This is a genomic window from Actinocrinis sp., from assembly GCF_035946395.1.
Taxonomy (GTDB): domain Bacteria; phylum Actinomycetota; class Actinomycetes; order Streptomycetales; family Catenulisporaceae; genus Actinocrinis.
On the sequence record NZ_DASYZI010000100.1, the window covers coordinates 1 to 51,279 of the forward strand.

The window sequence follows — 51,279 nt, forward strand, 5'->3', positions numbered from 1 at the left end:
CGGGGACGGGTACGGGGGCGCCGCGCCGCCGAGTCTCTATGAATGGGCCGGTGGTACCGAGGCCTTCATCAAGCTCTGCGATGCCTTCTACCGGCTGGTGCTTGCGGACGAGTTGCTGGCGCCTATGTTCGCCTCGATGGATGCGCAGCACGTGCGTTACGTTGCGCTGTGGCTTGCCGAGGTGTTCGGCGGACCTGCGGCGTATTCGGCCGAGCGTGGCGGGTACGGGCCGATGGTGGAGCGGCACGTCGGGCGCGGGATCACCGAGCCGCAGCGGCGGCGGTGGGTCAATCTGATGATGGACGCCGCCGACGAGGTCGGGCTGCCTTCGGATCCGGAGTTCCGGGCCGCGTTCGTCGGTTACGTCGAGTGGGGGACCCGGTTGGCCCTGCACAACTCGCAGCCCGGCGCGGATGTCGTGCGTAGCGCGCCGATGCCCAGGTGGGGGTGGGGCGTCGCGCCGCCGTATGCGGGGTGAGGCTGCGGGGCGTCAGGGCTGGAAGCGGTAGCCCATGCCGGGTTCAGTGATCAACTGCCGGGGGTGCGAGGGCTCCGGTTCCAGTTTCTGGCGCAGCTTGGCCAGGTAGAAGCGCAGGTAGTTGGTCTGGCTGTCGTACGCCGGACCCCAGACCTGCTGGAGGATCTGCTTGCCGGAGACCAGGCGACCCGGGTTGCGCACCAGGATCTCCAGTACGGCCCACTCGGTCTTGGTCAGGTGTACCTGTTCCGGCGCCTCGTCGGGGGCGGCGGACGCGCGGCGGACCGTCTTGGCGGCCAGGTCGAGCGTGTAGTGGCCGATGTCCACGGTCTGCTGGGCCGCGTTGTCCGCCTCGTAACGGCGCAGCAGGGCCCGAATACGCGCCATGAGCTCGTCCATGGAGAAGGGCTTTGTGACGTAGTCGTCGGCGCCCGCGTCGAGCGCGTCCACCTTGTCGGCGGAGTCGGTGCGGCCGGAGAGCACCAGGATCGGGACCTTGGTCCAGCCGCGCAGGCCGGCGATCACGTCGGTGCCGTCCATGTCGGGCAGGCCGAGATCGAGCACGACGATGTCCGGCACGTGGCGCGCGGCCAGGTCGAGCGCGGTGGTGCCGTCGGCGGCCACCACGACCTCGTAGCGGCGGGCGGAGAGGTTGATGCGCAGCGCGCGCAGCAGCTGTGGCTCGTCGTCGACGACCAGTACGCGGATCACGACGGCAACTCCTCGGCCGGGCCGGCAGGCAGCGCGAGCACCATGGTCAGGCCGCCGCCGGGGGTGTCCTCCGGAGTGAGTGTGCCGTCCATGGCCTCCACCAGGCCGCGGGCCAGTGCCAGCCCGAGGCCGACGCCGGCGTTGTTGTCCCGGTCGCCCAGGCGCTGGAAGGGAAGGAAGACCTGATCGCGGTAGGCGACGGGGATGCCGGGGCCACGGTCGATCACCCGGATCTCGACATGGCCGCCGAGTGCGGAGAGGGTGACGGTGACCGGCGAGTCGGTGTGCTTGATCGCGTTGCCGACGATGTTCGCGATCGCGCGCTCCAGCAGCGGGCCGTCCGCGAGGACGGGTGGGAGGTCCGGTTCCGGCGGTTCGACGGTGACCCGGCCGGCGGTGACCTCCGGCACGTCGTCGATCGCCCGCGGGATGATCTCGTCGGCGGCCACGGGTTCGAGCCGCAGCTTTATCGCACCGGCCTGGAGCCGCGAGAGGTCGAGCAGGTTCTCCACGAGGCGGGTGAGGCGGTCGAGCGACTCGTCGGCGGCTTCGAGCAGTTCGGCGTGATCGGTCGGCCGTAGGTCGAGGTCGGGATCGCGAAGGGTGCCCACCGCGGCCTTCGCGGCGGCCAGTGGTGTGCGCAGGTCGTGTGAGACGGCGGCCAGCAGCGCGGTACGCATCTTGTCGGCCGCGGCGATGCTCGCCGCCTCGGCCGCGGCGCGCGCGAGCCGGCGTCGTTCGAGGGCCGCGGTGGCCTGCGCGGCGAAGGCGGCGAGGACACGCTGGTCGGCGGCGGGCAGCGTGCGGCCCCGCAATACGATCATCGCGTCGCGGCCGGCGTCGACGACGGTGTCCGCCTGGCCGGGGCACAGCGCCGGCTCGGCCCCGGTGGACGCGACCATGGTCCAGCGCGCCGGGTCGTCGTTGTCGTCGGGCAGGTGGATGCCGGCGTCGCCGCTGTCGGTGGCGACGCGCTGGAGCAGGGCGACCGAGGCCATGCCGAAAGTCTCGCGGAAGCGCTCCAGCAGGGCCGGGATCGCGGAGTCGCCGCGCAGCAGCGAGATGGCGAAGGCGTTGAGCGTCTCCGCCTCGGCGGAGGCGTTGGCGGCGCGGCGGGTCTGCTTGACGGCCAGGTCGACGACGGAGGCGACGGTGAGCGCGACGATGATGAACGCGACCAGGGCGATGACGTTGTTGGCCTCGGCGATGGTGATCGAGTAGAGCGGCGGGATGAAGAAGTAGTTGAGCAGCATCGAACCGGTGACGGCCGCGACCAGGGCGGAGGTGATCCCGCCGAGCCGGGCGATGGCCACGGTGGCGACCAGGAAGATCAGCACTTCGCTGGTGAGGTTCAGGCTGCCGCGCACGTTGGTCAGCATCAGCGTCACCAGCGGCGGCACCAGCAGCCCGGCGAGCAGACCCCGCCGGCGCCCCTGGCCCCAGGCGGCCTCACGCAGCGGATTGGGCGGCAGCCAGGCGATCCGGTGGCGTACGTCCTTGGGCACCTCGTGGGTGACCATGTGCACGTCGATGTCGCCGGAGAGCCGGATCGTGGTCTCGCCGATGCCCTGGCCGGTGAGGAACCGGTTGAATCTGCTGCGGCGAGAAGTGCCGAGCACGAGTTGGGTCGCGTTCTGTGCGCGGGCGAATTCCAGCAGGGCGCGCGGGATGTCGTCGCCGACGATGGTGTGGTAGGTGCCGCCGAGGGATTCGACCAGGTGGCGTTGGGCGGCCAGCGCGGTGGCGCTGGTGGGGCCGGACAGCCCGTCGGAACGGGCGATGTGCACGGCGAGCAGTTCGGCTCCGGTGCCGGTCGTGCCGGAGGCTCCGGTGTTCTTGATCGAGCGCTGCGAGATGCGTGCGGCGCGGCGGACGAGCAGTTCCCCGGTCTCGTCGCCGGGCAGGGCGACGACGACGCGTTCGCGCGCTTCCCAGACCGTGCCGATGTGATGGTCTTCCCGGTAGCGCTGTAAGACCTCGTCGACCCGGTCGGCGACCCAGAGCAGGGCGAGTTCGCGCAGTGCGGTGAGGTTGCCGACCCGGAAGTAGTTGCCGAGGGCCGCGTTCACCTTCTCGGCGGCGTAGACGTTGCCGTGTGCGAGGCGGCGGCGCAGCGCCTCGGGGGACATGTCGACCAGCTCGATCTGGTCGGCCGCGCGTACGACCTCGTCGGGGACCGTTTCGCGTTGCGGGACGCCGGTGATTCGCTGAACCACGTCGTTGAGCGATTCCAGGTGTTGGATGTTGAGGGTGGTGATGACTTCGATGCCCGCGTCGAGCAGTTCCTGGATGTCCTGCCAGCGTTTCTCGTGCGTGCCGCCGGGGACGTTGGTGTGGGCGAACTCGTCGACCAGGGCGACCTGGGGCTTGCGCGCGAGGACCGCGTCGAGGTCCATCTCCTTGAACTCGCGGTCGCGGTAGACGCGGCCGAGCGGAGGGACCGCGGGCAGTCCCTCCGCCATCTGCGCGGTGCGCTTGCGGCCGTGCGTCTCGACCAGCGCGATCACCACGTCGGCGCCGCGGTCGAGGCGGCGGTGGCCCTCTTCGAGCATCTTGTACGTCTTGCCGACGCCCGGGGCGGAGCCCAGATAGATCCGCAGCTTGCCGCGCACGTCGCAGCCTCCTGAGTCATGGCCTGGTGTACGGGTACTGCTCGTCCAGCGCGAGGTTCAGCTCCAGGACGTTGACGCCGGGCTCGCCGAGGAACCCGAGGTCGCGGCCGCCGGTGTTCCGCCTGACCAGCGCGTCGACCTGGTCCACCGAGATGCCGCGGGTGGCGGCGATCCGGTGCTCCTGCTGCTGGGCGTTCAGCACGGTGATCGCCGGGTCCAGGCCCGAGGCTGAGGCGGTGACCGCGTCGGTGGCCACCTGCTGCGGGGTCACCGTGTAGCCGCCGACCGAGTCGAACGCGGAGACGCTGTTGCGGTAGGTGTCGATGTTGCCGAGCAGCGTGGTGCTGTTCGGGCCCTGGTTCGAGCCGCCGGACTGGGTCGGGTCGCAGCCGTAGTCGTCCCGCTTTGAATCAGACACAGTTGCGCCGCTCGGGATCGCGTTCGAGGGGCGCGGCTGGAAGTACTGCGCCAGCGGGTCGCCCTTGGCGTCCACGAATTCCTGGCACAGCAGCTTGGAGCCGACGACCTGCCCCTTGCCGTTCGTGATCAGCGAGCCGTCGGCCTGGTTCCTGAACGCGGCCTGGGCGATGCCGGTCACCAGCAGGGGGTAGGCGATGCCGCAGATCACGGTGAGCACGAGCAGTGCGCGCAGCGCGGCGAGATGGCGCAGTACGGCGCCGGGGAGACGGTTCATGTCAGCGGCCCATTCCGGGGAGGTACTGGATGAACAGGTCCAGCAGCTTGATCCCCGCGAACGGGATGATCAGGCCGCCGAAGCCGTAGATCCACAGGTTGCGGCGCAGCAGCGTGCTGGAGGAGCTCGGGGTGTAGCGCACCCCGCGCAGCGCCAGCGGGATCAGCGCGATGATGATCAGCGCGTTGAACACGATCGCCGAGGTGATCGCGGACTGCGGGCTGTACAGGTGCAGGACGTTCAGCTTGGACAGGCCCGGGAAGACCGCGGCGAACATCGCCGGCAGCATCGCGAAGTACTTCGCGACGTCGTTGGCGATGGAGAAGGTGGTCAGGGCGCCGCGGGTGATCAGCAGTTGTTTGCCGATCTCGACGATCTCGATGAGCTTCGTGGGGTTGGAGTCCAGGTCCACCATGTTGCCGGCCTCTTTGGCGGCGGAGGTGCCGGTGTTCATGGCGACGCCGACGTCGGCCTGGGCGAGCGCGGGGGCGTCGTTGGTGCCGTCGCCGGTCATCGCGACCAGCTTGCCGCCCTCCTGCTCCTTCTTGATCAGGGCGAGCTTGTCCTCGGGCGTCGCCTCGGCCAGGAAGTCGTCCACCCCGGCCTCGTCCGCGATGGCCTTGGCGGTCAGCGGGTTGTCACCGGTGATCATGACGGTCTTGATGCCCATCTTGCGCAGTTCGGCGAAGCGCTCGCGGATGCCGTCCTTGACGATGTCCTTGAGGTGGATCACGCCGAGGACCGCGGCGGTGTCGTCCTTGACCTCGGCCACCACGAGCGGCGTGCCGCCGGAGGCGGAAATCGCGTCGACGATCTGCCCCACCTGGTCGGTGGGGTGGCCGCCGGCATCGCGCACCCACTTCATCACCGCGGTCGCGGCGCCCTTGCGGATCTGGATCCCACTGTGTCCGTCGACCGCAGGCAGATCGATGCCCGACATGCGGGTCTGGGCGGTGAACTCGATCCAGTGTGGATTAACCCCGTCCGCGCCGTGCACTTCTCGGCCGCGGAGGCCGAATTGCTGCTTGGCCAGCACGACGATCGAGCGGCCCTCGGGGGTCTCGTCCGCGAGCGAGGAGAGCTGTGCGGCGTCCGCGAGTGTGGTGACGTCCACGCCCGCGACCGGCACGAACTCGCTGGCCTGGCGGTTGCCGAGGGTGATGGTGCCGGTCTTGTCCAGCAGCAGGGTATTGACGTCGCCGGCCGCTTCGACGGCGCGTCCCGACATCGCCAGCACGTTGCGCTGGACGAGGCGGTCCATGCCCGCGATGCCGATCGCGGAGAGCAGTGCGCCGATCGTCGTCGGGATCAGCGCGACGACCAGGGCGACCAGGATGACGAGGGACTGCGGCGCGCCGGAGTAGAAGGCGAGGGGCTGGAGCGTGACGACCGCCAGCAGGAAGACGATGGTCAGCGAGGCCAGCAGGATGTTCAGCGCGATCTCGTTGGGCGTCTTCTGCCGCGCGGCACCCTCGACCAGCGCGATCATCCGGTCGATGAAGGTCTCGCCGGGCTTGGCGGTGATCCGCACCACGATCCGGTCGGAGAGCACCTTGGTGCCGCCGGTGACCGACGAGCGGTCGCCGCCGGACTCGCGGATGACGGGTGCCGATTCGCCGGTGATGGCCGACTCGTCGACAGAGGCCACGCCCTCGACGACGTCGCCGTCGCCGGGGATGGTCTGCCCGGCCTCGACCACGACGTGGTCGCCGAGCCTGAGCTCGGTGCCGGGGACTTCGATCTCTTCACCGGCGCGGCCGGGCTCCCAGGAGGCCAGGCGGCGGGCTACGGTGTGCGTCTTGGTCCGGTGCAGGGTCTCGGCCTGGGCTTTGCCGCGGCCCTCGGCCACCGCCTCGGCCAGGTTGGCGAAGACGACGGTCAGCCACAGCCAGACGGTGATCGTCCAGGCGAAGATCGACGGGTGCGTGACGGCCGAGTAGGTGGTCAGCGCCGATCCGACCTCGACCACGAACATGACCGGGTTGCGCATCTGGACGCGCGGATCCAGCTTCCTCAGGGCGTCCGGCAGGGACGTCCACAGCATCTTCGGGTCGAGCAGGCCACCGGCGACGCGGTGTGCGGCGGCCTGCTGCGGCGCGGGTGACTCGGGCGCTTGGGCGGGCGTTATCGTCGCCGTGGATTTGAGATCGGACACGATTACTTCAGTCCTTCAGCGAACGGACCCAGCGCGAGCGCCGGGAAGTAGGTCAGGCCGACGACGATCAGCACCACGCCCAGCAGCAGGCCGACGAAGAGCGGCTTGTGGGTTTCCAGCGTTCCGGCGGAGGCCGGGGTGTGTCTCTGCTTGGCCAGGGAGCCGGCCAGCGCCGCCACGAAGATCATCGGCAGGAAGCGGCCGAGCAGCATCGCGATGCCGCCGGCGACGTTCCAGAACTGCGTGTTGCCGTTGAGCCCGGCGAACGCGGAGCCGTTGTTGTTGGCCATCGAGGTGAACGCGTAGAGCACCTCGGTCAGGCCGTGCGGCCCCTGGTTCGCGATCGAGTTGCGCGCGGTCGGCGTCGCCATCGCGATGCCGGTGAAGATCAGCGCGACGGCCGGGGTCGCCAGGATGTACAGCGCCGCGTACTTCATCTCGGCCGGGCGGATCTTCTTGCCCAGATACTCCGGTGTGCGCCCGACCATCAAGCCCGCGACGAACACGGTGACGATGGCGAGGATGAGGATGCCGTAGAGACCCGAGCCGGTGCCGCCGGGCGCGACCTCGCCCATCATCATGTCGAACAGCGCCATGCCGCCGCCGAACGGGGTCAGCGAGTCGTGCATGTTGTTGACCGCGCCGGTCGAGGTCAGCGTGGTGGACGCGCTGAACAGGCCCGAGCCCGGGATGCCGAACCGCACCTCCTTGCCCTCCATCGCGCCCTTGGCGACCGCGAGCGCGCCACCCCAGCTGTGTGCCTCCATCCACGTGATGATCGAGGCGGACGCGGCCCACAGGATCGCCATCACGGACAGGATCGCGTAGCCCTGCCTGTGCGAGCCGACCATCCTGCCGAAGGTGCGCGGCAGCGAGAACGAGATCACCAGCAGCGTGTAGATCGAGAGCCAGTTGGTCCAGCCGCTGGGGTTCTCAAAAGGGTGCGCCGAGTTGGCGTTGTAGATTCCGCCGCCGTTGGTGCCCAGCAGCTTGATGGCCTCCTGCGAGCCGGTGGCGCCGGTGTAGAGCGTCTGCTGGCCGCCGGTGACCGTGTTGATCGTGTGCAGGCTGCCGGACAGCTCCTGCGGCAGGCCCGAGGCGACGAAGATGATCGCCAGCAGGAAGGCGAACGGCAGCAGCAGCCGCAGGTTCAGCCGGGTCAGGTCCACCCAGAAGTTGCCGACCTGGTCGGTCTGCCTGCGCACGAAGCCGCGGATGAGCGTGGCCGCCAGGCAGATGCCGACCGCGGCGGAGACGAAGTTCTGCACCGCGAGCCCGGCGAACTGGGCGGTGTACCCGAGGGTGTTCTCGCCCGAGTAGTTCTGCCAGTTGGTGTTGGTCACGAACGAGGCCGCCGTGTTGTAGGCGAGGTTCGCCTGCATCGCCGGCATGCCCAGCGCCATCATCAGATGGTCCTGGATGCGCAGGATCACGTAGAGCAGCAGCACGCCGATGACGGATATCGCCATCACGGAGCGCACGTACGTCGGCCAGGTCTGGTCGGCGTCGGCGTCCACACCCATCAGCCGGTAGAGGAACTTCTCGGCGCGCCAGTGCTTCGGCGAGGTGAGGATGTGCGCCATGTAGTCGCCCAAGGGGCGGTACGAGACCGCCAGGGCGAGGACGAGGAGGCCGGCTTGCAGCCAACCGGCCGTAGCGACGCTCATTTCAGAACTTCTCCGGCTTCACCAGTGCGACCACCAGATACACGGTCAGCAGGACGGAAACGACCAGGCCGATGATGTTCTCAGCGCTCAAGGCGCTCGACCCCCTTGACGACGAGGGCGAGCACTGCGAACACGGCGACCGTCAGGGCGACCATCAGCACGTCGGCCATCTCGGGCTCCTCAGTAGGGATACGGTGCGGGACACGCGCGACTCGGGACACGGGCCGCGCGTATATAGAACATCCGTCACAAGCCGTTTCCTCGCTCACATACGTGGCTCTAACGGGTGATGGCGGAATCTCCACGCCTGGCTGACGGCCCGTGTGAGCGGAGCGTCAGAGGGAACGTGAGTACACGGTGTGCCGGGAAGTCTGGTCGGCGATCGAGATCCGCACGATCAAGGTCCCTACGAACCAGTCAGCCGAGGCCCGCCGTGATCCGCCGAGTCCAACCCGAAGCGCAGTGGCTGCGTGAGGCCATGCGCACCAACCTGTGGCTGGTGCCCGCTGCCGAGGTCGTGGCGGTGACGCTGCTGTTCCTGGTCACGCGGGCGCAGGACGCGCGCGCCTACGACGAGCGGCGGACCCTGCCGTCCTGGGTGATCAGCGGCAGCGCCGACGCGGCCAGGCAGATCCTGACCACGCTGGGCGGCGCGCTGATCACCGTGGTGGGCGTGGTCTTCTCGGTGATCCTGGTCGCGCTGACCCTGACCTCGACCCAGTTCGGGCCGCGGATGCTGCGCAACTTCATCCGGGACCGGGGCACCCAGTGGACCCTGGGCACCTTCGTCGCCACCTTCCTCTACGCCATGCTCGACCTGGTGGCGATCGGGCCGGGCCCGCACGGCGACTTCGTCCCGCACATCTCCATCACCGTGACGCTCGGCCTGACCATGGTGGACGTCGGGATCCTGATCTACTTCATCCACCACATCGCGATGATGATCCAGCTGCCGCAGGTCATCGCGGGCATCGCCCGGGACCTCGACCGGGCGATCGACGCCGAGTTGGCGGACGGCGCGCGGCGGGCCGGGCGGGACGCGCCCCTTCGCGAACACGGCCTCGGCCCGGACACGGCGACGCTGCGGGGCCTGCTGAACCACGCGGGCGGAGCGGTCGTCGTGCCCTCCAGCGGCTACTTGCAGTTCGTCCGCCGCTCGGTGCTGATCCGGCTCGCCGTCGAGGAGGACGCGGTGATCCAGCTGCACCACCGGCCGGGCCACTTCCTCGTGCGCGGGGACCGGTTCGCCACCGTGTGGCCGGCGAAGGCTGCCCCGGCGGTGCAGCGCCGGCTGAGCCGTTCGCACATCACCGGGCCGTTCCGCACGCTCACTCAGGACGTGGCGTTCGCGGTGGACCAGCTCGTGGAGATCGCCATCAGGGCGCTGTCTCCTGCGGTCAATGACACCTTCACCGCGCTGACCTGCGTCGACTGGCTCAGTGAGAGCCTGTGCCGGATCGCGGCCGACTGGGATCCCGATCCGGTGTGCCGGGACGCGGACGGCCTGGTGCGGCTGATCACCGTGCCAGTGTCCTACGACCGGCTGGTCGACCGCGCGTACGAGAAGATCCGGCAGGCCTCCGCCGCGATGCCCGCGGTGATGATCCGTCAGCTGGCCGGGCTGGTGCAGATCACCCACGCGGCGCGGCATCCGGACCGGCGTGCGGTGCTGCTGCGTCAGGCCGAGATGATCCATCGGCTGTGCGAGGAGACGGTACCGGAACCGCACGACCGCGCTGACGTCGAGCGCCGCTACCGGGAGGTACTCGCCGCGCACGCTGCCGCGGACTCTACGGCCGGACCGAGCAGCAAGCGCGGTTGACTTCCGCCAGAGGGTGTTTGAGATGCGGGGCCGGGGTCGCGACGCCTGCCGCGCACGCTCGCCACGTTGTCGGATCCCCTCCTGACAATCAGCCTGGACCGACTCTCCGCCTTGCGATCGCACCCCCATGACGGCGTTGAATCGGTGTCAGAAAAGCCGCCGGAAACTGCCGGTCCGGCGTTTCGTGTGATGAGCTGTCGCGCAGCCTGTATTTCGGCTCCCCTGGAATTCGAAAGGGGTGCGCAGCGTGTCGCACGTCATCGGACGAGTTATCGTCGGTGTGCATGGCACGCCCGGCAGCCTGCAAGCACTGCGCTTCGCCGTCGGGCATGCCCGTATGTTCGGGGCGGCGCTCGTGCCGGTCATCGCCTGGCAACTGCCGTCTGGCCATCGCGTGCCGGTCGGCTTGGCCGACGAGTGGGCGGCGGAAGCGGATCAGCGGCTGCTGACGGCGTTCGACGAGGGTCTGGGCGGTCTTCCGGCGGACGTGCCCGCCCGGCCGCTGGTGGTCCGCGGCGCGGTCGGGCGCGTCCTGGTCGCCATCGCCGAGCGGGAAAACGACATACTCGTTCTCGGCCAGCGGCGTGGTGGAGTGCTGCGCCGTGCATTTCAGGATTCGCCGACGCGTTATTGCGTCAGGCACGCGCGCTGCTCGGTGATCCTGGTGCCACCCAGCGAGCTGACCGTGGAGTTGCAGCGCGGGATTCGGCGTCAACGGTACTCGCGCAGCCTCGGGTAGAGCGCCACGATGGTCAACGCCAGGGCCAGCACGGCTGTCGCGTAAGGCAGCCACGACCAGGGCGACAGCTCATTGAGTCCGTCGTCGATCGCGCCTTGGAAGGCGTTCTGATTGACCACGATGGTGTTCTGGAGTGCCGCGTCGTACTGGTTGAACGTGTAGTTCGACAGCCCCTGCGTCGTGCCGACGTCGACCTTGACCGCGTCGGTGTAGTCGTTGTTCGCGACGTCGGAGCGGATCGTCGCGTCGTCCCTGAGGTAGGCCTCGAAGTCTTTCGTCGCGGTGTACGCGGCCTGAGCTTCGCCCGGGAAGGTGATGTTGTTCAGCTCCGCGCCCAACAGCCCGCCCATGCGCACGTTCGAGACCCGGTTTCCAGCGGCGTCCAGCGACAGTGCCTGCGCGGCCCCGCTCAGTCCGCTGTAGTACAGGGCGGGATTGTGCGCGGCGGCGTCGGCGTTCACATCGGGCACGGCGGCGACTTGGGCGACCTTGGCGAAGAAGCTCTGTTGCAGCGTGGGGGTGCGCTCCAGCAGCCAGCGGCTTTCGTCGGCGTTCGCGTCGTAGGAGACGGCGCGCGCCTTCGTCAGTGCATTGATCGAGTCGAAGGCGTCGGCCTTGGCGGTCTTGAGCCGCGACGCCTCGTTCAGCAGCAGCGAGGCGCCGAGCCCGCCGACGGTGAGGACGAGGACGGCGGCGCCCGCGAGCGCCGGAGTCAGGATCCTGCGGAAGCGGCGGCCGAGGTACCGGTGTCCCGCGGCCAGCGCGGCCGCCAGCAGCAGCGCGAACACGATCACCGTGATCGTCATGCCCTGGATGCCGCCGCGGTCGCCGGAGTACATGCCGTCGACGTCGGCGCTGTCGCGGGCGGTGATGTCCTGGGCGATCGGCAGGACGTCGCTGTGCATCCTGCCGCTGGCCTCGGTGTAGATGTAGAGCGCGGTGGCGGGCGGCGCGGCCGGCGCTTGGGGCCCGCCGTTCTCGTCGAGGTACAGCGCCTGCGCGACCAGTTCCTCGTAGCCGCCGATCGCGGTGAGCAGTTTCGTGTACTGATCGGCGAGGGCCGGGTTCAGCGCGATGCGTTGCAGGTCCGCCGAGACCGCCGCGCGGTCCGACTCGTACGTCGTGTCAGAGGCCTGCGCGTCGTCCGCCCCGGACACCTGGATCATCGGCTGGAAGCCGACCAGCAGGGCGTTGGCGGCCTGCGCGTCCATGTCGTTGAGCCTGAAGTAGAGGTCGTTGAGCGCGCTCATCTCGGCCGTGCGCACGGACAGCGCCGACAACGCCCCGCGCGAGGCCGACGCTCCGTCCGCCAGCACGACGGTGAAGGCGACGACGAGCGCCGTGATCGCCGTGCCGACGAGCGTCAGCCTTCTGGGAGTGCTGGAGAGTGCGTTGCGAGTGAGCGTGAGAGCCCGGTTGGGCTCGGTCCCCGTGAGTGTGTCCACGGCGTGAAATGTCGTTGACACCAGTGTTCGGCGACAAGATCGAATGACCAATTTCTACGAGACGTATACGGCCCGCTCCACGCGGGCCTGAGCTCCGTCGACCGGCCGTTAGATTGGTGTGAGAACGCATTCACACGCCCTCGAAGAGCATTCACACGCCGTGTCAGTGATGGAAGGCCGTGCGGTTCTCCACCCCGTGCTCGCTCATCGGGCCCGGTTGGCGGCGCAGTTCCGGCAGCAGCCGGTTCAGGTCGGCGAGCAGCAGGTCCGCGAGGTCCATCGAGAAGCCGTTGCGGCAGACGATCCGCAGGACCGCGAGATCCTCCCGGTCGGCGGGGAAGGTGTACGCCGGGACCTGCCAGCCGCGTTCGCGCAGCCGGCGGGAGACGTCGAACACGTCGAAGGACTTCACCTCGGGCCCGGTGGTGAACGCGAACACCGGCAGTTCGTCGCCCTGGGTGAGCAGCCGGAACGCGCCGGTCCCGGCGACCCCTCGGGCCAGGTGCCGGGCGACGTCCCGGGAGGCCTGCTGCACGGTGCGGTACCCGTCGCGGCCCAGCCGCAGGAAGGTGTAGTACTGCGCGACGACCTCGGCGCCGGGGCGGGAGAAGTTCAGCGCGAAGGTCGGCATGTCGCCGCCGAGGTAGTTGACCTTGAAGACGAGCTCCTCGGGCAGTGACTCGCGGTCGCGCCACAGCGCCCAGCCGACTCCCGGGTAGACGAGGCCGTACTTGTGTCCCGAGGTGTTGATCGACGCGACGCGCGGCTGGCGGAAGTCCCACTCAAGCTCCGGATCGAGGAAGGGGGCGACCATGCCGCCCGACGCGCCGTCCACGTGCACTGGCACGTCGAGGCCGGTGCGCTCCTACAACGCGTCGAGGGCCGCGCAGATCTCCGGGACCGGTTCGTAGCTGCCGTCCATCGTCGAGCCGAGCACCGCCACGACACCGATCGTGTTTTCGTCGCACATCGCCGCGGCGTGCTCGCCGTCGAGGTGGAAACGCTCGCCCTCCATCGGCACCAGGCGCGCCTCGATCTCCCAGAAGTTGCAGAACTTCTCCCAGCACACCTGCACATTGGTGCCCATCACCAGGTTCGGTCGCGCCCCGGCCGCGTACCGGTCCGCGTTGGCGCGCATCCAGCGGCGCTTGAGCGCGAGCCCGCCGAGCATGCACGCCTCGCTCGATCCGGTGGTCGAGCAGCCGACCGCGGTCTGCGGGTCCGGGGCGTTCCAGAGGTCGGCGAGCATCGCCACGCAGCGGCGCTCAAGCTCCGCGGTCTGCGGGTACTCGTCCTTGTCGATCATGTTCTTCTCGGCGCACTCCGCCATCAGCGCCGTGGCCTGCGGCTCCATCCAGGTGGTGACGAAGGTGGCCAGGTTCAGCCGAGCGTTGCCGTCGAGCATCAGCTCGTCGTGCACGAGGCGGTACGCCATGCTCGGCGGCATCGGACCGTCCGGCAGCCGGTGCGCCGGTGGCAGCTCCATCGCGCCGAGCAGCGGATCGGCGTCCGTGAGCAGCGGGTTCCCGGACAGCCGCCGGTCGCCGGTGTGGCCTTTGTGTAGTCCCATGAGTGCTCCCCGGTCTCGGGCGTCGGCAGCGGGTTCCCCTCCACCGTCTCACCGGGGATGCGTGTGAGCGAGTACCGAGGACGCGTGTCGAGTTACTCGGTGCGCCAGGTACACGGAGCGAAACTCTCCTTCGTCATTCCGCCCGACGAAGGGATTTCATAAGCATTTCCCGAACAAGTCGCGTCGAGCGGACGCAACTGTGTATCAGGGATCGATCAGTTGCCGCCGATCAGTCGGCGCCGACGATCTGATCGTGCACTTCGATGGCATCCGGGTGTCGTGTCTGTGTCCTGCGTCGTTTCGCCAGCCGCGCCCGGATCGCGCCCGCCTGCCGCTCCAGCAGCCGCGCGATCTCCTCGACGGACTCGCCGGCCTCGTCGAGTTCTGTCATCCGGGTCTCGTCCGCGGTCGTCCAACGGGTGCTCGCCCGGCCGCGCTTGTGCCGCATCGAGGCGACGTAGCGGTTCTTCTCCGGAGCGAACCCGATCGAGAGCACATCGGACACCGGGCGGCGCAGGACGACCTCGTCCCGGTCCCAGGCCACGAGGTCGCCGGCGACCACGGTCAGCCGATCCGCGACCAGTTCCTGCCGGGTGACGTCCCCTTCCCCGGCGCGCAGTTCGATGAAGATGCAGACCTCGGTCTCCCGTGACACGGAACCAGCATCACAGTGTCCTGTGAAATTGCGCAAGCGACGCCCACATTCCGGCCATACGTATTCGATTATTGAGATCGAGGACGGATCTGACGAGGGTTCGCGTGAGCCGGAATGCGAAGACCGCGCGGACCCCTGATCGGTGACCGAGGAAGGACCCGCGCGGCCGTTGCTCACATGCGGCTGGCGTCGAGACGTGGGGTCCTCGACGTCAGGCGACGCGACCGGTGTTGCCGGTCGCCGGGCGATCGGTTGTCAGTTGCTGTTGCTGATGACGGCGCCGCAGGTCGGCGAGATCTTGAAGCCGAAGCTGGCGTAGTCGGCCGCCGCCATCGTGCCGCATACCGCTGCCTTCGGGCCGGGAGTGCCGCCTCCGAGGTGGGCCTTGAGGTAGTTCGGGATGCAGGTGTTGACGAAGCCGTAGTCCGAGGGGTCGGTGCAGGTCTGCGGGGTCTGCTTGAAGCCGTTGAGGGAGACGATGTACAGGTCGCGGATGTACTTCGCCGGGAAGGCGTTCAGGCCCGAGACGTTGATCACGTTGTTCACGATCGGGGCCTTGCCATCGATGTTCAGAAGCACCTGGCTGCCGTGGATGTCCGGGCACTTCTTGGTGATGGTCTGGCAGACGTAGACGCCGGCGGAGTAGGGGAACAAGGTGTCCGGGCCGAACTCGGCGTTGGTGCCCTCGTTCTCCTCGATGATGCCGCCGCTGCCGTTGGTGCCGTTGACCACGCAGGACGGCGGGGTGCTCCAGGTCACGCCGATGTCACTGAGGAAGGTCGCGCGGGTGCCGGAGTTGGCCTGCGGCAGCACCGGGATGATCTGGTTGTTCTTGCCGGCACCGGTGCTGCCGATCTCCGCCCAGGTCACGTTGCCGGAGAAGCCGGAGTTGATCTCCGCGGCGTTGCAGTCGTAAATGGCCTTGAGCTCGTTGACGGGGGTGTCGCTGACCGCGATGCCGGACTGCGTGCCGTCGCCGCCCGAGGTCACCGAGACGGTGATCAGGTCCTTGGCCTCGTCCACCGCGAGCAGGTCGGCGCCGTCCGCGGCCTTCAGCTGGCGGGAGGCGCGGGCGTCGTCGACGCAGTAGTTGCCGTCGTGCGTCTTGAGCTTGGCCTCGACCTGCGCGATGCCGGCGCCCGAGCCGTTGGGGCGGGTGATGTTGCAGTTGGGGTCCGCGGTCGAGGTGCCCTTGGTCTGGATCTTGTCGCCGGGCAGACCGGTGGTCGGGTTGACCGCGTCCCAGCTGTAGTACTTGTTCGCCGGCGCCGGGGTCTGGCCGTTCCAGTCGAGCGAGAGCTGGTCGTGGACGTACTGGGTGGTGTCCGAGCCGACGGTCACGACGTCCGTGGTGGCGACGGTGGTGTTGGCCGGCGGGTCGGCCATGGCCGGGCCCATGCTCACCGACAGGGCGAGGATCGCTGCCCCTGCCAGTGCGAGAGTGCGAACTGAGCGCACGAGTCTGCTCCTTTTAGTTTGCGGAAACCGTGCGTTACCGGCACGTCTCATACTTCTCAGACGAACCGATCGGCGTAACGCCGACGTACGCAGAGTACTTATGCGAAGTCTGTACGAAATATCATCGATCTCTGATAAATGTGATTTCTCTGTGAAGCTCTGCGGTACGATTTATGCGCTTGATGATCACTGGTGAGTAGTCGGTGCAAAAACGGGCAGCTCATCATCTATCCGGCGTCACGTACTCTGGCAGAACGAGGCCAATCGGGCAGATCGAGCGGCGCGCCATACGTGTTCGTAGTCTGAGTCATCAGCTTCCGGTGGCCGAAATGCGACTGCTGTGCAGCCGGGCGCTGACAGCCTGCTGATGTGAACTCGCGGCTCGCGGAAAAGTGTCTGAATCTTCGTCAGGTATTGGATGAATGGGCGGTTGCTAGGCCGCTGACCTGCGAGATCGTGACCAGCGTTGCTGGTGTGGTTCGAAGTGGTCCGATGTTACATGCAACGTCCCCCTATATTTCACCTGGATCTAACGTTTGTCAGAGATCGATGACGCTTGGCGCCAAGAGGGTGCTCGCGTCGGCGGTGATGCCGACTGGTCCAGCCGTGATGAGAGAGGGTCCGCACTGTGCGTGGAGCAGCAGGAACAGGTCTGCGCCCGCGCCCGGGTCCAGGTCCGCGTCGACCGGGACCGGTCTTCGCCGTGCGGCTCGTCGCCGCAAGTTATCGCAGTGTTCTCATTACTGGCCGACTGTGCCCAGAGCCCGGCCCCGGTGCGTCCAGCGCCGCCGCCGTTTTCACGCGGTGTGCGTAATCACGCGCCGCGGATCAGTTCCCGACAGCAGGAGGAGATTTCCATGCGCGGACTCGTCAAGCGCGCCGCCGCGGTTTCCACGGCAGCCCTCGGTGCCATCGCCCTGGTGGGCGCCGGCGCGAGTGCGGCACACGCGGCGGTGGCGAGCGGCAGCGTCACGCTGACCGTCTCCAGTTCCTTCATCAGTCAGATGGTGCACGCCGGCGTCATCCTGGTGCCGCAGAACGCTGCCTCGGTGACGTACAACAGCAACGGCTCGGTCACGATCGTCTACACCGCGACAGGCGGCGACGCCAACCTACAGAACTTCGCCGGCACCATCTCCTACGCCGGCTCGATCCTCGGCTTCAGCCTGAACGGCCGGACGGTCAACCTCGGCGGGTTGCTGTTCGACCTGACCGACGCCCAGTTCGACGGCCAGACCACGACGAGCGGCGAGACGCCGCTGGTCGACCTGGGCGGCGCGCTGAGCGCCTCCATCAGCGGTTCGACTCAGAACTTCGGCGCGACCAGCACTCAGATCGACGCGGCCGGCGCAGCGCTGCTGGACAGTGCGCTGCACACTTCGGTCTTCACCGCGGGCCAGTCGGTCGGCAGCTTCGCCGCGACGTGGACCGTCGCCTGACGCCGTGACGCAGGGCTGCCCGCGCTGCGGTGCGGGCAGCCGCCGCGGACGGTGCACAGGTGGTGCATGTCGGTCCGCGATTTCCGTGAAAGATGGTGATGTTAATGCGCTTTGTAATTTATTGACATGTAAACTAGCGATGTGAGTTATTTACTTACAGTTCACTTGAATTGGGCTGGCGGTCCACCTGGGTGGGCAAGGCTCTGAGCAAGGCTCTGATACACGTTCAGGAAGGTCCGGGGCAGGCCGGACGCACGCGTCGAATCTGACAGCGTCCCGGCGTGCACTGTGGTTGGAAACGCGTGGTCGGAAACACATGGTTGAAAATGCGTGGCTGGAAACATGTGGTCGGGAAAACCAGCGCTAGGAGAGGTTTGGTCATGGGATTGCGGCGCGGACGCAGTCCGCGGATCGGCGGCGCGGCACCTCTCGGTCACCGTTTGCAGGTGTTCACGGCTGTACTCGTGGTGGCCGGTGCGGTCACCGCCTCAGGCCCCGCATTCGGGGTTGCCAGTCCGGTCTCCCGCGCGGCGGCGAGTTCGTCGGTGGGCGTCGGCAACACGTCGTGCGCGCCGACCGGCTCAGGTCAGACGTGCTCGGGCACCTTCGGCGGCGAGACCGCCTGGGACTGGTGGATCGACGGCGGTACCGGCGGCGCCGACGTGAACGGGAACATCAACAACCTCGGCGGCCAGACCGGCCTGACGCCGACCGTCACGGTTGATCAGACCTCGAACCTGACCAACCAGATGGTCCACGTCTCCTGGTCCAACTTCACCCCGACCTCGACGCAGAACGGCAACTGGCCCCAGTGGCCGAACCAGTACAACGGCGGCCAGTCCCAGTCGCAGTACGCGGTGAGCGTCTACGAGTGCGCCAGTGCGACCCCGGCGAGCCTGTCCGACTGCAACAGCCAGTTCACCAACCAGGGCATCAGCCAGAGCGGGGTGAAGCCGAACGCGGTCGAGGGGTTCACCCGCGGGGGCAACTCGACCGAGTTCGGCGACTGCACGAGCGTGCCGAGCGACACCGTCTGCGGCACCGGATACGCCGACATCCAGATCCAGACCGCGGTGGAGAACAACCTGCTCGGGTGTACCGACAAGCACGCGTGCTCCATCGTCGTGGTGCCCAACTGGGGCGGAGTGCCGAACGAGCCGTCCTCCACGCTTCCGCCGAACGCGCCGACCTCGTGCGACGACCACACCAACGACCTCGTGAACATCGAGGCCGGATACGCCGGCAACAGCCCGCTCGGCGAGTTCGACATCTGCGCGTGGAACGACCGGATCGTCATACCGATCTCGTTCGCCAAGACGCCCACCCAGTACTGCCCGGCGCGCGCCTACCAGTTCGTCTCCGAAGGCGCTCCCGCGCTGGAACGGGCGATGAACCAGTGGCGTCCGGCCTGGTGCCTCGACGCGCAGAACCGGATCTCGTTCGACTACAACTCGGCCGCGAACGAGTATCAGGCCCGTTCCGACTTCCTGTCCGGCAACGCCGCGCTGACCGCGCGCACCGACGTCGCGCTGGTCACCGATCCGCCGCCGAGCGATCAGAGCGCGGCCTCGTCGCGCAAGTTCACCTACGCGCCGATCGCCACGACCGGGATCGCGGTCGCGTATTACATAGACGACCAGAAGTCCCTGGAACCGATCACGGACCTGAAGCTGAACGCACGCCTGCTGGCGAAGCTGCTCACCGAGTCCTACAGCCTCCAGTTCACCCAGCAGTGCGGCGCCGGCCAGACCATCCAGACAGAGTTCTGCGATCTCGGCGTGGTCGGGAATCCGACGGACATCTTCGCCGACCCCGAGTTCCTGGCGCTCAACCCGCAGTACACGACGGCCGACTTCGACGAGGAGCAGGCGCGCGTCGGCGGCGACTTCTACCCGATCGTGATCGCGGGCAACAGCGACCTGACATACGAGCTGACTCGCTGGATCGTGTCGGACCCCGCGGCGAGGGCATTCCTGGAAGGCCAGCCCGACCCGTACAGCCACATGCACGTCAACACGTACTTCAAAACCGGGCAGAGCTACCCGATCAGCCAGTTCGAGATCTTCGACCCCGGGTTCAACGTCGCCAACCCGAGTCAGGGCCAGTACAGCATCGCGATGCAGAACGCGTGGAACCCGGTGACCGGCCTGGACAACGTGGCCGCGCACCTGGCGAACTGGACCAGTTCGGCGCTCAGCTTCGCCGCCAACTGCGCCGTGGTCGGCCAGACGCCGCCGTGCCCGCTGACCAACCTGAAGGCCGGCCCGGAGAACCTGCCGACCCGCACCCTGTTCGCGATCATGGACCAGGGCACCGCGGCCGCGTTCCGGTTCCCGACGGCGCAGCTGCTGAATCCCGCGGGCAACTACGAGGCGCCCACCATCGAGTCGATGTCGGCGGCCGTGGGCGCGATGAAGACCAACCCGGACAAGATCACCCAATATCAGGATTTCGCGGCCACCAGCGCGGGTGCTTATCCGCTCACCGAGGTCCAGTACGCGATGGTGCCGACCTGCGGGCTGTCCCAGGGCAAGGTCAAGGCGATCTCCGGCTTCCTGACGAACGTCGCCACGACCGCGCAGCTGTACGGCACGGACCTCGGCCAGTTGCCGCCCTTCGGCGGATATCTCGCGCTCGACGACGCGCAGAAGGCGCAGACGCGTGCCGCGGCCCAGGCGGTGTCGAGCCAGTCGTGCACCAGTGCGGCCGGGGACACGACGGTCTCGGGGCAGATCCCGCCGAAGTCGTCGGGCGGTTCGGGCGGCGGCGGTGGCGGTCTTCTCGGGTCCTCAGGTGTCGGCGGTGGCTCGCTCGGCGGGCACAGCGTGTCTGGCACGGCGAGCCCCTCGGCTCAGAGCACGCCGACAGCCGGCGCCCAGGCGAACGGGCAACAGCCGGTGGGCCTCGGCACCAAGGGCTCCGACTCCGGCGACGTGGCGCGCATCGTGCTCATCGCGGCCCTGGTGCTCGGCGGGCTGCTCGCGATCGGCGGGCCGCTGACGCTGGCCATCGCGAACGGGAATCTGCCGGGATCGCGGCGGCGCCGCGGGAAGCCCGGTTCCGGCGGCGGGCAGGGCGGCCTCGATGGCTGATTCGACACCGACGCAGCCGCTGACCGCCGTCCTGCCGGCGGTCGCGGATCCGGACACGCCACGCATCATCGTCGCCCCGGTGACCGCCGCCGACCGGGTCTTCCGCGGGTTGCTGCGCGGCGGCGGCATCGCGGTGTTCGTCATCACCGGACTGATCGCGCTGTTCCTGGTGACCCGGTCATGGAGTTCGTTCCGCCTGGCGGGCTGGCACTTCCTGACCACCTTCGAGTGGCTGCCCGGCACCAGACACTTCGGCATCGGCTCCATCCTGGTCAACGGGATCATCATCGCGGTCATCGCCCTGCTGATCGCCGTACCGATCGCGCTGGTCACCGCGCTGTTCATCGCGGAGTACGCCCCGGTGCCGCTGCGACGAGCGCTGATCGCGCTGGTCGACCTGATGGCGGCGATCCCCAGCATCGTGTACGCGCTGTGGGGCGTGTTCTTCCTCCAGTCCAGAATCATCGGCCTCGGCCGGTGGATCTCCGACCACCTCGGAGCCGTCCGCGTCCCGCTGAAGGTCGACAACGACGTCCAGAGCAGCTTCACCTCCTCGCCCTTCCTCGCCGGGCTCGTGGTCTCCCTGATGGTCATCCCGATCGTCACCTCGATCAGCCGCGAGGTGTTCTCCCAGACGCCGCAGGGTGAGCGGGAGGCCGCCTACGCGCTGGGTTCCAGCCGGTGGGGGATGATCCGCACGGTCGTACTGCCGTACGGGCGCGGCGGGATGATCGGCGCGATCATGCTGGGATTCGGCCGCGCGATGGGAGAGACCATCGCGGTCTCGCTGATCATCTCCCCGGTCCTCTACATCAACACGCACGTCCTCCAACACGGCGGGTACTCGATCGCCTCGCTGATCGCGCTGCGCTATCAGGATTCGACCCCACAGGTGATCTCCGCGCTGATGGCGGCCGGCCTCGTGTTGTTCGTCGTGACCCTGGCCGTCAACGCCGCGGCCGGAGTGATCGTCACCCGGTCGCGCTCCGGCCTTCAGACCGCCGACTGAAGGGGCGAAGCTGCGATGACCGACGTTCTTCCCGCAGAACTCGGCGAGGCTCCCTCGCCCGCGGCCGCGGCGGCACCGCAGCGGCCCGCCGCGGCGGCCGAGCAGCGGATCAGGCTGCGCACCTTCACCGCGGACGGCCTGCTCGCGCTCCTGGGCTCGGCCGCCGCGGCGATCGGGTTCTGCTGGGTGGCGTACGAACGCATACTCCCGCTCACCGGCGCGCTCGGTTTCTGGCTGCTGGGCTACCTGTTCTTCCTCGGCGTGTACGGCGTGGTGACGGCGATCGTCTGGGGCCGGCGGGCGGTGGTCGACCGGGTGGTGGCCGCGGTGATGTACAGCACCGGGCTGCTGATCGTCGGCATCATCCTCGACCAGATCGGCTACACGATCTACCGGGGCGAGCCCGCGCTGCGGCACCTCAACTTCTTCACCCAGACCATGGCGCAGGCCGGCGCGCGGGATCCGCTCACCGTGGGCGGCGTGCTCCAGGCGATCGTGGGATCGCTGATGCAGATGGGCATCGCGACGGCCATCGCCGTTCCGCTCGGCATCCTCGCCGCGCTGTTCCTGGCCGAGGTCGGCGGCCGGATGGCCCGCCCGGTCCGGTCGCTGGTCGAGGCGATGACCTCGCTGCCGGAGATCATCGCCGGGCTGTTCATCTACGCCCTCTTCGTGCTCTCGCTCGGATTCGAGCGCTCCGGCCTGGCCGCGGGACTCGCCCTGACCGTGATGATGATCCCCTTCGTCGCGCGCTCCTCCGAGGTGATGCTGCGCCTCGTGCCGCAGGCCCTGCGCGAGGCGTCGTACGCGCTCGGCGCGAGCCAGTGGCGCACGGTGTGGACCGTCGTGCTGCCCACCGCGCGTTCGGGCCTGACGACGGCCGTCGTGCTCGGCATGGCGCGGGCGATCGGCGAGACCGCTCCGGTGCTGCTGACCTCGGGTGTCAGCCCCTTCATGAACACCGACCCGCTGCACCACTGGCAGACCAGCCTGCCGTTGTTCATCTACGACGCGGTCCACTACCCGCAGCAGTCGATGATCGACCGCGGTTTCGGCGCCGCGCTGGTGCTGATCATCGTCGTCTTGGTGCTGTTCACCATCGCCCGCACCGTCGGCGGCAAAGCACCCGGCGAACTGACTCGCCGTCAGCGTCGGCGGATCGCCCGCGACTTGTACGCCACCTCCCTCGAAAGGGCCTCCGATGCGTCCGCGTAGCATCCGCCGCTTCGCAGCAATGCTCGCGGCGGCGTTAACCGTCGCGACCGTGCCTGTCGCTCCCGCGCACGCGGTCTCGTATGTCCCTCTACAAGGCGACGGTTCGTCCTGGGCCGAGCCCGCGATCGCGCAGTGGGCGCGGGACATGGTGACGCAGGGCATCCAGATCAGCTACACCGGCGACGGCTCCGCCCAGGGCCGGGAACACTACATCGAGAACCAGAACGACTTCGCCGGCTCGGACATCGCGTTCCTCAAACAGGGCGACCCCTTCAACCCGGGCGTCGAGAACGTGGGATGGAACTTCTCGTACATCCCGATCGTCGCGGGCGGCACGACCTTCGTCTACAACCTGGTCGTCGGCGGACAGAAGATCCGCAATCTGCGGCTGTCCGGCCTGACCCTGGCCAGGATCTTCACCGGGTCGATCACCAACTGGAGCGACCCCGCGATCACCCGCGACTACGGGGTGCAGCTGCCCAGCCAGCCGATCACGGTGATCACCCGGTCGGACGGCTCGGGCGCCAGCTACATGTTCACCCGCTGGCTCTCGAAGCAGTACTCGTCCCTGTGGAACGGATTCTGCCAGGCGCACGGCGGTCCCTCGCCCTGCGGGCCGACCGAGTTCTACCCCGGGTTCGGCGGCTCCATCCAGAAGGACGGCTCGGACCAGGTCGCCACGTTCCTCGCCTCGCCGATCAGCGAGGGCTCGATCGGTTACGACGAATACGCCTACGCGCTCAACTACAGCCTGCCCGCGGTCAAGATGCTCAACTCGGCGGGCTACTACACGCTGCCCACGCCGTCGAACGTGGCGATCGCGCTCCAGGCGGCGATCATCGACGAGAACCCGAGCGATGTCGACTTCCTGATGCAGAACCTCGACAACGTCTACGCGTACTCCGATCCACGTACTTATCCGCTGTCGAGTTACAGCTATCTGATCATCCCGCGGGACGTCGGCGGAGGCGGTAACAACCAGCCGCCTCCCAACTGGAACACCCAGAAGGGCGTGACGCTGGGCACCTGGCTCAACTACGTGCTCTGCGGCGCACAGTCGAGCGCCGGGGTGCTGGGTTACTCGCCGCTGCCGAAGAACCTGGTGGTCGGCGGGTTCACGCAGGTGGACCACATGCCCGGCCACGTGCCGACTCCGGACCTGAACCAGCTGAACGGCTGCGACAACCCGACCTACTCCAACGGCGTCAATCACCTGATCGTCGACGCGCCGATGCCGAGCCCGTGCGACAAGGTCACCGCCCCGCTCAACTGCGCGGTGCGAAACGGCGAGGCGGTGAACACCGGCTCCGGTTCCGGGACCGGCGGTGGTTCCGGCGGTTCGGGCGGCAACGGCACCACGGGCGGACCCACGTCCGGGGCGGGCCCCTCGTCGTCGGCGGCGGGCAACGGCGCGGGCAGCGGCGGCGGCACCATCGACCCCAACACCGGGCAGATCCTCACGAGCGGGTTCAACAACGGCGGCCCCCAGGCGGTCTACGCCGAACCGGTCGCGGTCGCCGGCAGCTCCGACCAGCAGATCATCCTCGCCATCCTGACCGTGCTCGAACTGCTCGCCGCGATCGCCGTACCCTCCTCCATCGGCATCTGGCTACAGCGCCGCCGGAAGCAGGGCTGAGCCGTGGCGGTCCAGACGCTCCCATCCCCGGCCGGGGTGCAGGCGGGCCCGCGTCCGAGGCTTGTCGAGCTCCCGAGGCCGTCTGCGCCCGCGGACGGCGTCGCACGCCGCGTCGGCATGGCGCTGACGTTCGCCGCGCTGCTCGTCTGCGGATTCTTCGTGTACCTCTACGGCCTGTCCGGCGTGGCCGAGGCGCGTGAGCAGAGCGTCTTGTACAAGACGTTCGCCGCGCAGCTGAGCCAGGCCACCGCGCCGGTCGGCCCGACCTTGGATCCGGACGGCACCACCGTCCGCTACATCCCCGAAGGCGCTCCCGTCGCGCTGGTGGACATCCCCAGCCTGGGAATATCCGGGCTCGTCGTCGTCGAGGGGACCACGTCGGGCGACATGATGCGCGGCCCCGGGCACGTGCGCGCCTCCGCGCTGCCGGGACAGGCCGGCGTCAGCGTGATCTACGGGCGGGCCGCCACGTTCGGCGCGCCGTTCGCTCATCTCATGCGGCTGAACCAGGGCGATCGCATCACGGTGACGACAGGACAGGGCGTCTCCACCTACAAGGTCGCCTCCTTCGGCTCCGCGAGCTCACCGGCGCCCGACACCACCGCGAACCGGCTGGTTCTGGAGACCGGCAACAGCGGGCTGCTCTCCAACGGCGCGCTCATGGTTTCCGCGGACCTGACGGGCACGCCGCAGCAGAATCCGGGCGGCTGGCCGCGGATCACCCCGCAGGAGAAGTACCTGGCCGGCGATCCGGGCGCGCTGCTGCCGCTGGCGCTGTGGTCTCAAGCGCTGCTGCTGCTCGCGGTGGGCGGGGTGGTCGCCGCGCAGTCGTGGTCGCGCTGGGCCGCCTATCTGTGCGTGGCGCCGGCGGTGATCGCGGTGGCCTGGGCCGTGTACGAGAACACGGCCGCGCTGCTCCCCAACCTGAACTGATCGCGACCTGAGGGAACGTGACGAGATGAGCACGACGAACGAGGCCACTGTCAGCTCGGAGCAGAGCCTTGCGGCATTGCCCGCGCCGTCCGCCGCCCTGGCCACCGAGGGGGTTTCCGCGTGGTTCGGCGATCACAAGGTGCTTGAGCGGGTCTCGCTGGCCTTCCCCCTCGGCGAGGTGACGGCGCTGATCGGGCCCTCCGGCTGCGGGAAGTCCACCTATCTGCGGATTCTCAACCGCATGCACGAGATGATCCGCGGCGCGGCGCTGGCCGGAAAGGTGCTGCTAGCGGATCAGGACATCTACGACCCTTCGGTGCGCCCGGCCGAGGTGCGCAAACGGATCGGGATGGTCTTCCAGAAGCCGAACCCCTTCCCGGCCATGACCGTCTACGACAACGTCGCCAGCGGGCTCAAGCTCTCCGGGATGAAGGTCGCGGACCGCGACGCGGTCGTGGAGGACAGCCTGCGCCGCGCGGGGCTGTGGAACGAGGTGCACAACCGTCTGCGCTCTCCTGGCGGCGCCCTGTCCGGAGGGCAGCAGCAGCGGCTCTGCATCGCCCGCTCGCTGGCGGTGAATCCCGACGTGCTGCTGATGGACGAACCCTGCTCCGCGCTCGACCCCACCTCCACCCGGCGGATCGAGGACACGATCGCCGAACTCGCGGGGCAGGTCACCATCGTCATCGTGACGCACAACATGCAGCAGGCGGCCCGGGTCTCCCGAAGCTGCGCCTTCTTCCTGGCGAGCGAGGGATCGCCGGGCCACATCGTCGAGGCGGGGCCGACCGAGCAGATCTTCGGGGACCCGCACGACGCGCGCACCGCGGATTACGTGCACGGCCGGTTCGGGTGATTCTCCGGCGACACGCCTGGGAGCCGGACACGCCTCGTGAGCGTTTTGTCCGGCTCCCGGTGCCGCGCTGAGCCCGCCCAGGCGGCGTCAGCGCGTCAGTGAGACGACATCGACGACGCGGGCTGCTTGGCCGGCTTGGCCGGCTTGTGCGCCCCCGGCTTCTGCTGCGCCGGCTTGGCCGGAGTCTCGGAGGTCATGTCGTGCACCGACGCCTCGGCGGCCTGGCGCTTGATCGAGTCGATCCCGTTCATCGCCGCCATCTTCGAGGTGTACGCTTCGCCGACCGCGATGATCTCGCCGTTGCCGGCCTTGAGGCGGAAGCGGTACTTGCCCGCCGCGTCGGTGTAGAGCTCGAACTTTCCGGCCATGCCAGTGTCCCTTCTGATCGTCCGCCCGGGATGAGCGATGACAGATCGAGACTGACCGTGCGGCGTCGTACTCGCACGGTGGGAAGGCCATCTGGGGAGCGCCCATATGGGCGATGGCTCCCTGGGTAACACAGTGGCTTAGATATCAGTGGCTTAGATAACAGTGGGCTAGATGGCGGTCACAGTCAGCGTCGCGGTGTACGTCCCCGCGAGCGTCGAGGTGGGGACGTCGAGTTGTACGTCGGCGCCGAGGTGCGTGGTGCCGAGCCCGGTCGCGGTCGCCCAGGTGCGCGCGGTGCTCAGGCCGCCGCCGTTGCCGGGCGCCACGGGGGAGCCCACCGTGACGGTCTGCGCCGCGGTGGCGTCGATCACCGACGGCGTCCAACCCAGGTTCAGCCCGGCGATGCTGTGCCCCATGCCGTCGCTGAAGTCGCCGGCCTGGGCGCTGACGCTCCAGCCGGGGTCGCCCGCGCGGTTGTCGGTGACCGTCAGTGGGCTGAGGCTTCCCGAGGTGCGCAAAAGGGCGCCCGAGGGGTCGAGCACCGGGCTCGGCAGCACTACCTGCGGGTTCGCGTCGACCGAGATGACCAGGGATCCGGGCGGCAGCGTGGTGTCGATCGATTCCGTCGGCAGCTGGCTGCTTCCGCAGACCACTGCGCCGAGTTGGTCGCAGGGCTGCGGCTGCGGGGTGTTGGCGATCAGGGTCGTGGCGAGCGCGGCGCACGTCGCGGCGCCGACGGTTGGAGCGCCGGCGCCGGGGATGCGCGGGATCGCGTTCAGATCGGCCTGGACGATGTTCTGCGGCAGGGGCGTGTAGCCCAGGAGTTGTGCTTCGTTCGCACCGCCGCACAGCGCATATGAGGCGAACGCGCCGAGTGTGGCGCCTTTGTCGACCGTGAACGGGGCGGCGGTGCTCGTGGGCACGATCAGATAGCTGACTTGCGGCAGCGGGTAGGCGCGCGGATCGGTGTCGGTGAACGCGCCGTCGAGGTTGGCAGTCAGGCTGCTGTCGAGCTGCGCGGTGAGCAGGGACACGCTGACCGCGCCGGCGCTGGGCGCGGTGTAGTAGCCGGCTGCGTTGAGGACCTTCGCCACCGGCAGGGCCGCAGCCTGCGCGTAGGTCGACTCGACGTACGTGATCGAGCCCTCATTCTGGGGCTGCGCCACGTACCCGGCCACGCCGCTTGAGAGCGCCACGCTGATCATGTTCGTACCTGGCACGCCCGGGTAGAAGGACGTCGCTGCGCACGGCGTCGCGCGCCCGGCGGCGGCGCAGTAGGCGTTCCACAGCGACGGCTGCTCAGTCGCCATCCAGTGGGTGAAGGTCTCGGTGGTGGCCGAGCCGTCGGCGCGCACGACCGGGGTGATCGCCGTGGCGGGCAGCGTGAGGCCCGGGTTGTCCGCCTGGATCGCGGGATCGTTCCATACCGTGACGGCCTGGGTGAAGATCTTGGCGAGTGTGGTGCCGGAGAGCCGCAGACCCGTCAGCCGTTGCCCATTGACCGTCAGGTGGTATGCGAACGCGACGGGTCCGGCGACGATCGGCAGGTAGCTGAACGGCCGTGAGGGCGGCGTGTCGGTGACGCCGTTGTCGGTCAGGCCATAGGGCAGATCGGAGACGGCGAAGTCGACGGTCCCGTTCTTGAACTGGTTGCGGCCGTCGGACGAGCCCGTGCCGGCATAGCTCACCCGGAGGCCCAGGCTCGCCGCATTCGCCGACCAGGTGATGATCGCGTTCTCGGCCGAGGTCGAGCCGGCCCCCGATATCGGCACCGCGGCGACCGCCGATGCGGAGGACACGGCCGTGCCGGCGAGCGCGACACAGGTCGCCAATACGACCAAAGGATTTCTGAACCGTCTGAAATGCGCCATCGCCCGTGCTGTCCCCCGCGCTCTCAGCCCATTGCCTTGGCTTTTGCGGAAAGACTCTGTCCCGCCATGGAACCGGACCGGGCCGGGCTGCGAAGTACGGACATCGGCGGGATGAACAACAGTCGGCGGGATGAACAACAGGCCGCCGCCGGGTGATGACGGCTCGTCGGGCTTTGATCGTGCCCTGGTGGGTGGTTGTGGGCTCGTCCGCTGCTGTGCGTCGGCCGACCGTGGGCCGCTGGCCACGGTTGAGTTCGAAGACTGAGGAGGCGTGATGACGGCTCTTCGGGCTTGATCGTGGCCTTGTGTGCGGCTGTGGGCTCGTCCGCCGGTGTGCGTCGGCCGGACCTGGGCCGCCGGTCATGGTCGAGTTCGAAGAGGGGCGGGGGCGGTGACGGCTCTTCGGACCTGGTTGGGGATTCTTGTGCGGTGCAGGCTCGGCCCCGGCCGATTCCGTCCGGCGCACGGCCCGATCAGGCTTGCGCGCGAGCGTGATCGCAGGCGCTCTTGACACGGCTGTAACGCAAGAGTTCACTTTCGCATCTGGAGAGCGCTCTCCAAACACTCCAGTCATCCTCCCCGTTCGCGCCCCAGAGTCGAGACGCCCGCCACCGGAATCGTTTACGGACCCCAAGGCCCCCGAGTCCCGGCGCGCGTCTCCCAGAGAAAGGCAAGGCGGTACATGACCAGACCACGATGGCGCGCCATGGCAGTCGCGGTCGCGGCGCTCGGCCTCGTCGCCGGCCCCGCGTTGAGCGCGACCGCCGCCGCAGGAGGCCAGGGCAACGGGCTGCCGCAGACCGGCGGCGACCTCGGCCCGAACGTGATCGTGTTCGACCCGGGCATGCCTCAGGCCTCGATCCAGAGCACCCTGAACACGATCGCCGACCAGCAGGTGTCGAACCAGTTCGGCACCGAGCGCTACGAGCTGCTGTTCAAGCCCGGCGTATACGGCTCCAAGGCCGACCCGCTGATCTTCCAGGTCGGCTACTACACCACCGTGGCCGGCCTCGGGCAGACTCCGGACCAGACCGTGATCAACGGCTCGCTGGACGTCTACAACCAGTGCTTCGGCGGCGTGCAGACCAACTGCAACGCCACCGACAACTTCTGGCGCGAGGTCACCAACCTGACCATCAACGTGGCCGGCCAGTCCGGCTGCAAGGGCAACACCGAGTTCTGGGCCGCTTCACAGGCCGCCCCGCTGCGCCGGGTGATCGTCAACGGCCTGGTGAGCCTGATGGACTACTGCGACGGCTCGCCGGACTACGCCAGCGGCGGCTTCATCGCCGACTCGAAGTTCACCGGCAGCACGATCATCAACGGCTCGCAGCAGCAGTACATCACCCGCAACAGCGACCTGGACGGCTGGACCAACGGCGTCTGGAACCAGGTGTTCTGCGGCGACAACGGCGCCCCCGCGCAGAGCTTCGGCGCGAGCTCCGGCCACAGCGGCGGCCCGGCGCCCTACACCACGCTGGCCACCTGCCCGGTGACTCAGGAAGCGCCGTACCTGTACCTCGACTCCTCGGGTAACTACCAGGTGTTCGTGCCGTCGGCCCAGCACAACTCCAGCGGTACGACCTGGGGCGCGGGCAGCACGCCCGGCACTTCGCTGTCGCTCGACTCGTTCTACGTCGTCAACCAGGACAGCACGGTCCAGCAGATCAACCTCGCGCTCGCGCTCGGCGACAATCTGCTGTTCACCCCGGGTGTGTACCAGATCCCGCAGACCATCCACGTGGTCCACCCGAACACCGAGATCATCGGCCTTGGCTTCCCGACCCTGGTGCCGACCAACGGCAACGTGACGATGGACCTGACCGGTCAGGTCGGCTCGACCGACATCTCCGGCCTGATCTTCGACGCCGGACCGGTCAGGTCGCCGGTCCTGCTCAAGCTCGGCGTGCCCGGCTCGCCGCGCAGTGACGCCGACCACCCGGCCACCGTCCACGACGTGTTCTTCCGCGTCGGCGGCGCCACCGCGGGCAGCGCGGACACCGCGTTCGTCGACAACAGCGACGACTCGGTCCTCGACGACGTGTGGATCTGGCGCGCGGACCACGGCGCGGGCGCCGGCGTCTGGAGCGGCGACCAGGGCGACACCGGCCTCGTCGTCAACGGCGACGACGTCACCACCTACGGCCTCGCGGTCGAGCACTTCCAGAAGACCGAGACGGTGTGGAACGGCCAGGGCGGCGACGTCCTGTTCTTCCAGAACGAGAACCCGTACGAGGTGCCGAGCCAGGACGCCTGGATGGACAGCCCGACGCAGAAGGGCTACCCGGCCTTCTACGTCGCGCCGTGGGTGACCAGCTTCCAGGGCTACGGCCTGGGCAGCTACACCTTCTTCAACCAGGGCGTCGACATCCACAACTCCATGGCGTTCCAGGCCCCTGACACGCCGGGAGTCCAGTTCCACGACATCCTGACCGTGTTCCTCACCGGGGCCGGCGGCATCGACTCGGTGATCAACGGCACCGGACCGGCGGCCGACTCGGCCACCGGTGGGCCGGCCGACGTGGTTTCGTACCCGTGACCGCAGCGCGGATCACGGCAGTGTAGATCAGGGCAGTGCAACTCATGATCCGGCGAGTGCTGACGAACTGGCCGAAATGAGTGAGGGCGCCGTTCGGTCGCGATGACCGGGCGGCGCCCTCGTCTTTCTTGCTTTCTTACGTCCCGTCAGTGCGCGCCGACGCAGACGGCCACGGTGCCGCCGCTGGCGTCGGTGAGCCTGAAGTGCCAGCTCAGGTGCTGGCCCGAGTCGGGGAACGCGATGGTCAGGTCGTGGCCGCTCGTGACACTCCACCACTGCTGGTAGCCGCCGTCCGGCTTGTTGCCCAGGTACCACGCGGCGAGGTTCACCTGACTGGCCGCGTGTGCGCCGAGCGTCTGCACTGAGGCCGTCGAGCCGTCCGGCACAGTCAGGTCCACGTGACTGCCGGTCGGGACAGCCGACCGGCATTGCGCGGGCAGCGGCGTGCTGCTCGTCGTGGATGTCACGTGCAGCGGCAATAGAGTGCGCATCTCGCTGTTGACGATGAGCGGCTTGATCCCGGCCAGCTGTGCCACGGTCAGCTCCGGCAGGTGGGTGCCGTAACGCAGGCGCGTCGCGATGTAGAGCGACGGGTCGACGACCGGCAGCAGCCTGCGATCGAGCACGACTGTGCGGTCCAGGCTCGGCGCGTCGCGGAACAGCCAGGTGATCTCCAGCTCGTACTTCTGCGTCGTCAGCGTGTCGGTCCACCTCCCGGCCTGCTGTACCAGCACCGTGGCACCGCCCGCGACCATGCACGCCGCGGTGATCGGCACGAATGCCCGCCGAACGCCGCGCCAGCGCGCGTCACGCAGCGCCTCGGCCAGGATCATCAGCACGAACACCGCGCCGATGTAGGCGTACCGCGGCGCCATGGCCTGGTTGTCGCCGTACCGCGCTCGCACGAGGCCGGTGAGCGTGTACTGGAGCACAATCGCCACGGCGGCGGCGATGGACAGGCCGGTGTCCAGTCGCTTGCGGTACCAGAGCAGCACGGCCGTCGCGGTGAGCCCGGCGAGCGCGACCGGGGCCCAGAGCGGGGAGAGCGCAAAGGTCCCCGCCGCGGCCGAGCCGATGCCCACGGGGGCGTACCCGACCAGGCCTTCCAGCGTCTTGAGGCCGAAGTGCGTGTGGTCTTGGGCGACCGCTTCCTGGCCGAACGTGAAGTACCACCACAGGTAGGCCAGACCCGGCGCGATGTGCACCCACAGCAGCCTGCGGCGGCGGCCGTCGAGAAACAGGTCGACCGCGGCCGCGGCGAAGAAGAACAGTCCGATGCCGGAGGACATCAGGGCGAGCAGCAGCGCTGCGGAGCCGCCTACCGCGCGCAGGCGGCCCGGCACCTCGCCGCCGCCACCGCCGAGCAGGTAAATCGCCAGCAGGCCGAAGGCGACCGACCCGAGGAAGCCGATCTGGAAGGCCCACAGCAGGTTCTCGTAGCCGCGGCCGAGGAACAGCATGACCGCAGCGGCCGACAGTGCCAGCACATCGCCGCCGCGCCGGCGGATGATCAGGAAGAGCAGGAACGCGATGCTCACGTGCAGCAGCAGGAGCACTCCGAGGTACGGCAGGTAACTGCGCAGCCCGACGGTGTCGAGCAGGGCTTTGTAGATCAGCATCGGGACGGTGGACCAGTGCTCGTTGTGCGGCACGAAGTAGTCGCGCAGCTGCCAGTGCCCCGCCGTGCCGATGAAGGACCACTCGTCGAAGTAGAAGTCGAGGTTGCGCGCGGCGTAGAGGATGGCGCAGAACGCGGTGACGCAGAGCCCGAGCACCAGCTTGGCCGCGTGCGGAACGCGTACCTCGCGCAACGACAGGGGCCCGGCGGGGCTGAGGGGCGGGTCCGCGTCGTCCCCGTCGTCCGACGCGCCGGCCTGCTCCGTGATCGCCTCGACCGGATTCGCCTCATGCCTGAAGGCGATGCGTGAGCTGGGCATGAAGACTGTTCCTCCTGTGATGATCCGGCGCAATCCCCGCGAAGCCGGAGCCAAGCTGCCGTTGATGATACGCGCGAGCCATACCGGTTGGTTGCGCTCACGCGCCATGAACGTCTTGTGACGACACCGTCGATGACCTGTGACGAGAACATCGGTCTTCACGCCTGTCGGGTGGTGCCGGCGCGCTAGAGTCGCAGTCTGTGGCAGAGATCTCACGACGTGCCGCGCTCGCCGTCCTCGGTGTGGGGGCGCTGGCGGCCGGCGCACAGTACGCGGTCGAAGCGGCGACGTCGCCGGGCGGCGGCGCGAGCGCGCAGGGGCCGGACAATCCGGTGCGGGCCGAGAACCGGCGGCCCGGTAGCAAGGACTGGAAGATCGGCGCGGGCTCGACCGTCGTGGCGGACGACCTCGGCCGCCAGATCAAGGGCTACGCCTCCGCCACGAGTGTGAACCTCGGCGAGGCGATCGACTTCCACGTCTCCACGGACCCGGCGCGTCCGTACACCGTTTCGATCTTCCGTATGGGTGATTACGCCGGTCTGGGCGCCCGCCACCTGGCCGACAGCCCGAGGCTGCCCGGCGCGAAGCAGTCCGAGCCGGTGACGGCCCCCGGCACCGGGACGATCAGCTGCGGATGGGACGTCGGCTGGAGCCTGAACGTGCCGCGCGACTGGGTCTCAGGCAGCTACCTCGCCGCCTTCACCACCGACGGCGGACACCGCAGCTTTACCCCGTTCGCGGTGCGTGACGACGCGCGGCGGGCAGACTTCCTCGTGGTGCTGCCCTTCTCGACCTACCAGGCCTACAACCAGTGGCCGCTCGACGGGAAGACCGGAAAGAGCCTGTACTACGGCTACGGCCTGAACGGGGCGGACGGCAACCTGGCCGAGCTCGGTTCCCAGCACGCCGACGCGAACGGCGCCCCGATCGCTTACGGCAACCGTGCCCGGAAGGTCAGCTTCGAGCGCCCGTACTCCAGCGTGGGCCTGCCGCAGCGTGCCGACATGGACTACGCGTTCCTACAGTGGGCCGAACGCTCGGGCTATGACGTCGCTTATGCCACCAGTGTCGATCTGCACGAGGGCCGGGTTGATCCCGCGCAGTACGCGGCGCTGGTGTTCTCCGGCCACGACGAGTATTGGTCGCAGACGATGCGTGACACCGTCTCGGCAGCCGTCGGACGCGGGACACACGTCGCCTTCATGGGCGCGAACAACGTCTACTGGCACGTACGGTTCGAGCCCGACCCGCGCGGCCGGGGACTGCAACCGCTGATGGTCTGTTACAAGAGCGACCCGGACCCCGAGCAGGACGCCAGCGGGCCGACCCGGCTGTGGCGCACCGTCGCGGCGCACAACGCGCGAGCGGAGCAGAGCCTGATCGGCGTGCAGTACAACGGCATCCCGAAGGCCGAGATGCCGCTCATCGTCAGCAGCGCCGACCACTGGCTGTGGGCCGGGACCGGGGTGCGCGAGGGCGACGCGATCCCGAGGGTCGTCGGCGGCGAGGCGGACGGCTGGGACCCCGGATCGCCCAAGCCGGACGCCGTCAGCCACACGCTGCTGTCCGCGTCGCACTTCATGGCGGTCGGCGGCAGCGACTGGCCGCGGCTCCAGCGCACCAGCCTGTACGAGACGGCCGGCGGCGCCATGGTGTTCGCCGCCGGTACGTTCAACTGGCCGCTGGCCCTGAGCCACCACGGTTACGTCGACGCCAGGATCCAGCGGGCGACCGCCAACCTCTTCAACCGGCTGCGGCAGCGCCCGAGCGGAACCGCCGCGGCCACCGGAGCCTGAACAGCGGAGCGTCCGGCGACCGGGTCACGAGCAGTGCGGGGACGGCCGCCGTGGCGGCGAGAACCAGGGCCTTGACGATGTTCGGGCCGGGCAGCGGCACCAGCAGCATGAGCGCGAGCACGGCGCCGTACCCGAGGGCCGCACGCAGCGCGACCGCGTTGCGCTCCGCCCGCCCCACGACGATTAGCGCCGCGACGCAGGCCCACCAGGGCGAGCACACGTCGGCCAGCCGGAGCGCGACCGGTCCGAGGCTGGTCGCGGTCCACTGCGCGTAGAGCGCCGCGCCGATCGTCAGCACGCCGGCCGCGAACTCGGTGGCGAGGACGGCGAACCAGGTCTTGAGCCAGGGTGTTTCGGGCTGACGCCCGCGTCCGCGCGCGCGCATCCAGAGCGCCACTGCGAGCCAGGCCAGTGCGAGTGCGACGTACGTCGCGACCCAGCCCACGGAGCCGGCGAAACCGCGCTGGACGGCCCAGTCGTTGCGGCCTATGTCGTGAGACGCCTCCGCCAGGACGAAGACCGGCGCGGAGTGCGCGCCGTCGCCGCCGCCGGCCGGGCCGAGCACCGTGCCGGCGACCGGGGCCACCGCGACCGTTGCGGCCGCGACCAGCGCGAGCAGTGCCCGGCTGTGCCGTGGCGCGTCAACGGTCTGAGATTCCTCGGGCGGTGACTTCCGAGGCTGTGATTCCTCGGGCTGTGGTTCCCCAGGTCGGGCGGATTCCGTCATGGTACTGAGGACACTAAAGGATCAGCTGGGGTTGCGTGACGGCCTGCGCCAGTTCTTCGCCGTGACCAGGACCACCGCGAGCGCCACCGCCAGGAAGATCGCGGAGCCGGTCAGCGCGGCGGAGATCCCGTGGGCAAGGTTCTGCTTCGCGGCCATCGCCGCGGTCGCGCCGGCCACGTGCTGCGACTGCTGCGCGTGGCGGCTCACCGTGCCGAACACGGTGACCAGGACGGCTAGGCCGAGCGAGCCGCCCACCTGGTGGAAGGCGTTCACCAGCCCGGAGGCCGCGCCGCTGTCCTGCGGCTGCACCCCGGCGATGCCCGAGGAGGTGAGCGGGATGAACGCGATGCCCATGCCGACGCCCAGCAGGATCATCGGGATCGCGACCTGTGGGAAGTACTGTGTGCTCGCCGAGAGCCCGCGGGCCCAGCCCATGGCGCCCAGCGCGATCACCAGGCCGGTGACCAGCAGCCGGGTGCTGTCGACCCGCGCGGCGACCTTCGGCACCATCCGCGAGGTCGCGAACAGCACCGCCGTCATCGGCAGGAACGCGAATCCGGCCTTCAGCGCGCTGTAGTCGAGCACTTCTTGCAGGTACTGCGTCACGAAGAAGAAGAACGCGAACATGCCGCCGACGGTGAACAGCCGCGCCACGTACGCTCCGGAGCGCTCACGGCTGGCGAACAGCCGCAGCGGCAGGATCGGCTGCTCGGCGCGCAGCTCGCGCAGCACGAACCCGGCGAGCAGCACCAGCGCCGCGGCGAACGAGGCCAGCGTGGCGCGGTCGGCCCAGCCGGCGGACCCGGCCCGGACGAAGCCGTAGACGAGGGAGGTCATGCCGAGCGTGGAGGTGACCGCGCCGGCCAGGTCGAAGCGGCCCGGGTTGCGCTCGGTCTCCGGCAGGTACCGCGGGGCGAGCAGGACCAGCGCGGCGCCGATCGGCACGTTGATGAACAGCCCCCAGCGCCAGGAGAGCAGGTCGGTCAGGAAGCCGCCGATCACCAGCCCGATGCTCGCGCCACCGCTCGACGCGGCGGCGTACAGCGAGATCGCGCGCATCCGGTCGCGGGGCTCGCGGAAGTGCGTCATCAGCAGGGCGAGCGTGGACGGCGCGGCGATCGCCGCGGCCACGCCCTGGATCGTGCGCGCGGTCAGCAGCCAGGTGCCGTTCTGCGCGAGCCCGCCGAGCAGCGAGGCAAGGGTGAAGGCCGCGATGCCCCCCATGTAGACCCGGCGGCGGCCGAGGATGTCGCCGACGCGGGCGCCGAACAACAGCAGCCCGCCGAAGGCGAGCGTGTAGGCGTTCTGCACCCAGGACAGGCTGGTGGTGGAGAAGCCGAAGGCGTTCTGGATCTTGGGTAGGGCCGTGATGACCACCGAGGCGTCCAGCACGATCATCAGCTGGCTGGTCAGGATGATCGCCATCACCAGCGCGGACGTGGTGGACGAGGCTGCGTCGCCCGCGGTCGGCCGCCCGGTCGGGCGGCGTGCCGGGGCACGGGTGAGAACAGGGGAAGATGGCATGATGCGGCGAGCCTTTCGACGGGAGCTCGACGAGTGCTAAAGTGGAGGCGCCCTCCAGAACTATACGGAGGAGCCCTCCGGTTGGCAAGCCGGAAGGTAGCGCAGAAAGGAGCGCCGGGTCATGACCAGCGCCGAGACGGTGAGTGGGCTGAACACACGCCGGCCCATGCGCGCGGACGCGCGGCGCAACTACGAGAAGCTGCTCGCCGTGGCGCGCGACGCGTTCACCGAGAACAGCGCCGTGACGCTTGAGGAGATCGCGCGGCGCGCGGAGGTCGGCATCGGGACGCTCTACCGGCACTTCCCGACCCGGCCCGCGCTGCTGGAGAGCATCTACATCGATCAGGTCGAGGACCTGTGCAACACGGCGCGCGAGCTGCAAGTCACGCTGCCGCCGTGGGAGGCGCTGGTCGCCTGGCTGCACCGCTACGTCGGATACGTCGGCACCAAGCGGGCGCTGGCCGAGGAACTGACCGCCTCGATGGGGACGACCTCAGAGGTCTTCCGCAGTTGCCGCGAGTCGCTCTTCGCGGCGGGCGAGCCGCTGCTGACCCGTGCGCAGGAGGCGGGCGTGGTACGTACCGACGTCAGCATCGACGACCTGGTGCGGCTGGTCAGCGGGATCACGATGATGACCTTTGTCGAGCCCGGCCAGATGGAGCGGGTCGTCGGCATCGCGCTGGACGGCCTGCGCGCGCGGTAAGTGTGCTGATCCGATGGTGCTGATCCGACCGTGACGATCTGACAGTGCTGATTCGACGGTGCTGGATCCGTGGTCCCGAGCGGGCGCGGAAACGGGCTTGACCTTGACGTAGGGTCAACCCTCCACGATGGGGTCATGACACATTCGGACACGTCACCGCCCCCATCACCACCCCCAACACGCGCCGGGGGACTGTCAGCTGTCGGACTTCGTAAGTCCTTCGGCGACAAGCTAGTGCTCGACGGCATCGACCTGAACGTCGCCGCGGGCACGGTCTTCGCGCTGCTCGGCCCGAACGGCGCAGGCAAGACCACCGCGGTCAGGATCCTGTCCACACTGATCCGCGCCGACGGCGGCGAGTTGCGCGTCGCCGGGCACGACGTCGCGCGCGAGCCCGACGCGGTGCGCGCCGCGATCGGCGTGACCGGCCAGTTCTCGGCGGTGGACAACCTGCTCACCGGCGAGGAGAACCTCGTCCTCATGGCGGACCTGCACCGGCTGGGCCGCGACGAGGGCCGCCGGCGCGCCGCCGAACTGCTGCGCAGGTTCGACCTCTCCGACGCGGCGAGGAAACTCGTCTCCACCTACTCCGGCGGGATGCGCCGCCGCCTCGACCTCGCGATGACGCTGATCGGCCGGCCACGGGTGATCTTCCTCGACGAGCCGACCGCCGGGCTCGACCCGCGCAGCCGCCGCGGGTTGTGGGCGATCATCCGCGAGCAGGTCGCCGACGGCGTCACGATCTTCCTGACCACGCAGTACCTGGAGGAGGCGGACCAACTCGCCGACCGGATCGCGGTGCTCGACCACGGCCGGATCGTGGCGGAGGGCACCGCCGCCGAGCTCAAGCGCCTGGTTCCCGGCGGCCACGTCAGCCTCCGGTTCGCCGACGCCCGATCGCTCGACCTGGCCGCCGAGGAACTCGGCGGCGCCGTCCAAGCGCGTGACGACGAGGCGCTGACCCTGCAAGTCGCCGGCGACGGCGGCGTGCGTTCGCTGCGCGCCATGCTCGACCGGCTCGACTCGGCGGCGGTCGACGTCGAGGAACTGTCGGTGCACACCCCCGATCTCGACGATGTCTTCCTCGCCCTCACCGGCGACGGCCGCGAGCTCAGCCATGACGGACACGGTCACAGCGATGACGAGAACGACGACGACAAGGCGAGGATCTGATGAGCAGCCTGAGTTACACCGTCACCGACACCGCCACGATGCTGCGGCGCACGCTGCGGCACGCGATTCGCTACCCCGCGATGACCACTGCCTCCCTGGTGATCCCGGTCATGTTGCTGCTGCTGTTCGTCGGGCTGCTGGGCCGCACGCTCGGCGCCGGCCTGAATGCCGCGCACACCAGCGGCAGCTACATCGACTACGTCGCCCCCGGGATCATCCTGCTCGGCGTGGCGTCGGGCTGCATGTCGACCTCGGTCGCCGTCTGCGTCGACATGACCGAAGGCATCATCGACCGGTTCCGCACGATGGCGATTTCCCGCTCCTCGCTGCTGACCGGGCACGTGCTCTCCAGCATGATCCAGACCACGATCAGCACGGTCCTGGTGATCGGCGTCGCGGTGGCGCTGGGCTGGCGGCCGCACGGCGGACCGGCCGAATGGCTCGCCGTGTTCGGCCTGCTGGAGCTGCTCGCCTTCGCGCTGACCTGGCTCGCGGTGGGCATCGGGCTGGTGTCCAGTACCCCGGAGTCGGCCAGCAACACGCCGATGCTGATCCAGTTCCTGCCGTTCATCGGCAGCACCTTCGTGCCCACCGGCTCGATGCCGGCGGGGGTGCGCTGGTTCGCCGAGTACCAGCCGTTCACGCCGATGATCGAGACCATCCGCGGCCTGCTGACCGGCACGCGCATCGGCGACGACGCCCTGATCTCGGTCGTCTGGTGCCTGGGCATCCTGGTGGCCGGATACTGGTGGTCGAGCGCGGCCTTCAAGCGCGACCGTGTTCAAGCGTGACGGTACACAGTGGAGTATGCGCAGCACAGCAGTGCAGAGGCATCAACAGACGGACCCGACGCTGACAAGTGAAATGAGGAGTCTGATGCTCACCATCAGCCAACTCGCGGACTATGTCGGGGTGACGGTGCGCGCCGTGCGGCACTACCACCAGCGCGGACTGCTCGCCGAGCCGGAGCGTGACGCCTCGGGCTACCGGCGGTACGACGCACAGGCCGTCATCGACCTGATCCGCATCAAGACCCTGGCCGACGCCGGCGTTCCGCTGGCCCGGATCGACGAACTGCTCGCCGCCGAGCCGGAGCGGTTCGCGCGGGCGGTGGCCCGGATCGACCGGGACCTGGCCGCGAAGATCCGCGACCTCAAGGAGTACCGCCGCCGGATCGCGCAACTCGCCGGGGGAGAGCGGCTCTTCCTGCCGCAGGACGTCGTCGAGTTCCTCGACGAGTTGCGCGCCCTCGGGGTGAGCGAGCGGGCGATCCTGCTGGAGCGCGACGGCTGGATCATGCTCGCGGCCCGCTACCCCGAGGCGGTGGCCACGTTCATCGCGAACAAGCGCGCGTACCTGCGGGATGCGGATTTCCGTCGGTTCTACCTGGCCTACGACCAGGCCTTCGACTGGGAGCCCGACGATCCGCGGATCGAGCGGCTCGCCGACGAGATGTTCGGGTACTTCAAGACTCTGGACCACAGCGCGGACACGGACCGGTCGGCGCCGGCCGACACGGGCGGCATGGAGGGTGTAGAGGGCGTGGAGGCCTTGCTCGCCGAGCACTACAGCGACGCCTCGCCCGGCTGGATCCGGCTGAACGAGCTGGCTACGAAGAAGATGAAGGCTGCCGGGATGCGTTAGTGGGGTGTTTGAGAAGCGGCGTCGGATCAGAGTGTGGCGTGTGGCGCGTGCGATCGCGAGGCGCAGGGCCGTGCCCATACTGGAGGTTTGGGCACGGCCCGAAAATGCGGCGATCGTGCGTGAAGGCACCGCGATCCTGGCCCCGCAGCCCAAACACCCCTAGGCCGGGTTGCTGGTGCTGGTGTTGGCGTCGTACGGCGGGGCGGTGGAGGCGCGCACGATCAGCTTGGGCGGCAGCGAGAGCCGCTTGGTCAGGTGGGTCGGCTGCATGAGCTGTTCAAGCAGCAGCCGGCCCGCCTCGGCGCCTAGGTCGTAGTGCGGCACTCGCACGGTGGTCAGCGCCGGATGGAACTTGTCCGCGAAGGGCATGTCGTTGAAACCGGTGATCGACATCCGCTCGGGGCAGGCTATGCCGCGCTCCCGGAACACGTCGCAGGCGCCGAGGGCGAGCAGGTCGTTGGCCGCCACGATCGCGGTCAGTTCCGGCGCGCGGTCCAGCAGCAGCCTGGTCGCCGAGGCCCCGGCGGCCTCGCTGTACGCGTCGCAGACCTCGATGTACTCGGGCGGGGCGTCCAGCCGGTGCGAGTGCAGCGTCTCGCGGAACGAGCGGACCCGGGTCGAGCCGGTGGACAGGCCCGGCGGCCCGGAAAGGTGGCCGATCCGCTGGTGGCCGAGGCCGATCATGTGCTCGGTCGCCATGGCGACGCCGAGCCAGTCGTCCGTGGTGACCGCGGAGAAGTCCGCGCGTTCGGTGTCCCGGTTGACCAGCACGACCTTCAGCCCGCGGTGCGCGGCCTCCGCCAGCAGCGGATGATCGCGGCGGGCCGTGGCCATGATGATGCCGTCCACCCGGCGGGTCACCAGCGCCTCGAACTGCGTGCGCTCGCGCTGCTCGTCGTTGTCGGTGTTCGCCAGCAGGGCCGTGTATCCCTCGTCGGCGAGTACGTCCTCTATGCCGCGCACGATCGGCGGGAACAGGGGGTTCATCAGATCTGGAATAATCACGCCCACGGTGTGGGACCGGTTCGTGCGCAGGCCCCTGGCGATGCCGTTCGGGACGTAGCCCAGCTCCCGCGCGGCGACCAGCACCCGCTCGGCAGTGGACTTACTCACCAGGTGACGGCTGGCCGGGTTCAGCGCGCGCGACGCGGTAGCCTGATGGACTCCGGCGCGCCGGGCGACATCGGAAAGCGTCGAGGCTCGGGACACGCGCCGAGAGTAGTCTTACAGGGGCGTAGAAGCAATCGTTTGCACCGCCACAGTTGGTCACCGCGCGTCATCGCGTGATCGAAAGCGCAGTTGAGCGCCCTGTCTCGGTCACCTGTCTGACTGAGGGATTGACAGTTCATGGGGCCGGGCGGATATTTCCATGCAATCGACCGCATGACCGTCGCATCCAGCTTCGAGCGGAACCGGCCGTTTTCCATGCTCGGACAAGGCAGTCCCCAGGAGGGGGATGCACATGCTCGAATGCAATCGTATGCATAAACATGGCCGTATCGCCCTGCGGCGCGCCGCCGCAATCCTAGCGGTCAGCGCGCTGGCGCTGGCCGGCTGCGGGAACTCGCACGGCGCGGGGGCGCAGAGCCCGTCCACCCTCACCATCGGCATCTCGCTCTCGCTGACCGGGGACTTCGCCGATCCGGGAAAGGCCGCGGAGCGCGGCTACCAGCTGTGGCAGGACACGGTGAACGCCAAGGGCGGCGTGCTCGGCCGCAAGGTGGCGCTCAAGATCGTGGACGACGCCTCCAGCCCGGACCAGGCGGTCACCAACTACCAGAACCTGATCAACCGGGACCACGTGGACCTGGTGTTCGGGCCGTTCTCCTCGCTGCTGACCATCCCGTCCTCGGTGGTGGTCAACCGGTACCGCTACGCGTTCATCGAGCCGGCCGGCGGCGGCCCCGCGGTGTTCTCGCAGCACCTGCACAACCTCTTCTTCGTGCAGCCGGCGCCGACGGTGCAGGGCGGGATGGTATTCGCGGACTACATCCTCTCGCTGCCCGCGGATCAGCGGCCGAAGACCGCGGCGTATCCGTCGCTGGACGACCCGTTCGCCTCGCCGATCGCCGACGCGGTGCGCCAGCGTTTCGAGGCCGCGGGCATCAGGACCGTGTACAACGCGATCTATCCCGCGGAGACCACCGACCTGACCCCGGTCATCACCAAGGTCGCGGCGGCCGACCCGGACGTGGTCGTCGCCGGGACGCAGTCCGAGGACGCGTACGGCGACGTCAGGGCCATGATTCAGCTTAAGTGGGCGCCCAAGTGGCTCTACCTGTCCAACGGCGCGAACTCCCCGGTGGACTTCCCGAACGCGGTCGGCCTGAAGAACACCGAGGGCATCTTCTCCTCCGGCGACTGGTTCCCGGGCAGCACGGCCTCGGGCAGCGACGCCTTCGCCGCCGCGTACGTGAAGAAGTACGGCGGCACACCCGACCAGATCGACAGCACCTCCGCCGAGGCCTACTCGTGTGGAATGCTGGTCGAGGAGGTCGCCGCGAAGACCGGGAAGATCGACAACGCCACCATCATCAGCACCCTGCATTCCGGCGCCTGGCCGACGCTTGAGGGGGACCTGTCCTGGGACTCGGACGGCGCGCCGCAGGGCTCTTACCTGCTGGAGCAGTGGATCGGCGGCACACTACAGGCGGTGTATCCGACCGACCGGGCCAAGCACACGCCGGTCACCGAGCCGCTGGCCTGGGCCGCCGAGTAAGGGACCGTTCTTCATGCACACTGTCATCCAGGCGCTGATCGTCGGCGTGCTGACCGGGGGTGTCTACGCGCTGATGGCCAGTGGCCAGACGCTGATCTTCGGCATCATGAAGGTGGTGAACCTGGCGCAGGGCGCCCTGGTGATCGCCGGGGCGTACCTGAGCTATTCGCTGTTCACCTCGTTCGGCCTCGATCCGTTCCTCTCGATCCTGGTGACCACGCCGGTACTGTTCGGCGCCGGTGCGGGGCTCCAGCTGCTGTTCCTGCGCCCGCTGCGCGAGCAGGACCGCCAGGAGCTCTCACTGCTGGTGACCTTCGCCATCGCGCTCGGGATCGAGGGCGTGTTGAGCGTGACGTACAAGACGACGTACCGCACGATCCGGACCGGCTACGCGGACGACTCGTACACCGTCGATGGTTATCAGATCTCTGCGGTGCGTCTGTACGCGTTCATACTCTCCATCGCCATGCTCGCGCTGCTCTACGCACTGCTGGAGCGCACCCGCTTCGGCCGGGCGATCCGCGCCACCGTGCAGAATCCCGAGTCGGCGCAGCTGCTCGGCGTCAACGCGCGCAGCGTCGCAGCCGTCGGATTCGGCATCGGCGCCGCGACGGCGGCCGCGGCGGGCGCGGTGTACGGCATCCTCTACTCGTTCAACTCGGGCAGCCACTACGACCTGATCTCCCGGCTGCTGTCCATCGTGATCCTGGGCGGGCTCGGCAGCATCGGCGGCTCGATCGTCGGCGCGATGGTGATGGGCGTGGTCGCCTCGCTGGTTGCGGCGCTGGGAACGCCGATCTGGTCGGACTTCAGCTTCTTCGCCGTGCTGCTCGCGGTGCTGCTGATCCGGCCGCGCGGCCTGTTCGGCGCGAGCTTGCGAGGCGCCCTGTGAACGCGGCGGCCCGGGCTGATGGAACCCAGGCTGATGGAACCCAGGCTGATGGAACCCAGGCCGATGAGACTCAGGCTGATGAGACTCAGGCTGATGAGACTCAGGCTGATGAAACCCGGGCTGATGGAGCCTGGACTGATGGAGCGCTGTTTCATCGAACCCTGACTCGCAGGAGCATGACGCGCGGGAGCATGATGCGCGGGACTATGAGGCACAGGGCACTGACTTGGGGCGGCGTGATCCGCGCGGTGGTGTTCTTCGGCGTGCTGACCGCTTTCCCGTTCGCGGTGACCGCGCACTGGATCGTCAACATGGCGGTCTTCACGCTGATCTACGCCGGGCTGGCCAGCGCCTGGAACCTGGTCGGCGGGCTGGCCGGGTACCCGTCGCTCGGCCACGCGGCGTTCTTCGGCGTCGGCGCCTACGCGGAGGCGATCTACTTCCAGCACCGCGATGTCGGCGCGAACGGCCTGCTGCCGTTCTTCGCGCTGCCGGTCATCGGGATCGGCGTCGCGGTGCTCGGCCTCGCGGTCGGCTGGATCGCGATGCGCACCCGCAGCGACGTGTTCGCGATCGTGACCATCACGCTGCTGTTCGTCGCGCAGACCCTCGCGTTCAACCTGACCTCGCTCACCGGCGGCTCGCAGGGCATCGGCCTGCCGGGCGCCCCGTTCGACCCGGACACCTACGAGCGGCCGTTCTACCTCGTGCTGCTCCTGCTGCTCGCCGTGTCCATGGCGGTCACCTGGGCCGCGCTGCACAGCCGGATCGGGCTCTCGCTGCGGGCCGTCGCGGCCGACGAGGAGCGGGCGCGCGGCGTTGGCGTGCATGTACGCGGGGTGAAGCTGCTCGCGTTCGCGGTCTCGGTGGGGATCGCCGCAATGATCGGCGCGGTCTGGGCCTACTACATGACCTTCGTCTACCCGCAGTTCGCGGTGGATCCGCTGATCACGATCGGCATGGTCCTGATGGCCTATCTCGGCGGCCGGGGCACGCTGTGGGGGCCGGTGATCGGCGCGCTCATCGTCGTCCCGGCGCAGCAGTACCTCGCGTACCAGTACGGCGCCACGCAGCTCTACCTCGTCGCGTACGCCGCGATCTTCCTGCTGATCATGCTGCTGATGCCGCGCGGGATCCTGCCCACGATCGTCGAGCGGCTGCGCCGCCGCGCCGCTGCCGCCGCTCGACCGGACGGTGCCGGGCGACCGGTCGCGTCCGCGCCGAAGGAGGTGGTCTCATGACTGGTCCGGGCGATGCCCTGCTCGAAGTCGAGCACCTCGCCAAGCGGTTCGGCGGCGTGACAGCGGTCGACGACTGCTCGTTCACCGTCGAGGCGGGCACGATCACCGCGCTGATCGGTCCGAACGGCTCCGGCAAGACCACCGTGTTCAACCTGATCACCGGCTACCTGCGAGCCGATTCCGGCAGGATCTCCTTTGGCGGCCGCACGTACGCCCGCCCCGATCCGGCCGCGCTGTACCGCCGCGGCCTGTCGCGTACGTTCCAACAGGCCCGCGTCTTCCCCGAACTCACCGTCCTCGACAACCTGATCGTGGCGGCGGGCCATCGGTGGCGGGCCCTGTTCGGGCCGCGCCACAGCCGCGCGGACGTCGAGAGGGCCGGCGGGCTGCTGGACGAGTTCGGCCTCGCCGGGCACGCGGACGAGCCGGCCCGGGAGCTGTCCTACGGCCAGCGCAAGCTGCTGGAGTTCGCCTCGGTGCTGATGAGCGAGCCGCGGCTGATCCTGCTCGACGAGCCGACCGCCGGAGTGAACCCGGTGCTGATCGAGGCGATGGAGCGGCACGTGCGCGGCCGGCACGCGTCCGGTGTCACGTTCCTGATCGTCGAGCACGACATGAACCTGGTGATGCGGCTGTGCGATCCGGTGATCGTGCTGGACCGGGGAACCCGGATCGCTGCGGGGCCGCCGGACGCCGTGCGCGCCGATCCCGCGGTCCTCGACGCCTACCTCGGGGGTTAGGGCCGTGACAGTGAGCGCGGCCCCGATGCTCGCCCTGGAAGCCGTCGTCGCCGGCTACGGCGCCGGCGACATCCTGCGCGGCGTCGACCTGACGGTGCAAGCCGGCGAGGTCGTCTGTCTCATCGGCCCGAACGGCGCCGGCAAGTCCACGGTGCTCAAGACGGTCAGCGGCCTGCTGCGGCCCAGGCTCGGCCGGGTGCTGCTGGACGGCGAGCCGATCACCAGGCTCTCGCCGCGCCAGCGGCTCGACCGCGGTGTGGTGCACGTGCCGCAGGAGCGCAGCCTGTTCCCGGCGATGACGGTCTGGGAGAACCTGCTGATGGGCGCCTACATCCTGCGCGACCGGGCCGAGGTGCGCCGCCGCGCCGCGCATTGCGCCGAGCTGTTCCCCATCGTCGCCGAACGCCGCAACGCCGCGGCGGGCGCGCTGTCTGGCGGCGAGCAGAAGCAGGTCGAACTGGCCCGCTCGCTGATGATCGACCCGCGGCTGATCCTGCTCGACGAGCCGTCGATCGGGCTCGAACCGAGGGCGCGGCGCGCGGTCTTCCAGGCCGTCGCGGGCCTGACCGCCGACGGACGCACCGTCCTGCTGGTCGAGCAGAACGCGCGCAGCGGACTGGCAGTGGCAGATCGCGGCGCGGTCCTGGAGTCTGGTGTGGTGCGGCTGATCGGCAGGGGCGCCGATCTGCTCGATGATCCGGAGGTGGCCCGGCTGTATCTCGGCGGCGCGACGCGGCCGTCCGAGACGTCCGGGAATCGCGTTGCCTCGACGACCGGCCCGGCCACGACAAGTACCACGGAGGTCTCCCAGTGACCATCGACGACTCCCCGGCGGCGGATACCGCGCCGCACCGGCCTCGCCTCGGCTGGATCGGCACCGGCCGGATGGGCTTCCCGCTCGCCGCCCGCCTGCTCGACGCGGGTCACGACGTCGCCGTCTACAACCGCACCCGCGCCAAGGCCGAGCCGCTGGCCGCGCACGGTGCGACCGTCGTGGACGCGATCGCCGACCTTGCCGACCGTGACGTGGTCTTCACCATGGTCTCGACCTCCGCGGACCTGGCCGAGGTGACGCTCGGCGAGGGCGGGCTGCTGCGCCACGACGGCGCGGTGCCGGGCGTGATCGTGGACTCGTCCACGGTCTCCGCCGAGGTGTCCACGCGCATCCGCGCCGTGGCGGCGCAGCGTGGCAGCGCGCTGATCGCCGCTCCGGTCAGCGGCAACGGGAAGGTGGCCAAGGCCGGACGGCTCTCCGTGGTGGCCTCCGGTCCGCTCGACGCCTTCGAGCGGGTGCGGCCCTACCTGGAGGTCATCGGCCGGTCGGTCACCTACGCGGGCGACGGCGAAGCCGCGCGCCTGGTGAAGCTGGCGCACAACATCTTCCTCGGCGTCGTCACGCAATCGCTTGCGGAGGTGACAGTGCTGGCCGAGAAGGGCGGGGTGTCACGCGCCGCGTTCCTGGAGTTCCTGAACAACAGCGTCGTGGGTTCGGTCTTCACCCGCTACAAGAGTCCCGCCTTCGTGCACTTGGACCTGACGCCCACCTTCACACCGGTACTGCTGCGCAAGGACTTCGACCTGGGGCTTGAGACGGCCCGGCGGATGGAGGTGCCGATGCCGGTCGCCGCCCTGACCTACCAGCTGGTGCAGGCCGCGATCGGCCGCGGCCACCTCGACGAGGACTTCGCCGTCCTGCTGACCGAGCAGGCCGCCGCGGCCGGGCTCGACCTGGCGCCGGAAGACGTGCCCGTGGACGACGGGCTGAGCGCTTCGGAGGAGTGAACTGGCGCGGGTGACACGAAGTGACGAGGTGTGTTCCGTCCGAAGTCACCCTAAGAAACATTCAACGGCGGGGGAATATCCCGGGCCGGACCATTGACCAACGCACTGGTCTAGTCCAATCTGATGCTCAGCCCGGAGCACGGCGCGCCCCGGCGTATGTGTTGTCCGCCGCGAGGCGCGACGCACCGGTTCGGCGTGCCGGTCGTCAGCCTCGAATCCGCTGCATCGTCGAAATCGCTGCACCGTAAACCACCGCACCGTCGAACCCGCGGCGCCCTCGCGCGTGCCGCCGCCGGTGCCACCTCACTCCGGAGAGGCATTCATGGCAGCAGTTCCCTTCCCCGGCGCCCGTCCGCGGCGCAGGGCGCTCGCGGCGGCCGGCGCCGCGATATCCGTCGTCCTGGCCACCATCGGAGTCGTCGCGGTCACCGCCGGCGCCCAGGCGGCCGCCGCGAATCTCGTGCAGAACCCCGGGTTCGAATCCGGCTCGCTCTCGCCCTGGTCGTGCACCAGCAACAGCGGCGCCGTGGTGACCAGTCCCGTGCACTCCGGCTCGTACGCGTTGCAGGGCACGCCGACGAGCAGCGACGACTCGCAGTGCTCGCAGACGATCAGCGTGCAGCCGAGCTCGTCGTACACGCTCAGCGCCTGGGTCGACGGCTCGTACGTCTACATCGGCGACACCGGCACCGGCACCACCGACACCAGCACTTGGACGCCCGGCACCAGCGGCGCGTACTCGCAGCTGACGACGACCTTCAGCACCGGCGCGAGCACGACCAGCCTGACCGTCTGGGTGCACGGCTGGTACGGCCAGCCGGTGTACTACGCCGACGACGTCTCGCTGACCGGTCCCGGCGGCGGCTCCAGCGCGAGCCCGAGCACCGCCCCCAGCAGCGCGAGCCCGTCGCCGTCCATGTCGGCGTCCCCGTCCCCGAGCGCCTCACCGACCGGCGGGACCGGTTCGTGCACCGCGGCGGCCTGGGTCTCCACGCAGGCCTACAACGGCGGCGCGGTGGTCTCCTACAACGGGCACACGTGGACCGCCAAGTGGTGGACCCAGGGCGACATCCCGGGCAACAACGCGCAGAACGTCTGGACCGACAACGGTGCCTGCGGCGGCGGCAACCCGAGCCCGAGCGCCAGTCCCACCAGCGCCAGCCCGAGCGCGTCGGCCAGCCCCAGCCCGACCGGCACCGGCAAGCACCTGCTGACCGGCTACTGGCAGGACTTCAGCAACGGCGCCACCGTGCAGCGGCTCACCGACGTGAACTCGCAGTACGACATCGTCGCGGTCGCCTTCGCCAACGCCACCACCACGCCGGGCCAGATCTCGTTCGCGGTCGACTCGGGTCTGTCCACCGCGCTCGGCGGCTACACCGACGCGCAGTTCAAGGCCGACATCGCCACCATGCACTCGCGTGGCAAGAAGGTCATCGTGTCGGTCGGCGGCCAGAACGGCACCATCTCGGTGAGCGACTCGACCTCCGCGTCGAACTTCGCCAGCAGCGCCTACTCGATCCTCAAGAACTACGGGTTCGACGGGGTCGACATCGACCTGGAGAACGGCGTCAACGCCACGTACATGTCGCAGGCGCTGCACTCGCTGGCGAGCATGTACGGCGCCGGCTTCGTGCTGACGATGGCCCCGCAGACCATCGACATGCAGAGCACCGGCGGCGACTACTTCCAGCTGGCGCTGAACACCAAGGACATCCTCACCATCGTCAACATGCAGTACTACAACTCCGGCTCGATGCTCGGCTGTGACGGGCAGGTCTACTCGGAGGGCACCGAGAACTTCCTGACCGCGCTGGCCTGCATCCAGCTCCAGGGCGGCCTGAACGCGAGCCAGGTCGGACTCGGCGTGCCCGCCTCGACCAGCGCGGCGGGCGGCGGCTTCGTCAGCCCGAGCGTGGTCAACGCGGCGCTCGACTGCCTTGCCAACGGCTCGAACTGCGGCACGTTCAAGCCCCCGGCCACCTGGCCGGGAATCGGCGGCGCGATGACGTGGTCGACGAACTGGGACGCCAGCGCCGGCAACCAGATCGCGACCGTCATCGGCCCGCACCTGCACGCGATGCCGTAACGCAGATGGTTATGCGGTAACGGCAGGTACTGGCAAGTACTGCGGTGGCCCCGGACGTGTTAAGGCGTCCGGGGCCACTTGTGCATCTGGGGCTATTGCGCGTCCGGTATCAGCCTTCGGGGGCGTAGACGATGCCCTTGTTCGTCGAGCGGGTCGAGGGACCGAGGTGCACGATGTACCACTCGCCGCGCCACGAGATCAGCGAGAAGATGCCGAACGACGCGGTGTGCCCGTTGACGCTGTAATCGAGCCGCGTGCCGTACACCCGGTAATACGAACCCTTGTTGTACTCGACTCCAGGCACGATCCACTCGGCCTGGCTCTTGGGCACCGTGACCGAGACGAACTGCGCCGAGTCCGCGTTCGAGCCGAGCAGCGCGTGAGCGGCCTCGATGTCGAGCTTGTACCAGGGGATCAGCCGGTTCTCGTAGTCGGCCGACGGATTCGAGATCGCCTTCACCTGAAGATACGCGGACTTCGGGAAGAAGAACGGCAGCGCGATCGAGGGGTCGTCCTGCACGATCGCGTTCCAGAGTTCCTGCACTCCCGCCTGGAACGCGGGGTCGTCGGCTTGCGGCAGCACGTGCGTCTGCGGCAGCGTCCCCGGATCGACCGACGGTGACGGCGACGGGTTCGGTGACGGTGACGACGGCGCCTCCGGCGCTGCGCTCAGCGTTATGGCCTGACTGGCGGTCGGCCCGTTCGATCCGCAACCCGCGACCAGCGCCGCGACCGCCAAAATACACAACACAAAGGACCACGGTCTTGTCCGGGTGGGCTCTGTCGCCCTGGGCTGGATTGTCCTGGTGGACCATGGCGCGCCCGAGCGTTGGGTCCGGTTCATGAAGCGCATCCTCTCCAACGTGCCGCCGTCCGACGCGGCAGGCATGACTCCTGGTGTCGATTGACCCGCGTATCCTCCCATCACCCCGAGGGGTTGGTGGCGGTGTGCGGCAGGCTCCCGAACATGACGAGAGTCGACGGGACGAATCACGCTGATCGTCCCGTCGACTCTCGTTTGCGGCGCTACTGCACCGTGATTTCGTTACTGCAAAGTGATTTCGTTACTGCGCTGTGATCTTTACTGCACAGTGATTTCGTTACTGCACAGTGATCTGACTGATCATGTACCAGCCGCTTGAGCCGGTGGTCGGTGGCAGCACGGCCCTGACTCCGGTGACCTGTGAGTCGAACGGCAGGATCATTGTGGCGTGTGGGGCGGCACCGTCGGGATTGAGCACGACGTTGTTGTCCGTACTCCAGTTGCCGTTCTGGTCGCGCCATTGCGCGGTTCCGCCCGGCGGCAGGATCACGCCGTATTGCTGGCTCGGGTTGGTGAACCAGATG

38 protein-coding genes and 3 pseudogenes are annotated in these 51,279 nt (G+C 68.8%); 23 read left to right on the top strand and 18 right to left on the bottom strand.

Annotation, left to right across the window (positions count from 1 at the left end; genetic code table 11):
• A pseudogene (locus tag VGS97_RS06590) lies at positions 1-478 on the top strand (group II truncated hemoglobin); the annotation flags it as partial.
• 12 nt (positions 479-490) lie between these two features.
• On the opposite strand, the gene VGS97_RS06595 reads toward VGS97_RS06590, so the two are convergent.
• From VGS97_RS06595 to kdpF, 6 genes are read right to left on the bottom strand one after another with little or no spacing between them, the layout of a single operon-like run.
• Positions 491-1,189: a response regulator transcription factor gene (locus VGS97_RS06595; RefSeq protein ID WP_326852336.1), complete on the bottom strand. Its 699-nt coding sequence runs from the start codon at positions 1,187-1,189 to the stop codon at positions 491-493.
• The gene (locus VGS97_RS06600; RefSeq protein WP_326852337.1) at positions 1,186-3,801 is read right to left on the bottom strand and encodes a sensor histidine kinase KdpD; all 2,616 of its coding nucleotides are present in this window, start codon (positions 3,799-3,801) and stop codon (positions 1,186-1,188) included. Before VGS97_RS06600 ends, VGS97_RS06595 begins: the two co-directional genes overlap by 4 nt.
• Positions 3,802-3,817: 16 nt before the next feature.
• Complete coding sequence (gene kdpC, locus VGS97_RS06605; protein ID WP_326852338.1) at positions 3,818-4,495, bottom strand: K(+)-transporting ATPase subunit C; 678 nt, start codon at positions 4,493-4,495, stop codon at positions 3,818-3,820.
• 1 nt (position 4,496) lies between these two features.
• Positions 4,497-6,650, bottom strand: a complete 2,154-nt coding sequence (gene kdpB / locus VGS97_RS06610) for a potassium-transporting ATPase subunit KdpB (protein WP_326852339.1) — start codon at positions 6,648-6,650, stop codon at positions 4,497-4,499.
• 2 nt (positions 6,651-6,652) lie between these two features.
• Positions 6,653-8,317 carry a potassium-transporting ATPase subunit KdpA gene (kdpA, locus tag VGS97_RS06615; protein ID WP_326852340.1) on the bottom strand — a complete coding sequence of 555 codons (1,665 nt, stop codon included), beginning with the start codon at positions 8,315-8,317 and terminating at the stop codon, positions 6,653-6,655.
• Position 8,318: 1 nt separating this feature from the next.
• A complete protein-coding gene (kdpF, locus tag VGS97_RS06620; RefSeq protein ID WP_326852341.1) occupies positions 8,319-8,408 on the bottom strand; it encodes a K(+)-transporting ATPase subunit F in 90 nt (29 codons plus the stop codon).
• Positions 8,409-8,750: 342 nt separating this feature from the next.
• Here kdpF and VGS97_RS06625 point away from each other — a divergent pair, with 342 nt between their 5' ends.
• Together VGS97_RS06625 and VGS97_RS06630 are read left to right on the top strand one after the other, a co-directional pair.
• Complete coding sequence (locus VGS97_RS06625; RefSeq protein ID WP_326852342.1) at positions 8,751-10,139, top strand: DUF2254 domain-containing protein; 1,389 nt, start codon at positions 8,751-8,753, stop codon at positions 10,137-10,139.
• A 247-nt stretch (positions 10,140-10,386) separates the two neighbouring features.
• Positions 10,387-10,878, top strand: a complete 492-nt coding sequence (locus VGS97_RS06630) for a universal stress protein (RefSeq protein WP_326852343.1) — start codon at positions 10,387-10,389, stop codon at positions 10,876-10,878.
• Here the strand turns inward: VGS97_RS06630 and VGS97_RS06635 are convergent.
• The 4 genes and pseudogenes from VGS97_RS06635 to VGS97_RS06650 form a co-directional block, all read right to left on the bottom strand.
• Positions 10,851-12,323: a hypothetical protein gene (locus VGS97_RS06635; protein WP_326852344.1), complete on the bottom strand. Its 1,473-nt coding sequence runs from the start codon at positions 12,321-12,323 to the stop codon at positions 10,851-10,853. The two genes, VGS97_RS06630 and VGS97_RS06635, sit on opposite strands and share 28 nt — an antisense overlap.
• Positions 12,324-12,486: 163 nt before the next feature.
• A pseudogene (locus VGS97_RS06640) lies at positions 12,487-13,893 on the bottom strand (glutamate decarboxylase).
• 229 nt (positions 13,894-14,122) lie between these two features.
• Complete coding sequence (locus tag VGS97_RS06645; RefSeq protein ID WP_326852346.1) at positions 14,123-14,548, bottom strand: hypothetical protein; 426 nt, start codon at positions 14,546-14,548, stop codon at positions 14,123-14,125.
• Positions 14,549-14,803: 255 nt separating this feature from the next.
• Positions 14,804-16,006: a hypothetical protein gene (locus tag VGS97_RS06650; RefSeq protein ID WP_326852347.1), complete on the bottom strand. Its 1,203-nt coding sequence runs from the start codon at positions 16,004-16,006 to the stop codon at positions 14,804-14,806.
• An 857-nt stretch (positions 16,007-16,863) separates the two neighbouring features.
• On the opposite strand from VGS97_RS06650, the gene VGS97_RS06655 reads away from it, so the two are divergent.
• The 7 genes from VGS97_RS06655 (at position 16,864) to VGS97_RS06685 (ending at position 26,186) form a co-directional block, all read left to right on the top strand.
• Positions 16,864-17,445 carry a hypothetical protein gene (locus VGS97_RS06655; RefSeq protein ID WP_326852348.1) on the top strand — a complete coding sequence of 194 codons (582 nt, stop codon included), beginning with the start codon at positions 16,864-16,866 and terminating at the stop codon, positions 17,443-17,445.
• Positions 17,446-17,891: 446 nt separating this feature from the next.
• Positions 17,892-20,537 carry a hypothetical protein gene (locus tag VGS97_RS06660; protein ID WP_326852350.1) on the top strand — a complete coding sequence of 882 codons (2,646 nt, stop codon included), beginning with the start codon at positions 17,892-17,894 and terminating at the stop codon, positions 20,535-20,537.
• Positions 20,530-21,546 carry a phosphate ABC transporter permease subunit PstC gene (gene pstC, locus VGS97_RS06665; RefSeq protein ID WP_326852351.1) on the top strand — a complete coding sequence of 339 codons (1,017 nt, stop codon included), beginning with the start codon at positions 20,530-20,532 and terminating at the stop codon, positions 21,544-21,546. Before VGS97_RS06660 ends, pstC begins: the two co-directional genes overlap by 8 nt.
• 15 nt (positions 21,547-21,561) lie before the next feature.
• Positions 21,562-22,761, top strand: a complete 1,200-nt coding sequence (gene pstA, locus VGS97_RS06670; RefSeq protein WP_326852352.1) for a phosphate ABC transporter permease PstA — start codon at positions 21,562-21,564, stop codon at positions 22,759-22,761.
• Positions 22,748-24,397 carry a substrate-binding domain-containing protein gene (locus VGS97_RS06675; RefSeq protein WP_326852353.1) on the top strand — a complete coding sequence of 550 codons (1,650 nt, stop codon included), beginning with the start codon at positions 22,748-22,750 and terminating at the stop codon, positions 24,395-24,397. The genes pstA and VGS97_RS06675 overlap by 14 nt, the downstream gene beginning before the upstream one ends.
• Before the next feature lie 3 nt (positions 24,398-24,400).
• Positions 24,401-25,330, top strand: a complete 930-nt coding sequence (locus tag VGS97_RS06680) for a sortase (RefSeq protein WP_326852354.1) — start codon at positions 24,401-24,403, stop codon at positions 25,328-25,330.
• Positions 25,331-25,355: 25 nt separating this feature from the next.
• Positions 25,356-26,186 (top strand): phosphate ABC transporter ATP-binding protein, encoded by an 831-nt coding sequence (locus tag VGS97_RS06685; RefSeq protein ID WP_326852355.1) that lies wholly within the window; start codon positions 25,356-25,358, stop codon positions 26,184-26,186.
• Positions 26,187-26,389: 203 nt separating this feature from the next.
• Here the strand turns inward: VGS97_RS06685 and VGS97_RS29445 are convergent.
• Positions 26,390-26,554 (bottom strand): annotated as a pseudogene (locus VGS97_RS29445) (YegP family protein); the annotation flags it as partial.
• Between the two features lie 168 nt (positions 26,555-26,722).
• Positions 26,723-28,387: a substrate-binding domain-containing protein gene (locus tag VGS97_RS06695; protein ID WP_326852357.1), complete on the bottom strand. Its 1,665-nt coding sequence runs from the start codon at positions 28,385-28,387 to the stop codon at positions 26,723-26,725.
• A gap of 745 nt (positions 28,388-29,132) precedes the next feature.
• Here VGS97_RS06695 and VGS97_RS06700 point away from each other — a divergent pair.
• Positions 29,133-30,965, top strand: coding sequence for a hypothetical protein (locus VGS97_RS06700; RefSeq protein WP_326852358.1), 1,833 nt, complete (start codon positions 29,133-29,135; stop codon positions 30,963-30,965).
• 146 nt (positions 30,966-31,111) lie between these two features.
• Here VGS97_RS06700 and VGS97_RS06705 read toward each other — a convergent pair whose 3' ends face one another.
• Entirely contained in the window at positions 31,112-32,902 is a 1,791-nt protein-coding gene (locus VGS97_RS06705) for a hypothetical protein (RefSeq protein WP_326852359.1), read from the bottom strand.
• Positions 32,903-33,102: 200 nt separating this feature from the next.
• On the opposite strand from VGS97_RS06705, the gene VGS97_RS06710 reads away from it, so the two are divergent.
• Positions 33,103-34,698 (top strand): N,N-dimethylformamidase beta subunit family domain-containing protein, encoded by a 1,596-nt coding sequence (locus VGS97_RS06710; RefSeq protein WP_326852360.1) that lies wholly within the window; start codon positions 33,103-33,105, stop codon positions 34,696-34,698.
• On the opposite strand, the gene VGS97_RS06715 is transcribed toward VGS97_RS06710, so the two are convergent.
• Positions 34,646-35,425, bottom strand: a complete 780-nt coding sequence (locus VGS97_RS06715; RefSeq protein WP_326852361.1) for a hypothetical protein — start codon at positions 35,423-35,425, stop codon at positions 34,646-34,648. The two genes, VGS97_RS06710 and VGS97_RS06715, sit on opposite strands and share 53 nt — an antisense overlap.
• 21 nt (positions 35,426-35,446) lie before the next feature.
• The gene (locus VGS97_RS06720) at positions 35,447-36,949 is read right to left on the bottom strand and encodes an MFS transporter (protein ID WP_326852362.1); all 1,503 of its coding nucleotides are present in this window, start codon (positions 36,947-36,949) and stop codon (positions 35,447-35,449) included.
• Between the two features lie 121 nt (positions 36,950-37,070).
• On the opposite strand from VGS97_RS06720, the gene VGS97_RS06725 reads away from it, so the two are divergent.
• The 4 genes from VGS97_RS06725 (at position 37,071) to VGS97_RS06740 (ending at position 40,469) form a co-directional block, all read left to right on the top strand.
• Positions 37,071-37,652: a helix-turn-helix domain-containing protein gene (locus tag VGS97_RS06725; RefSeq protein ID WP_326852364.1), complete on the top strand. Its 582-nt coding sequence runs from the start codon at positions 37,071-37,073 to the stop codon at positions 37,650-37,652.
• Between the two features lie 135 nt (positions 37,653-37,787).
• Positions 37,788-38,825 (top strand): ATP-binding cassette domain-containing protein, encoded by a 1,038-nt coding sequence (locus tag VGS97_RS06730; protein ID WP_326852365.1) that lies wholly within the window; start codon positions 37,788-37,790, stop codon positions 38,823-38,825.
• Positions 38,825-39,616: an ABC transporter permease gene (locus tag VGS97_RS06735; RefSeq protein ID WP_326852366.1), complete on the top strand. Its 792-nt coding sequence runs from the start codon at positions 38,825-38,827 to the stop codon at positions 39,614-39,616. The genes VGS97_RS06730 and VGS97_RS06735 overlap by 1 nt, the downstream gene beginning before the upstream one ends.
• An 85-nt stretch (positions 39,617-39,701) precedes the next feature.
• Positions 39,702-40,469, top strand: a complete 768-nt coding sequence (locus VGS97_RS06740; protein ID WP_326852367.1) for a MerR family transcriptional regulator — start codon at positions 39,702-39,704, stop codon at positions 40,467-40,469.
• A gap of 159 nt (positions 40,470-40,628) precedes the next feature.
• Here the strand turns inward: VGS97_RS06740 and VGS97_RS06745 are convergent, their stop codons facing one another.
• Positions 40,629-41,678 (bottom strand): LacI family DNA-binding transcriptional regulator, encoded by a 1,050-nt coding sequence (locus VGS97_RS06745; RefSeq protein WP_326852368.1) that lies wholly within the window; start codon positions 41,676-41,678, stop codon positions 40,629-40,631.
• 271 nt (positions 41,679-41,949) lie between these two features.
• On the opposite strand from VGS97_RS06745, the gene VGS97_RS06750 reads away from it, so the two are divergent.
• The 7 genes from VGS97_RS06750 (at position 41,950) to VGS97_RS06780 (ending at position 49,932) form a co-directional block, all read left to right on the top strand.
• Entirely contained in the window at positions 41,950-43,188 is a 1,239-nt protein-coding gene (locus VGS97_RS06750) for an amino acid ABC transporter substrate-binding protein (protein ID WP_326852369.1), read from the top strand.
• Positions 43,189-43,201: 13 nt separating this feature from the next.
• Positions 43,202-44,080 carry a branched-chain amino acid ABC transporter permease gene (locus tag VGS97_RS06755; RefSeq protein WP_326852370.1) on the top strand — a complete coding sequence of 293 codons (879 nt, stop codon included), beginning with the start codon at positions 43,202-43,204 and terminating at the stop codon, positions 44,078-44,080.
• 206 nt (positions 44,081-44,286) lie between these two features.
• A complete protein-coding gene (locus tag VGS97_RS06760) occupies positions 44,287-45,321 on the top strand; it encodes a branched-chain amino acid ABC transporter permease (RefSeq protein WP_326852371.1) in 1,035 nt (344 codons plus the stop codon).
• Positions 45,318-46,061, top strand: a complete 744-nt coding sequence (locus tag VGS97_RS06765) for an ABC transporter ATP-binding protein (RefSeq protein ID WP_326852372.1) — start codon at positions 45,318-45,320, stop codon at positions 46,059-46,061. Before VGS97_RS06760 ends, VGS97_RS06765 begins: the two co-directional genes overlap by 4 nt.
• 4 nt (positions 46,062-46,065) lie before the next feature.
• A complete protein-coding gene (locus VGS97_RS06770) occupies positions 46,066-46,875 on the top strand; it encodes an ABC transporter ATP-binding protein (RefSeq protein ID WP_326852373.1) in 810 nt (269 codons plus the stop codon).
• A complete protein-coding gene (locus VGS97_RS06775) occupies positions 46,872-47,843 on the top strand; it encodes an NAD(P)-dependent oxidoreductase (protein WP_326852374.1) in 972 nt (323 codons plus the stop codon). The genes VGS97_RS06770 and VGS97_RS06775 overlap by 4 nt, the downstream gene beginning before the upstream one ends.
• 322 nt (positions 47,844-48,165) lie before the next feature.
• Entirely contained in the window at positions 48,166-49,932 is a 1,767-nt protein-coding gene (locus tag VGS97_RS06780; RefSeq protein WP_326852375.1) for a chitinase, read from the top strand.
• A 109-nt stretch (positions 49,933-50,041) separates the two neighbouring features.
• Here the strand turns inward: VGS97_RS06780 and VGS97_RS06785 are convergent, their stop codons facing one another.
• Both VGS97_RS06785 and VGS97_RS06790 read right to left on the bottom strand, forming a co-directional pair.
• A complete protein-coding gene (locus tag VGS97_RS06785) occupies positions 50,042-50,683 on the bottom strand; it encodes a hypothetical protein (protein WP_326852376.1) in 642 nt (213 codons plus the stop codon).
• A 349-nt stretch (positions 50,684-51,032) separates the two neighbouring features.
• A partial coding sequence (locus VGS97_RS06790) for a hypothetical protein (protein ID WP_326852377.1) occupies positions 51,033-51,279 on the bottom strand: 247 nt, incomplete at its 5' end.

Bases quoted from the DNA above. Each gene is read 5' to 3' on its own strand.
- VGS97_RS06750 (WP_326852369.1), top strand. From the start codon at position 41,950: ATGCATAAACATGGCCGTATCGCCCTGCGGCGCGCCGCCGCAATCCTA.
- VGS97_RS06720 (WP_326852362.1), bottom strand. From the start codon at position 36,949: ATGCCATCTTCCCCTGTTCTCACCCGTGCCCCGGCACGCCGCCCGACC.
- VGS97_RS06705 (WP_326852359.1), bottom strand. From the start codon at position 32,902: ATGCCCAGCTCACGCATCGCCTTCAGGCATGAGGCGAATCCGGTCGAG.
- kdpC (WP_326852338.1), bottom strand. From the start codon at position 4,495: ATGAACCGTCTCCCCGGCGCCGTACTGCGCCATCTCGCCGCGCTGCGC.
- VGS97_RS06780 (WP_326852375.1), top strand. From the start codon at position 48,166: ATGGCAGCAGTTCCCTTCCCCGGCGCCCGTCCGCGGCGCAGGGCGCTC.
- VGS97_RS06725 (WP_326852364.1), top strand. From the start codon at position 37,071: ATGACCAGCGCCGAGACGGTGAGTGGGCTGAACACACGCCGGCCCATG.
- VGS97_RS06760 (WP_326852371.1), top strand. From the start codon at position 44,287: ATGAGGCACAGGGCACTGACTTGGGGCGGCGTGATCCGCGCGGTGGTG.
- VGS97_RS06740 (WP_326852367.1), top strand. From the start codon at position 39,702: ATGCTCACCATCAGCCAACTCGCGGACTATGTCGGGGTGACGGTGCGC.
- VGS97_RS06730 (WP_326852365.1), top strand. From the start codon at position 37,788: ATGACACATTCGGACACGTCACCGCCCCCATCACCACCCCCAACACGC.
- VGS97_RS06765 (WP_326852372.1), top strand. From the start codon at position 45,318: ATGACTGGTCCGGGCGATGCCCTGCTCGAAGTCGAGCACCTCGCCAAG.
- kdpA (WP_326852340.1), bottom strand. From the start codon at position 8,317: ATGAGCGTCGCTACGGCCGGTTGGCTGCAAGCCGGCCTCCTCGTCCTC.
- pstA (WP_326852352.1), top strand. From the start codon at position 21,562: ATGACCGACGTTCTTCCCGCAGAACTCGGCGAGGCTCCCTCGCCCGCG.
- VGS97_RS06685 (WP_326852355.1), top strand. From the start codon at position 25,356: ATGAGCACGACGAACGAGGCCACTGTCAGCTCGGAGCAGAGCCTTGCG.
- VGS97_RS06675 (WP_326852353.1), top strand. From the start codon at position 22,748: ATGCGTCCGCGTAGCATCCGCCGCTTCGCAGCAATGCTCGCGGCGGCG.
- VGS97_RS06700 (WP_326852358.1), top strand. From the start codon at position 29,133: ATGGCAGTCGCGGTCGCGGCGCTCGGCCTCGTCGCCGGCCCCGCGTTG.
- VGS97_RS06735 (WP_326852366.1), top strand. From the start codon at position 38,825: ATGAGCAGCCTGAGTTACACCGTCACCGACACCGCCACGATGCTGCGG.
- VGS97_RS06715 (WP_326852361.1), bottom strand. From the start codon at position 35,425: ATGACGGAATCCGCCCGACCTGGGGAACCACAGCCCGAGGAATCACAG.
- pstC (WP_326852351.1), top strand. From the start codon at position 20,530: ATGGCTGATTCGACACCGACGCAGCCGCTGACCGCCGTCCTGCCGGCG.
- VGS97_RS06655 (WP_326852348.1), top strand. From the start codon at position 16,864: ATGCGCGGACTCGTCAAGCGCGCCGCCGCGGTTTCCACGGCAGCCCTC.
- VGS97_RS06755 (WP_326852370.1), top strand. From the start codon at position 43,202: ATGCACACTGTCATCCAGGCGCTGATCGTCGGCGTGCTGACCGGGGGT.